Origin of the sequence: Bacillus sp. R86525 (genome assembly GCF_042466195.1) — a bacterium.
In the GTDB taxonomy this organism is placed as follows: Bacteria; Bacillota; Bacilli; order Bacillales; family Bacillaceae_G; genus Bacillus_A; species Bacillus_A nitratireducens.
Map to the genome: position 1 here is coordinate 4,780,016 of NZ_JAXHPX010000007.1, position 57,671 is coordinate 4,837,686.

Here is a 57,671-nt window from a genome sequence, read left to right on the forward strand (position 1 = left end):
CGATGATATCAGGAGAAGCCAGTGGATTTCGAACGAGCCCTTGTAAAATACACCCCGCTACAGCAAGTGCGATTCCTACAAGGATGGCAATTAAAATACGCGGCATACGAAATTTATTTACAACCATATTTGACATCGCATCGCCATTGCCCGTAATCGCTTGCCATACATCATAAGGAGCAATTTTCATATCTCCCATACCTGCACTCGCAAAGAATAATCCTATTAAAACAACTAGTAAACTAAACAAGACTAGAACAGCTCGTTTATACATTAAAAACGAGAGCCCACCTTTTCCTATACGAAACGGAATATACTTCTTCATTTGCTAAGCCCTCTCTTACGTGCAATATAAATAAAGAATGGGGCCCCGATAAATGCTGTCATAACCCCTACTGGTACTTCTTGCGGCATAATGACATATCTAGCTGCTATATCAGCTAAGAGTAATAGTATTGCACCTAACAAGCCGCTATACGGTACTCTCCACCTGTGATCTACTCCAACAAGGAATCTGGCAAAATACGGAGTAACAATACCAATAAATCCAATTGGACCAGCGACCGCAACTGAACCACCAGACAACAGTACAATAATGAGTAGTACGAATGATTTCATTAAAATTGTTCGTTGTCCAAGCCCTTTCGCGACGTCTTCCCCCATCATTAATGTATTTACTTTCCCTGCCATCATAAGAGATGCAATCCAGCCTATTAATAAATATGGGAATACAGATTGTAAAATTTCTAACTTTCTTCCTTGCACAGATCCGGCAAGCCAAAATAATACCTCTTCAAGCGCTTTTTCATTTAACACAAGTAATCCTTGTGTTAATGATGAAAATAACGCACTAATTGCGACCCCTGCTAACGTTAACTTAAGTGGCGTTGTCCCTTCTTTTCCTAAAGAACTAGAAGCAAATACAAGTACAGCAGCAATCGCTGCCCCTAAAAAGGCAATCCACGTGAAAGCTGATAATGATGTTACGGAAAAAATAACAATTGCTACAACTATGAAAAACGCAGCGCCTGAATTTAATCCAATAAAATCTGGAGAAGCAAGTGGGTTCTTCGTTAAAGTTTGCATAAGACAACCTGCGATGGCTAAACTAGCACCAACACTAGCTGCAATTAATGCCCTTGGTAGACGCACATTTTGAATAATAATATGTTCATTGGAACCATTAAAATGAAAAAAAGCATCTACCGCTAATTTCCAGCTCGTATTTGTATATCCGAAAATAATACTTCCCCAAATACAAATAACGACTGCAATGATTCCAACAAATAATCCAATCCATTTTGCTTGATTTGTTTTTAATAACATGCAGCGTTTCCCCTTCAATGTATAATGATACGTTGTAAGTGTATTTCAACTTAATTCTCATTGTCAATGAAAATGAGAATTATTTTCATTGACAAATGGACCATTAAGTATTACTATCATGCTTGCTATTGAAAAAACTTCTCAGTATGTAGGGGGTACATAATGAAATTTATGCGAAAGAAATCGTTTACAGCATTTGTATTTTTACTAGCCTTTTCATTACTTTTAAGTGCTTGTGGAAAATCAAATACTAAAGAGGAAACAAAAGAAGATACAAAAAAAGAAATGATTACGGTTGAACATGCAATGGGTAAAACAGAAGTTCCTGCTAATCCAAAACGTGTAGTTATTTTAACAAATGAAGGAACTGAAGCTTTACTTGAGTTAGGGGTAAAACCAGTTGGTGCTGTAAAGTCTTGGACTGGTGATCCGTGGTATCCACATATTAAAGACAAAATGAAAGATGTAAAAGTTGTTGGTGATGAAGGACAAGTTAACGTTGAAACAATCGCTTCTTTAAAACCAGACTTAATTATCGGTAACAAAATGCGTCACGAAAAAGTGTATGAGCAACTAAAAGCAATCGCACCTACTGTTTTCTCAGAAACATTACGCGGTGAATGGAAAGATAACTTCAAATTTTATGCGAAAGCATTAAATAAAGAAAAAGAAGGTCAAAAGGTTTTAGCTGATTACGAATCACGTATGAAAGATTTAAAAGGCAAACTCGGCGATACAGTAAATCAAGAAATTTCTATGGTACGCTTTATGCCTGGTGATGTTCGTATTTATCATGGTGATACATTCTCTGGTGTTATTTTAAAAGAACTTGGATTTAAACGTCCTGGTGATCAAAACAAAGATGATTTTGCAGAGCGTAACGTATCTAAAGAGCGTATTTCTGCAATGGATGGTGACGTATTATTCTACTTCACATTCGATAAAGGAAATGAGAAAAAAGGTTCTGAATTAGAAAAAGAGTATATCAATGATCCTCTATTTAAAAATTTAAATGCAGTAAAAAATGGTAAAGCATACAAAGTTGATGACGTTATTTGGAATACAGCAGGCGGTGTAATGGCTGCTAACCTACTACTAGACGATATCGAAAAACGCTTTGTTAAATAATATTTCCCTAACCAGCTCCCTTTCTATGGAGCTGGTTATTTTTCAATTCACTTAAATGTCACATTATTTCATTTTGTATTTTTATTCCCAATATGTTATATTATAAAAGTAAATAAAATATATTTTCTCTATATCAGAATAAATATTTTAATCTAAATTTTCTGATTAATCACTATTTTATTTTCTTTTAGAATTCAATTATTACATTTGAAAACGCTTTTCATCTCGTTTTCAGGGCAAAATAGAGTAACGGTTGAAGAAAAATAGAACTTTTTTAGAAATTCTCTTTCTATTTCCATATAATTCTATTGACTTCTAAATATTTTGTGAATTAAAATAATTACATAAATATCCGTTATACAGGATTAGGGGGAAACAAACATGGATGCAGCTTTAAAATTAGACAAAGCTGGAGAGCAACAATCACCAAAAAAACATCCACCAGGATTATATTTGTTGTTCTTTACAGAGGCATGGGAAAGATTTAGTTATTACGGAATGCGTGGCTTATTAGTTCTTTATTTAACAACGAGCTTAGTAAGTGGCGGTTTAGGATTTGATAAAGCAGTTGCTGTACAAATTTACGGTATTTTCACAATGTTAGTATATTTCACACCGATTATCGGTGGTTGGTTAACTGACCATTTCATTACGAAACGACATGCCATTACCATCGGCGGTATCATTATGGCGATTGGTAACTTTGTACTATTTTCAATGAACACGAAAACTGGACTATTTTTAGGATTAGGATTATTAGTTATCGGTAACGGGTTCTTCAAACCAAATATCTCGACTTTACTAGGTCAATTATATAGCGACAACGATTCCCGTCGTGATAGTGCCTTCACTATCTTCTACATGGGAATTAACTTAGGAGCTCTTATCGCTCCATTCATTTGCGGTTACTTCACAGATTATAGATACGGTTTCTTAACAGCTTGTATCGGTATGATTATTGGACAGATTGCCTTTAATTTCTTAGCACCTCGTTACTTAGGGTCTATCGGAACAACTGTTGTCGGTAAAAAGTCTAAAGAAAAAAATGCAAAAGCAATTGAGAAAAAACCTTTAACAACACAAGAGAAAAAACGTACTACTGCAATTTTAATTTTAACTTGTTTCGTTGTATTCTTCTGGGCAGGATTTGAACAAGCTGGTAGTTCTTTAACACTTTACACAGATAAGTTCGTGGATCGTACAATTGGTGGATTTACAATTCCAACACCTTGGTTCCAATCTGTAAACCCACTATTCATTATCTTACTAGCATTACCTGTTTCTGCATTATGGATTAAACTTTCAAAAACGAAAAATGGTGATTTGAAAATCCCAACAAAAATGGCATTGGGTATGATTTTACTAGGGATTGGATATTTAGTTCTAACTTTAGCTGTATTAAAAACTGGTAGCGATGAAGGTAACATTACAATGAAAGCAAACTTACTATTCATTGTATTCACTTACATGTTCCATACAATCGGTGAATTATTCTTATCACCAATCGGATTATCTATGGTAAGTGCAATCGCTCCTGTTAAATTAGCATCATTATTAATGGGTGTATGGTTAGCTGGTACTGGCTTCGCAAACTTATTAGCAGGACAATTAGCTGCTTTCACTCAATCTTTAGGATATTTAGAAGTATTCGCAAGCATCGGTGTTATCGTAATCGTGCTAGGATTAGTACTTCTTATGTTCTCTAAGAAAATTGCACATATGATGGAATAATAAATAAAAAGACGCTTCTAACATTTAGAAGCGTCTTTTCTATTACTTCTCCTCTAAAGCCGTCACATCCACGTGAACGCTTTCTCCAGGATTAGATACATCATATACTTGAGCAACTCCACTTTGCTCATCACAGCTCTCAATCCATACTGGTACGCCTTCATATGTAACGTCAATTCTACTTGAAGAAGATAAGATTTGTTTCACACGTGTCACATCCATACTACTATCCCTCCTTTTGCTTACTACACTCCTTTCTATCTTTTCATATCCCTTCAGAATATATTCCATCAATTTAGCACTTCAACCGATAGTTTGTTTCTTGCTCACGCGCTAATATATACGCTCTCAAATCTTCCTATTATTAGATCCTTTCCAAATAAAAAAAGACGTATATTTCATACGTCTTTTTCCATAATATTCAAAAATTAAGAAAATAATGTTTTTACTACTTCACTTACTTTATCGTTATGAATTTGATAGTACACTTCTAACCCGCGTCTCTCAAAGCGTACTACTTTATTTTGCTTTAATTTCGTTAAATGCTGTGAAACAGTTGATTGTGGTATTTCTAATACCTCTTGTAATTGTGTTACATTACATGTTCCACGCTGCATTAGTTCCATTACTAAACGTAGACGAAGTGGATGAGCTAATGCTCTTAACATCTGTACGTCTTCTTCTGAAATACGACAGTCAAATTGATTTTGGTTCATAAAGTTCCCCTCATTTTCGTTTTTTATTTTCTTTATTATTTATTTATATATCTGTTCTTATATTTCCTGTTACGACATAACTTTATCAACCTATAATGCTGAAAAATTTTTCCTCCTTTTATCAGCACACAGTTCAGGAAAAAATCCCTCCTGATTCTGAATATTATACTATACGATACAACGAAAAAGCAAAATAAAGGGCTAGCGATACTTTGCTTACAAACGTTGTTTTATCAGGCTTTTTGTTATATTTTCACCTTACTGAAATGTACAGTAATGATATTGTAAAATACCGTCCATAATTGATAACCTATCGTAAAGTAATTTGACCATATTTAACCAATTTGTTACGATGAAAAAGGAAATTTAAGTAAGGAGGAGGATGTAGTATTAAAAAATGGTTTATTATTGTGTTACTTAGCATTGCGGTTGGCTGGACTATTATCAATCACTTCTTATTAGACAAAAAAGAAGATATAGCTTCAAAATCAAACATCCCCATTGGAACTGAAGTTGGCAATGTTGCCCTCGATTTCCTTCTGGAAACAACCACTGGTCAAGAAGTTCGTCTTACAGACTATAAAGGAAAAAAAGTAATATTGAATTTTTGGGCAAGCTGGTGTGGTCCATGCAAAATAGAAATGCCTGATATGGAAAAGTTTTATCACGATACTAAAGATATGGGGATTGAAATTGTTGCTGTAAATGCGACAGCTACTGAAAAAGACCCGAACAATGTAAAACAATTTCTTGAAGAAAACAAATATACCTTCCCCGTCCTATTAGATCAGAAAGGACAGGCAAGTGCCACATATCAAATTATCAGTATTCCAACATCTTTTGTCATCGATTCAAACGGTGTCATTCAATATAAGCATGTAGGACCAATGACATATGAAAAAATGAAAGAATATATAAATAATTTATAAAAGCGTATTCAAATCAATTTGATTACGCTTTTTGTCTACTTTATGAACAAAATGTTACTTTTAATACTATTATGGAATAATTATACTTTTTCACGTTGACAATAGTGTTGAAGGAGAATATACTAAGCATGTAAGTTGATTGTGAATAGTTTCACAAACAATGTGAATTTCTTCACATAAAATAGATAGGAGTTGTCATTATTATGAGTACTTGGACACAAATTTATGACCCATTAAACAACATTTGGTTATCTGCACTAATCGCAGCACTCCCAATTTTTTGCTTCATTATTTGTTTAGTGGGATTCAAAATGAAAGGTTACATGGCTGGGCTTTACAGTGTGATTGTTGCTATTATCCTTGCAATATTTGTTTATAAAATGCCTGCAACTGCAGCAGTAGCATCTGCCGGATTCGGTGTTTTATCTGGATTTTATCCAATTTGTACTATCGTTATCGCAGCTATCTTCCTTTACAAATTAACTGTTAAAACAGAACAATTCAATGTCATTCGTGATAGCATTTCAAGTATTACAAATGATCAGCGTTTACAAGTATTATTAATCGCTTATTCTTTCGGTGCTTTCTTAGAAGGCGCAGCTGGTTTCGGTGTTCCAGTTGCTATTACAGCTGCATTACTTGTAGGTATGGGCTTTAATCCATTAAAAGCAGCAGGTATTTGCTTAGTAGCTAACATCGCTGGTGGTGCTATGGGTGCTATGGGTATTCCAGTTACAGTACCTGCACAATTAACTGGGCTAGATGCATTAACTGTCGGTCGTCAAGCTGTTTACATTTTGCCATTCATTAGCATTGTTTTACCGTTCTTACTTGTTTCAATGGTCGATGGAATTAAAGGAATTAAAGAAACTTGGCAAGGTATTCTTGTAAGTGGTGTTTCTTTCGCAATTACTCAGTTCCTTGTGACTTACTTCTTAGGCGCTGAACTTACTAATATTTTCGCAGCAGTCGTAAGTATGGTCGCTCTTGCATTATTCTTACGTGTTTGGCAACCAAAATCTTCTGCTAAAGAAGAAAAACAAGAAGAAAAAGAATCTCATACATTCAATCAAATTTTATATGCTTGGTCTCCATTCGTATTCTTGACTGCATTTGTAACAATCTTTAATTTAAAACCAATTAAAGCTTTATTTGCTCCGGATGGTCCATTGGCAAACTTAGTATTTAACATTCAATTCCCTGGTCTTCATAATGCGGTTATGAAAACTGCACCAATTACAAAGGCTGATACACCTTTCGCAGCGATTTTCAAACTAGATGTATTCTCTTCTACAACTACTGCGATTGTATTAGCAATTATCGTTTCACTTATCGTCTACCGTGTAAACGGCAAAATGATTAAAGAATTAATGATCGAAACAATAAAAGAACTAAAAGTTCCAGTATATACAATTTGTAGCGTTATCGCTTTAGCTTACGTAGAGAACTACTCTGGTATGTCATCTACACTTGGACTTGCATTCTCTTCTACAGGAAATGCATTCCCAGTTCTTTCTCCAATTTTAGGATGGATTGGCGTATTCATTACAGGTTCAGTCGTATCAAGTGGCTCATTATTCGCACCACTTCAAGCAGTAACTGCCGATCAGTTAAACATCGTTCCATCTACTCTCGTTTCATTAAACGTAGTTGGTGGTACAATCGCAAAAATGGTTTCACCACAATCTATAGCAGTTGCTTGTGCAGCAGTTGGACTAGTTGGTAAAGAATCTGCTCTATTTAAAATAGTGATGAAATATAGTTTAATCTTCTTAGCTATTATTAGCTTACTTCAACTTAACTCGGTATTTAATATCTTCTAAAAAAGCACCGATCCAAATGGATCGGTGCTTTTTTTATTACATTTTTTTATTCTTTAATAAAGAAGCTCCAGCAATTTCAGGGTGAGTCATTTCGAATGGATCTAAAATAATATCCAATTCCTCTTCTGTCAATACACCATGCTCTAAACATAGCTCCCTAACAGATTTCCCTGTTTCAATCGCTTCGCGTGCAATGCGAGATGCTGCTTCATAACCAATATGAGGGTTCACCGCTGTAATAATTCCAACACTTTTCTCAACATATTGCTTCAGCAATTCTTCATTTGCTGTAATTCCTTTAATACAGTATTCACGGAATACACGGAATCCGTTATTCATAATACTGATAGATTGAATTAAATTAAATACAAGTACAGGCTCCATTACGTTTAACTCTAATTGCCCTGCTTCTGATGCTAAGCAAATTGTATGATCATTACCAATTACTTGGAAAGCAACTTGGTTAATTACTTCTGCCATAACTGGATTTACTTTACCTGGCATAATGGATGAACCTGGTTGACGTGCAGGCAATTGAATTTCAGCTAATCCGACACGTGGACCAGATGCCATAATACGAAGGTCATTTGCAATTTTAGACATATTCATCATACATACTTTTAATGCTGCAGATACTTCTGTGTATGCATCTGTATTTTGCGTTGCATCAACTAAATGCTCTGCGCCGACAAGTGGGAATCCGCTAAATGTTCGTAAATGTTTTACCACTTGTTCAATGTACGTAGGATTTGCATTTAATCCCGTACCAACAGCTGTCGCCCCCATATTTACTTCATATAAATGTTGACGAGACTGTTTAATTCTTTTTATATCACGCTCTAGCACACGGCTATACGCTTCAAATTCTTGTCCAAGTCGAATTGGCACCGCATCTTGTAAATGTGTGCGTCCCATTTTAATAACATGATCGAACTCTTTTGCCTTTGTACGGAAAGCAGAATGAAGTTCTTCCATTGTAATAAGAAGCTCTTCTAACATCATCAGAGTAGCAATATGAATTCCCGTTGGAAACGCATCATTTGTTGATTGAGCCATGTTCACATGAGTGTTTGGACTAATTTTCGCATACTCACCTTTTTCGTATCCCATACGTTCTAGTGCTCTATTAGCAATTACTTCATTAGTATTCATATTAATTGAAGTCCCTGCTCCGCCCTGAATTGGGTCTACGATAAATTGATCATGGAACTTTCCATCCATAATCTCTTGTGCAGCTTCTACAATTTCTTGTCCGATATCTTTAGCCAAGTAACCTGTATCTATATTCGCAAGCGCTGCCGCTTTTTTTACAATTGCCATTGCCGTAATGAGTGACGGATGAATGCGATATCCTGTAATCGGAAAGTTTTCTACGGCACGTAATGTTTGTACACCATAATAAGCTACGCTCGGTACTTCCTTTTCACCTAAAAAATCTTTTTCTATACGTATATCCTTCGTTGCTATCATTTTTCATCACCTATACTTTTCATTCTAAATCCTTATCCAAAGAATCCGCCCTATAAAATACGAGTATCATTAAAAAGAATTCTTCAGTATCCACCTTCACTATAAAGCACCGCTTTTGAAAGCGCAAACATTTATTTTTCTATATATCCTTTTTATTAAAGTTTATATAATAGAAAATCCATTCATTCTTCTACTGCCTTTATTTCAACTCGCTTAATTTGATGCATATCCTTTTCAAGAACTTTAAAAGAAAAGCCGTGTTTCTCAATAATGTCCCCCTCAGCAACGATTTGCTTTTGTACCATAAACCACCCACCAATTGTATCAACATCATCAGCGACCAAATGTATGCCAAATAAATCATTTACTTCGCTAATAAGCACTTTCCCCTCTACAATTTTACACACTTCACTTATATGCTCTATTGGTGGATGTTCATCTTCATCGTATTCATCTCGGATTTCTCCAACAATTTCTTCTAAAATATCTTCTAATGTAACGATCCCTGCTGTGCCACCATATTCATCATATAATACAGCTAATGGGATGCGCTTTCTTTGCATTTGCAATAGTAAATCATGGATTGGGATATTTTCTAACACTTCAATAACTGGACGTGTATATGGTGTAATCGAACACTCTTCATCTCGATTACCATCCATATAACGAATAAATAAGTCCTTTACATTAACCATCCCAATAATTTCATCTTTATCTTCACCAAATACTGGATATCTCGTATATTTTTCTTGTGCAATTACTTTAATATGTGTCTCAAACGGCTCATCTTCATATAAACCAACAACTTCAGTACGAGGTACCATGATTTCCTTTGCTACCCTATTATCAAATTCAAAGATGTTATTTACATATTTAAATTCAGCTTGATTAATCTCGCCACTCTCATAACTCTCAGACAAGATTAATCTTAGTTCCTCCTCAGAATGCGCAACTTCATGTTCAGAAGCGGGATGTAAGCCAAATAAGCCTGTCACAAATCGTGCAGAGCCATTTAAAGCCCAAATAAATGGATACATAACTCGGTAAAAATAAATAATGGGCTTTGATAATAATAAGCTAACTTGCTCTGCTTTTTGGATTGCAAAAGTCTTTGGAGCGAGTTCACCAATTACAACATGTAAAAACGTAATAACTGCAAATGCAATAATAAATGAAACTGTACTTGCAATTGCAGGAGATAAATCTAATTTTAAAAACAGTGGTTCGAGTAAATGTTTAATCGTCGGTTCTCCTAACCACCCGAGCCCTAAAGCAGTAATCGTAATTCCTAACTGACATGCCGATAAATACTCATCTAAATTTGAAGTTACCTTTTTAGCTGCCAATGCACCGCGCCTTTTTTCACTAACGAGTTGATCGATACGACTGCTACGCACCTTTATAATTGCAAACTCTACAGCTACAAAAAAACCTGTCAGCGCAATCAGAACAGCTACCATCAATAATTTTAAAATATCCACATATGTCCTTTAGCTTTTCTTAGCTAAAGTTACACCTCCTTTAAAAAAGAAGTTTCACTTTAGTTTCTTCATTTACTTGAAAGCAACCCTACATAAAATTCACCAATTTTCAGTCCTCATACAATTCTAATGGCAAACCATCAGGATCTTGAAAAAAGACGAATTTTTTTCCCGTTATCTCGTCAATACGTATCGATTCCGTCTCAACATCACATCGGTTTAAATGTTTAACAGCTTCCTCTATATCAGTAATGGCAAAAGCTAAATGTCTAAGTCCAGCAGCCTCTGGAAAGCTTGCGCGGTCAGGGGGATTTGGAAATGAAAATAATTCAATTTGATACTCTTCTCCTACACATAAATCTAACTTATAAGAATTTCGTTCCTTTCTGTATACTTCATTCATCACTTTGAAACCTAATATTCGTGTGTAAAAATCCTTTGACACTTCATAATTTGAACAAATAATTGCAACGTGATGTACTCTACATATATTCATGATTCCTCTATTCCTCTCTTTACTAAACATGCATATTCTCCTTTTAAATGAAAAACATATATAGCAGAATATCTCTTTTAGGGGGCTTATTATGAAATTTATCACTTTTTTCGTTGGACTTATCGTTGTTTTTTTCCTTGCCTACATTGCTAGCAACAATAAAAAACATATTAAATTCAAACCAATTTTTATCATGCTTATTATACAGTTAATTTTAACTTATTTATTATTAAATACAGAAATTGGCCTCATACTTATTACGATAATTTCCAATCTGTTTACGAGGCTACTTGAGTATGCTGCCAGTGGAATAAACTTTGTATTTGGGGGTCTTGCAAATGAAGGAGAAATGCCATTTTTCCTTAACGTATTATTACCGATTGTTTTCATTTCAGTCTTAATTGGTATATTACAACATTTCAAAATACTACCATTCTTTGTTCGTTGGATTGGTTTTTTTCTTAGTAAAATAAACGGTCTTGGTAAATTAGAATCTTACAACGCCATTGCTTCCGCTATTGTCGGCCAATCAGAAGTTTTTATTACGGTAAAAAAACAATTAGCCCAAATTCCAAAACATCGACTATATACACTTTGCGCCTCTGCTATGTCAACAGTATCTATGTCCATTGTCGGTGCCTATATGACAATGATCGAACCAAAATATGTAGTAACCGCACTCGTTCTCAATTTATTTAGCGGTTTTATTATCGTACTCATTATTAACCCTTACGACGTTAACGATGATGAAGACATTTTGGAAATCAAAGGGGAAAAACAAAGTTTCTTTGAAATGCTTGGAGAATACATTCTTGATGGTTTTCGCGTAGCAATTGTCGTCGGTGCTATGCTCATTGGATTCGTCGCATTAATTAGTTGTATTAATGACCTATTCCTCATTATATTTGGAGTTACTTTCCAGCAAATAATAGGCTATGTATTCGCCCCTATTGCATTTCTTATCGGCGTACCAAGTTCTGAAATTGTCACAGCTGGTAGCATTATGGCAACGAAGCTTGTAACAAATGAATTTGTAGCAATGATGGATCTTAGTAAAATTTCCAGCACTCTCTCTATCCGTACAGTTGGTATTATTTCTGTCTTCCTCGTTTCTTTTGCTAACTTTTCTTCCATTGGAATTATTTCCGGTGCGGTAAAAGGGTTAAACGAAGAGCAAGGAAATGTCGTTGCCCGCTTCGGCCTAAAATTACTATACGGAGCTACTCTCGTTAGCATTTTATCCGCGATTATTGTAAGTATTATGCTTTAATTAGGTAAAATTTTATCATTTTCTTATCCCTGTCTTTTGTATACAATAACGAATAGGTGTCTTATAAATAATCAAGACATCTATTTTTTATACATGTACAATCGCTTTTATTTAGCGTAAAATATTTTTTATGTGTTTTAATACACCTAGATGTATACACTTTGATTGTTTTAAAGGAGAAAAAATGATGAAATCCGACATTAACAAAGAAACTCGAGCCAAAAAAGGACGTTCAAAGAAAAAGCGCCTACTTTGGTTCATTCTTATTCCCTTACTTATTGTAGCAATGGGAGCAGGAGGTTACTCCTTCCATATATACAGTAAAGCAAAATCCGTCTTAAGCAACGCCTATTCTGAACTCGGCCGAGGAGATAAATCCAGCAAACGTGAAAAAGCCGTTAAACCTATGACTGACAATATTTCTGTCCTTATTATGGGCGTTGATGAAAGTGATATTAGGGACAAGGATTATGGAAAAGCGACTCGTACGGATGCGTTATTACTTGCAACAATTAATAAAAACGATAAATCCGTTAAACTTGTCAGCATTCCACGTGATTCACGCGTCTACATTAAATCACGTGATAAATACGATAAAATTACACATGCGCACGTATTCGGTGGTGTAGACAGCACGATTGATACAGTAGAGACCTTTTTAGACGTTCCAGTTGACTACTATGTAAAATTCAACTTTAAATCCTTTATCAAAATCGTTGATTCCCTTGGTGGTATTACTGTTGATGTTCCGGTTGAGTTTACAGAACAAAATAGTAAAGACGAAGCAAATGCAATTCATCTAGAAAAAGGACGTCAACATTTAAATGGAGAAGAAGCACTTGCACTAGCTAGAACTCGTCATATTGATAGTGATTATATGCGTGGTCAACGACAACAACTTGTTTTAGAGGCTATTGCTGAAAAAGCACTATCTCTCAATTCCATTAATAAAATCGGAGGCCTATTAGATGCTGTCGATAAAGATTTAAAAACAAATTTAACTTTTGATGATATGATGGCTATTGCAAAAAGTTCAATGGATTCAAATTTAAAAATGGATAAATTGCAAGTAGAAGGTACTGATAAATATATAGGTGGTATTTATTATTACGTTCCAAACGAAAAAAGTGTTAATGATATATCGACAACACTTCAAGAACATCTCGGTGTTACGAATAAAAATGAGCATAAAAAATTATAATAAAAAGGCTGCTAGATTTTTCTAAGCAGCCTTTTTATTATAATTTTCAACATATTTCTCGTACATATTGTGACAAAAAGAGACAATTATTACAGCAGTGTAACATTTTTTATAAAAACATTACACACATAGTGAAAATGATAGTATACTAGTACGTACATAATGTTATTTTCATCATTTTTATACAAAAAATGTCATACATATATTTATACAAATTTTTCTGGGGGGAAATAAATGAAGCTACGCAAAATACTGATCGGTTCCGCTATCGCTGGTGGCATATTACTTTGTGTTGGTGGTGTTGGTGGATATCAATATGTATCCAAATTAAATAATCAACTAAATACAACTGCATTACCAAACACTACATTTGAAGGCATTTCTCTTGAGGGAAAAAATAAAGCAGATATTCAAGCCATTGTTAATCAAAAGGTGAATGAATTAAATCAAAAGTCTCTTAACTACATATTCCAAAATGAAAAACAAAATTATACGTGGAAAGATTTAGGAGCAGATTATAAAGAGAAGGATATTGTCGACAATATCTTCAAAGAACAAGAAGGGAACGTAATGAATCGTTACAACATGCGTAAGCAAGCTGAAAACGGTGAATTAAAACGTGACTATAAATTAACACCACAATTAAATACAACAACTTATGAAACCTTTATAAAGGATAAATATAATGAAACATTAAAAAAACCTGTCAACGCCGAATTAAGTGTTGAAGGTTCTACAGTAAATATTAGCCAAAGTCAAAATGGGGAAAAAATTGATAAAGGAAAATTAACCGATTTAACAAGCGCAGCTATTACTGCTGGTACATCAGATGTTGCATTACCAGTTACACTAATAAAACCTGAACGTTCTACAGAAGATATACAAAAAATGGGGATTAAAGAAGTAATTGCTGAATACTCTACTCCAATGGCTGGCCGTAATGGAAATCAGTCTTATAACGTAAATAAATCAGCTAACACTTTAAGTGGAGTTATAGTAGCACCTGATGAAACGTTTAGTTTTAACGGCCGTGTCGGCGTAACTGATGCTGCACATGGTTATAAATCCGCAGCAGTATATTCACAAGGTAAAGTTATACAAAGTGCAGGCGGCGGCGTTTGCCAAGTCAGTAGTACTTTATATAGCGCAGCTTTAAGGGCAGATTTAGGAATTGTTTCTCGAAGTAATCATTCTATGCCCGTAAATTATTTACCACTTGGGCAAGATGCAGCAGTGGCAGATTATGGTCCGGATTTAAAATTTAAAAACAATACAGGTAATCATATTTATATTCAAGCATTTTCAAATGGAGGTAGTATTACTACACGCATTTTCGGTACAAATACTGGTAAAAATGTTGAAGTTTCTTCTCAAGTAATTAGTAGGACTGATGATAAAATAACAGCGGTTACGTATAAAAAAGTAACACAAAACGGTGAAGTACTATCAAATGGACAAATTTCAAAAAGCGTATATAAAAGTGCACCAAAACAATGAAATAATATCAAACGGACAAATTTCAAAAAGCATAAAGAAAAAGGCGTGATCTACTCACGCCTTTTTCTTTTGCAGTAATAGTAAAAAAGTTTCAAGATGATCTTTCGTTTCTTCTAAAGACCACATACGATTTCCTTGCTTCGCAGCTAACATGCAGCCTGCTTCCCACGTATCTTTTCTCTGCATATCCAATAACTCATCTCGTAATTTCGAAACAGTCTCTTCTTCCTCTTGCTCTAGAAACTCTTCCATCACACTTACTATTTCATCCTCATGGATGCTTAACGTACAGTATGATTTGAGAAAGTATTGTAATGTTGTATACATATTTACTCCCCCTTCTTATTTGTCAGATGGATAAGAAGTAATAATCTTATACCCTAATTCTCCTGACTTATCTCTCGCTAAAACAGTAACAGTCTTTACTAGTTTGTCTTTTACATTCATATTTTTCTTTATTACCGTTTTTCCGACTGGGAATGAATGAGTTGTATTCAATACAAGGCGAGCCTCTTTAGAGTTTTTTAACCAATCTTGAATTTCTTTATCATGTTGCTTCAAGCTATCTTTTACAGCTTTCGTCGCTGTTTCCTTATCATAGTATGTACTTGCCGCTGATACTTTATCTGTCTTCAAACGATTCTTCAAATCCTCTTCTGATTTGCCTACATGCCGTTCAATCGTATGACCATTTTTAGGCGGCCCTTCCATTTCATCTAAAATATTATCACTAATTTTTTCTACTGACGTACCTTGATTCCCTGTTTGTTTCTCAGTTTTTTGTTCTTTTCCTGCACATCCACTTAAGATCAGCATTAATGCCAGTAAACTACTGAAGAAAAGACTACTTATTCGTTTCATCATATCACCTCTTCCATGATTATTATCGTAACTCCACTAAAAGTCAATTTCACAAAGAAAAAACACATACATTTTTTAAATCCTTCAGCTATTTTGTTATATTTACCACTCTATTTTCATCAAACCACTATTTTTCAACCACTTTAAAATATACCCCTATGATTTTCTAATTATTTCCCGGATTAAAACACCATTCGAAACACTACATAAACCCTTTTGTTAATAGTATTTATGTAGTGTTTTTCAACAATTTTAAATATACCCCTTACTTTATATACCCAATACCCATATAAGGTATATAAAAGTCGTTTTATCAACACTTTTCTACATTATGTAAATTCCCCCTTGCCTATACAATCGAAATATGTTGTAATGCAAAAAAAGATAAAGGATTTTATAATATGGCAGAAACAATTCAAAACGTCTTAACAGACTATTATTCAATCGCAATTCCACTTAGTATCTTAATCAATATCATCATTAGTCTTTTAGGTTTTATACCTAGTATCTTTTTGACCGCCATTAATATTCAGCTATTTGGTGTAACAGATGGTACAATCATTTCGATCGCAGGTGAGGTATTAGGGGCTATTATCTCGTTTTATATTTATCGTATGGGCCTTCAAAAGTTCACTCACGGTAAAGTAAATAAGTATCCAAAGGTAGAGCGTCTTCTTTATGTAAAAGGTAGAGAGGCCTTTCTACTCGTTCTATCGTTTCGATTGATACCTTTCATCCCATCTAGTATCGTGACTTTATTTGCAGCTCTAGGGAAAATGTCATTACTCTCCTTCAGTATTGCCAGTACAATAGGTAAAATACCGGCCTTATTGATTGAAGTATATTCGGCATATCAGGTTATGAACGGAACAAATGAGGCGAAGTGGATTGTAACAATCGCAGGGTGTGTTGGATTGTTTTATTTGTGGAAAAAATGGAGAAAAAAATAAAGAAGGAGCCTATGCTCCTTCTTTATTTTTGAAGTATTTTATTAATACTACTCTCTTAAACTCTTAGTTTACACCAACAGCACTAAATGATTGTTTAACTGCTGTTACTTCCGCAGAGCTAGCACCATATAAATCAGCTGCAGCTTGTACTGCACCAGCACGAGCTTGACTAAATGTAGTAGATTGCGTGAAATACTGTGTATTTGCACGGTAATAAATTGCACCTAGCTTATCTTTACCGATACCAGTTACAGTTACACCAGAATGCGTACCGCCATTCGCTAATAAATAAGCTTGTTTGTTAATAATACCACTGTTCGTGTGAACCCCACCGTTATCACTTGAACCAGTATAACGCTTAGAATAATGGTCTGGATCACCATATTTCGTTGGATCACTCATAGAACGCAGTGCATCTCCTGCTTTACCAGGCGTGTAAATATCTTCACCAATCTCCCAATCCGGGTTACGGTTATCATAGAATTCTACTAACGTACCAAAGATATCAGAAATTGCTTCATTTAATGCTCCTGATTCATTTTGATAAATTAAATTCGAGCTATTTTCCGTAACTGCATGCGTTAATTCGTGACCAATTACGTCAATACCACCAGATAATGAAGTGAATGTTACACCATCACCATCTCCGTATACCATTTGTGAACCGTTCCAGAATGCATTATTATACTTACTTCCGTAATGAACAGTTGATTTTAATGGTGCTCCTGCATCATTAATAGAATTTCGGTTAAATGTATCTTTATAGTAATCATATGTTTTACCTGCATAGTAATGAGCATCTACTGCCGCTGCATCATACGCTGCATTGAAAACATTATCTGCATCTGCCCATAATGTTCCTGGTAATGTTGAACGGTTTTTCGCATCATATGTGAAAATCGTTGCTCCGCGCGTATTATCTTGTAAATAGTAAGATGATCCAGATAATGTTGTATTAAGCGACTTCGTATCTCCTAATACACCTTTACCAGTCCCTACTTTATTCGTTCCTGTTACAGGCTTTATAACCGCTTTCGCATCCTGTTTAGGAGCATCTTGTTTAACTGGAGACTTATCATCATTTGTTACATGATCAATTGTATTAAACTTATTTAATACTTTACCGCTTTCCGCCTCAATGAAATAGTAGTAATTTCCTGGGCTTGGATCTAAAAAGTTTAAATTCACAACGTATGCATATGTCGTTTCTTCACCGTTTTGATATACATATAAGTCCGCTTTTGGTTCTACCTCATATTTAGGTGTTACTCCTAAATCTTGTTGCGCGATTTCAATTGCTTTTGCGCCTTCAATCTTATTTTTATTTTTCAACTTTTCCTTCTTGTCTAAATCAGGCGCAACTGTTCCAGACAATACCTTTAAAGAACCATCTTTACTTACGTGAGCTACTTGAGTAGATCCCCATACAGGTACTCCCTCGTAAACTTGTTGCATACGTACTACTGTTGAATCAGTTACAGCGTCTTTTTTCACTTGTTTCACTTTGAAAGAATCTTGCGCACTCTTTTCCCCTAACTTATAATCACCTTTTGCCGCGTTTAAGTAATCAAACACAACAGATTCCGCTTTCTTACCAGTCGCTCCAGTAAGATCACCAGAAATAAACTCAGGTGACTGTACCGTCTCATTGTACTTCTTAGTAGAGAGCACATTTTTAGAATCCGCAAACGCAGAGCCTGTCCCTCCGAACGTAGTAACTGCCATTCCTGCCGCTAACACTAACGCTAAACTCTTCTTTTTCATCTAACATTCCCCCTAATAAAAAATTTTTGAAAAAGAGTAGTTTCATATTATCATTATGTTTCCACTATTAATATACTAAAAATTCAATTAATTTCTTTCTCAAGTGTTGTAGAATTTTGAGGAGCAAATATTGAAAAAAAAACCCTTTCCGTTGGGAAAGGGTTTTTTTTTATAAATTAATTTGTTCAACTGTTTTAGCTTCTTGCCCTAGAGTATCCGGCTTCCAAGCATACTGAATATCCAATACTACAGCTGCAATTGCCATAACCACAAATGTTCCTGCAATTAACTTTTTCATACTATCCCTCCTCTTTATTCTTCTAATAAAGTAATCGCTAATTTATAATAGCGATTACTTTCTTTAAAATCTGAGCATTCTTCTAGGTACTCAGCTAGTTCTAAGTATACTTTCTTTAAATCTTTTATATTTTCCTCTGTTTTAAAGAAAGGAACTACTTCTGTTTCTAGAAATTTTTTATAGAGGTCTCTTTCTTCAAAATATTTATATCTTAAATTTAACAGTAAATATAACATCCCTTTGTATCTATCATCTTTCCTTGCAGCAAGGATACCTTTTTCAATCCATTCAGCCGCTTCCTCAAGTTCTCCCAATTGAATACACTGTAATGAGAGCTCATACATGGCATCAATATAATTCATATCCTCTTCTTTTTTATATTTTAAGCATTCTATATAATACTCTTTCGCCTTGGCATAATTTTTTTGTCGGTAGTACAGATAACCAATATTATTTAAAGCAATAGAAAGAATATTATCTTTATCAGCAAAAGAAGTTGCTTCTCTTATGATATGATTATAGATTTCCATAGCTTCATTATATTGTTTTTTTCTAGTATAACTAAACGCAATTAAAAACTTACAATTAATTATATTTCTAAATTTATATTCACTTTTAAAACCTTCTAATGCCACATTAGCAAAATATAATGTCATATGGTCTATTTCCATCTGACTATATGTCAGTGCTAAATTATAATATATTCCTGTTTCATAATATCCTAGCTCTTTCGCCATCGATTCCGTCTTTAACAGATATTCTAACGCCTGCGTATATTTGTACTGCACAGAATATAATAATGCCTTATTATACGTATATAACATCTTCTGAAAAGGCGAGTATTTCTTATACACTTTCTTCAATCCGTCCAATTCTTCTTCAACAGCAGAGAGATCCCGCTTCATCATTAAATAACGTGTATACAGCAGTTTATAATAATTTATAATTTCAAAATCCAAAACATGCTTCATTTCACCTTGCAACTCTTCGTATATGCGTTCTACTTGTTGCTTGTCCAAATGAACTAATGCATTCAGCCATTCATCCAGCTTCACCTTCACATCTTCTTCTACATCTCTCAAATCCGTCACAGCAATTTCTAGTCTTGTGCAGAGCAATTGTAGAATCTCTTCTGATGCTTCGATCTTTCCATTTTCGATCTTACTTAAGTATGAGACAGAACAAATGCCCTGACATAATTCTTCTTGTGTCATTTTTTGCTGTAGCCGTTTATAAAAAACTTGCTTGCCTATTTTTTCTAATGTTTGTTGCATTGTCCTCCTCCATTCTCATTACCCCCATTACTCTAATAATACATAAAATTTAGAGAAATATAAATTGATAAATATAAATTTTCTAAAAAATATGCATTATTTCATTTTTTTCTCTCTTGACTTCAATCCCTATTTCTTCTTTGCTACGCAAGGGGAAAAATTGGTATACTATAACCAAATTACGGAGGTGTTTTCGCAATGAATCATTATAAAGACGATAGTTACGCCTTACATACAGATTTATATCAAATCAACATGGCTTATACATATTGGAAAGATGGTATTCATAATCGCCGTTCTGTTTTTGATTTATACTTTCGAAAGCTTCCATTCGAAAACGGCTATGCTGTTTTTGCTGGTCTTGAGAAAATTGTAGAGTACATAGAAAATTTCAGTTTTACCGAAAGTGACATCGCTTATTTAGCAGAGCTGCAATTTGAAGAAGACTTCCTTCATTATTTACAAAACATGAAATTTACCGGAACGATTCGTAGTATGCAAGAAGGTGAAGTTGTTTTTAATAATGAGCCTTTATTACGGGTTGATGCACCACTAGGTGAGGCACAAATAATTGAAACCGCCCTCTTAAATATTGTAAATTACCAAACATTAATTGCTACAAAAGCTGCACGTATGAAGCACGCTGCAAATAATGATGAGCTTTTAGAGTTCGGTACAAGACGCGCTCATGAGTTTGATGCCGCCCTCTGGGGAACACGAGCTGCCTTTATTGGTGGTTTTTCATCTACAAGTAACGTTCGCGCAGGGAAACGCTTTGGCATCCCTGTAGCTGGCACACATGCCCATTCTTTCGTTCAAGCATATCGCGATGAATATGTTGCATTTAAAAAATATGCTGAAACACATAAAAAATGTGTATTTCTTGTCGATACATACGACACATTAAAATCTGGTGTTCCAAATGCGATTCGTGTTGCAAAAGAGTTCGGGGATCGTATCGATTTTTATGGCATTCGCCTTGATAGTGGTGATATGGCATATTTATCAAAGGAGGCCAGAAAACAACTTGATGCAGCTGGATTTACAAACACAAAAATTATTGCTTCTAGCGATTTAGATGAATATACGATTATGCACTTGAAATCTCAAGGGGCAAAAATTGATGTATGGGGTGTTGGTACAAAGCTGATTACATCCTTTGAGCAGCCAGCATTAGGGGCTGTTTATAAACTAGTCGCTATTGAAGATACTGACGGAAAATTAAATGATACGATTAAGATTTCATCTAATCCTGAAAAAATTACAACCCCAGGACTTAAACGAATTTATCGTATTATCAACCGTGTTAACGATCATGCAGAGGGCGATTATATTGCTTTAGAGTCAGAAGAACCTGGAAAAGAAGAGCGTTTAAAAATGTTTCATCCAGTTCATACCTATATAAGTAAATTCGTAACAAACTTTGAAGCACGCGAACTACATCAAGATATTTTCATTAACGGTAAAAGAGCGTATGAATTACCTAATATGTTAGATATTCAAAAGTATAATGAACGCAGCCTCTCACTATTTTGGGAAGAGTATATGCGAACTTTAAACCCTGAAGAGTACCCTGTCGATTTAAGCCAAGAATGTTGGGATCATAAAATGAATTATATTCAAACTGTTCGAGAAAAGGTTGCGAAAAATATAAAAAAATAAACAGAGAGGTTTCTCCTTCTCTGTTTTTTCAATGTTGTACGTATATGAGTTGAAAACATATTAACATAATGATAAAAATAAGCGGGGGCGTAATTACGCGCCCCCGCTTATTTTTACAAATCTTTCACTCTCAGTACACGCATTGCATTTAAAACTGCAAGTAGCGTAACACCAACATCTGAGAAGACCGCTTCCCACATTGTTGCAATACCAAAGGCACCAAGTAATAAAACTAGCCCTTTTACACCTAATGCAAATATAATATTTTGCCATACAATACTACGTGTACGTTTTGCAATTTTTACAGCTGTCGCGATTTTTGAAGGTTCATCAGTCATAATGACGATGTCAGCAGCTTCAATTGCTGCATCTGATCCTAAACCACCCATCGCAATACCAACGTCCGCTCTTGCTAATACTGGTGTATCGTTAATACCATCACCGACAAAAGCAATCTTTTCTTTACCGTGTTTTGCTGCATCAACTTTTTCGATTTCTTCTACTTTTTGGTGTGGTAATAATTCGGCATGCACTTCATCTAAACCTAATTCTTTACCAACAGCTTCACCAACTGATTTTGCATCACCAGTTAGCATGACTGTCTTCTTAATACCTAGTGCTTTTAACTTTTGAATTGCTTGTTTTGAATCCTCTTTTACCTCATCAGAGATAACAATATAACCTGCATATTTACCATCTACAGCAACATGAACTAGTGTACCTACTGTATTTGGTTGCTTAAATGTAATGTTTTCTTTTCTCATTAATTTAGCATTACCTGCGAAAATTTCTTTTCCTTGTACCTTTACAACCGTACCATGACCTGATATTTCACTATAGTCTTCAATACTATTTTCATCGATTGATTTTCCATATGCATTTCGAATAGATTGTGCAATCGGATGATTTGAATATACTTCTGCAAATGCTGCATATTCTAATAGCTCTTCAGCTGTAGTACCTTCACTAGGCTCCATCTTCGTAACTTTAAAGACACCTTTTGTTAATGTTCCTGTTTTATCAAAAACGATATATTTCACATCATTCAATGCTTCTAAATAGTTACTTCCTTTTACTAAAATACCACTTTTAGATGCCCCACCAATACCTCCAAAGAACCCAAGAGGAATCGATACAACGAGTGCACATGGACAAGAGATTACTAAGAACACTAAAGCTCTATAAATCCAATCGGAGAATGTTGCACCCTCTAAAATAAGTGGTGGAATAAATGCCATAATCGCCGCTGTAATAACTACGACTGGAGTATAATAACGCGCAAACTTCGTAATAAAGTTTTCTGTTGGCGCTTTTTTACTACTTGCATTTTGTACTAAATCTAAGATTTTTGATACAGTAGATTCACCAAATTCTTTTGTAACTTCAATTGTTAATACACCATTTTGGTTTACAAAACCACTTAATACGTCATTACCAACTTCTACTTCACGCGGTACAGATTCACCTGTTAACGCTGAAGTATCCATCATTGATGTTCCCTCAACTACTTTCCCGTCTAACGGTACTTTTTCACCTGGTTTCACGATAATATACTCACCAATTTGCACATCTTCTGGTGATACTTGTTTCGTTTCATTTCCAACTTTCACATTCGCATAATCAGGACGAATGTCCATTAATGAAGTAATTGATTTTCGAGAGCGATTTACAGCAATACTTTGGAACAGTTCTCCTACTTGATAGAATAACATTACTGCAACTGCTTCTGGATATTGTTGAATCGCGAAAGCTCCTAAAGTTGCAATTGCCATTAAAAAGTTTTCATCGAATACTTGGCCGCGAGTTATGTTTCTTACCGCTCTCCAAACGATATCTCCACCTATTAATAAATAAGCAAGAACGAATAATGGAATTGTTATCATTTGCGGTAATCCAGCTAATGCAGCAATTCCTGTCAAAATTCCGCCGACTACTAATCTTCCTATCATTTTTTTCACATTTCCATCACCATGATCATGGCCGTGGTCGTGTCCTTTTTCCTCTTCACGAACAACTTTTACATCTGGCTCTAACTTTTGAACGACATTTTTTATATCCTGCACAGTCGATTCAAGTTCTCTTTTATTCGCAACTTCTACTCTTAATTTCTTTGATACGAAATCAACAGTCGCTTCTGAAACTGTTGGCATTTCCTTTACCTTATTTTCAATCTTCATTGCACAGTTCGCACAGTCTAGACCTTCTAATATAAATACTTCTTTCGCCACTTTTGTTTTTTTCTCTTCTTGCACCTTAATATGCGGCTCTAATTTTGTAACGAGCTGCTTCGCTTCCGTAACAACTTGATTTTCTTTATTTTGTGGTGTTTCTAAAAGCATCGTCTTAGTTGCAAAGTTTACAGAACAAGACGTTACTCCCTCTATATTCCCAACACCCTTTTCAATTTTCATTGCACAATTCGCACAATCTAAGCCTTCTAGCATAAGTTTCTTTTTCACTAATGCCTCTGCCATCGTTCTCCCTCCTCGCGTTTTTATTCTTCCTCGTTTACGTGTTCAAACGCTTGCTCGAAGATATGAATTACGTGTTGATCAGCTAAGGAATAATAAACTACTTTTCCTTCTTTACGGTTTTTTACAAGCTTCGCTTGCTTTAATACACGAAGCTGATGTGAGATTGAAGATTGCGTCATCCCTAATAAATAAGCTAAATCACAAACACACATTTCAGCTTCAAATAATGCATGTAATATTCTTGTACGTGTACGGTCACCTAATACTTTAAATAATTCTGCTACTTTACTTAAACTTTCATCAGTCGGAATTGTTTGTTTTACTTGATCCACGATTTCCTCGTGAATTATCGTTTGAGAACATGCTTCCTGTTGCGTTTCTACTTTATTTTCAGCCATCACAGCTCACCTCTTTATTTGAACATATGAACAACTATTCATATGTTTTATACCTTTATTATATGAGCGTCTATTCATATGTGTCAATGAATTCTCATACATTTTTTAAAACATTTCGTTCACATTTCAAAATAAACATATAAATATTCTCCGCATCTATCATGCTCTTCATACAAAAGGGATGCACGAAAACTATCGTGCATCCCTTCTTATTTATTAACTTTTACTGCATCCACAATTAACGAAGCAAATCCTAATTTACCATCTTGATTTCTATGATCAAAACGTTTCGATCGATAAATAAATCCACCGTTCTCTTCCCAATCACTATAATGAAACTGGCCATTCTCATCACAGTATTCTAAAAGCTTTACTTGAAAACCAGCTGCTTCAAACATAGATATAATCGTTTTGTAGTTATGTACAATTTTATGGCTTGCAGCTGGATGATCTAACGGGCCAGGTCCTCCCACTTGCACACCACACTGATACTCTTCATTTGGGAAAAATGCATCCGGCACTGCACAGCGAATATATCCACTATCTTCTAAAAATTCATAACAAACTTTGGCTGCTTCAATACCTTCCTCATATGATAAATGTTCCCATACATGTTCTGCTAAAATGATTGATAACGAATTTGGATTAAACTTTTCAAGCCACATTTCTCTTCTTAATAAATTTAATTCCTCTTCATTTGTATGTAACCAACCTGGGTTATTATTATATCCCTCTGCTCCAACGACAACTTTCGTCTTCACCGTTCCACCCCTTCCTATATTCCGACATAAAAATTCGACAACATAACATCGTTCTCCTTTATCTTTCCAAAAGAGAAAAGCCTTGCGCGTTCCCTAGACGCACAAGGCTTACTATCTTATATCCCTTTTAATTAGCTTTTAATTAGCTTTTTCTAAACTATCCTGCGAACTTCCATCTTCTTTTAAATGACTATGTTTTTTCGAATATACAAAGTATACAACTACTCCAATTGCTAACCAAACACCGAAGTATATCCATGTTTTTAACGGTAAATTTAACATTAAGAATAGACAGCATGCAACTGAAATAATCGGTAAGATTGGTACAAGTGGTACCATAAATCCACGTTGTAATTTCGGATGCGTTTTACGAAGAATGATAACAGTTACACCAACCATGGCGAATGTTAATAACGCTCCAATATTCGCTAAATTCGACAATTCTTTTAAATCGATAAATCCAGCAATTAAAGCACTACCAATTCCTGTTAACCAAACTGAAAATGTTGGCGCTTCAGTCTTCTTGTTAATTTTCGCAAAAGATTTTGGCAATAAACCGTCACGGCTCATTGCGAAGAATACACGTGTTGTCGCATAAATGTAAGCGAAAATTACAGCCATAATACCGATTACAGCTCCAATAGCGATTACACCAGCTACTTTATCTTGTCCTACAACTTCTAACACATATGCCATAGCTTCAGGTACATCTAATTCCTTATAAGAAACCATACCTGTCATAACAAGACAAACTACAACATAAATGATTGTACAAATAACTAACGAAGCAATAATACCAATCGGTAGATCACGTTGTGGATTTTTTACTTCTTCAGCAGAAGTTGCTAATGCATCAAATCCTAAGAAAGCAAAGAATACTGCTGCTCCTCCGGCGAAGACTCCACTTATGCCGTACGGTGCAAATGGTATCCAGTTTTCTGGTTTCACGTAGAATACACCAACTGCAATGAATAAAACAACAATACCAATTTTAATTAATACCATTATGTTATTCACGCGCTTACTTTCTTTTGTACCTCGTGATAATAACCAAGTTATCACCAACGTAACGATAATTGCGGGTAAGTTTACCATACCACCTTGCGATGGAATCGTTAACAACGCTTTAGGAATTTCAAGTCCCAATCCGCTCATTAAATTATTGAAATAACCTGTCCATCCGCCAGCTACTGCGGCAGTTGTTACGACATATACGGATAACAATGTCCATCCCATTAAATGGGCAACAAACTCACCAATTGTTGCATATGAATATGTGTATACACTACCTGAAACTGGAAGTGTAGATGCAACCTCTGCATAACATAAAGCTGCAAATCCACAAACAATTGCTGCAATCATGAATGAAAAAATAACTGCTGGACCAGCATCTCTTGCTGCTACTAATCCCGTTAATACTAGAACTCCTGTACCAATTATCGCACCAATCCCTAGCATTGTTAGGTCAAATGCCCCTAGCGTTTTCGTCAAAGTTTTACTTTTACTTTCCCCTAACAATTGCGTAACGGATTTCTTTTTAAATAGGTTGGCCACGATGAATGCCCCCTTTTACCAAGAAGAGCTAAGAGGTATTATCTCTTAGCTCTTATCATGTTGTTTTATATATTGTTCGATTTTTTTTGTATAATGCTTCTATTAGCAAGATACTTTTTCTGCTTCTAATAATTCTTTAGCACCTTTGTACTCTACACCGTGAGCTTCTGCAACTGCTTCGAATGTTACATAGCCTTCTAATGTATTAATACCTTTTAATAATGCAGTGTTGCCTAGGCAAGCTTCTTTGTAGCCTTTGTTAGCAATTTGTACTGCATATGGTACTGTTACGTTTGTTAATGCAAGAGTTGATGTACGTGGAACCGCACCTGGCATGTTTGCAACTGCATAGTGAACAACGCCGTGTTTTTCATAAGTTGGGTTATCATGAGTTGTAATGCGGTCAGTTGTTTCGAAAATACCACCTTGGTCAATCGCGATATCTACAACAACAGAACCTGGTTCCATTGATTGAATCATTTCTTCTGTTACAAGTTTTGGCGCTTTTGCACCTGGGATTAATACTGCACCGATTACAAGATCCGATTCTTTTACAGCTTCTGCAATATTGTAAGGATTAGACATTAAAGTTTTTACTTGGTTTCCGAAAATGTCATCTAATTGACGAAGACGTTCTGCACTTAAGTCGATGATTGTTACATCCGCACCTAGTCCAACTGCAATTTTAGCAGCATTTGTACCAGCTTGTCCACCACCGATAATTGTTACTTTACCACGTTTAACTCCTGGAACACCTGCAAGTAAGATACCTTTACCGCCTTTGTTTTTCTCAAGGAATTGCGCACCGATTTGTGCAGCCATACGACCAGCTACTTCACTCATAGGTGCAAGTAATGGTAATGAACGGTTTTCTAATTGTACTGTTTCATATGCGATAGCAACAACTTTCTTCTCGATTAACGCTTTTGTTAATTCTGGTTCTGGAGCTAAGTGTAAGTATGTGAATAAGATTAAACCTTCGCTGAAGTGTTTGTATTCGCTTTCAACTGGTTCCTTAACTTTCATAACCATTTCCATGTTCCAAGCTTCTTCAGCTGTATCAACAATTTTTGCTCCCGCTTCAACATACTGAGCATCTGTGAAACCTGATCCTAAACCTGCACCCTTTTGAATGAATACTTCGTGATTGTTACGAATTAAATGTACAACACCTGCTGGTGTCATTGCCACACGGTTTTCGTTGTTTTTAATTTCTGCTGGTACCCCAATACGCATAATGAAATGCCCCCTTATAATTAACAGAAAAAAGGAATTCTTTTTTCTTTTTGTAATAATTAATAACTTATGTCCTTATTCTAGCATAACTTAAAAATTATGAAAACGCTAACATACCATTTTTTAAAAGTTTATATATTTAGAATAGTGTAAATATACGAAACATTGATTCTATTGGGTTGTTCGTGCCATCGCATTATCTATCACTCTATTTACATTATATCCATTCAAAACGCATAGTAATTATTTATTATTTGACAATAATGTAACAATGCAAAAAACTAAGTAGTTACGTATACATATACACTTATTACTTTGTACAATACTTTAGAAATATATTCTTTTCATAAAAAAAACAGCTACTAGCATTTAGCCAGCAGCTGGATAGATCATAAATAACTTTGAAAATAGATCTTCTGTCGTCTCACCAATTTTATCAAACATATCACTTTCACGATCTTCTTGCTCTTTTAACATCTTAATTGTTTCACGTGCATCTTCAGGATAATCGGTAATGATACCATCTACGTTTAACTTATAATATCCCTTTAAACTTTCCATATCATTTACCGTCCATACGTAAATTGGCTTGTTTAACTTCCTTGCTTCTTTTACTAATTTCTTATTTAACATGTATTCTTCTGCTACATAAAAATCAGCCTTCACATTCTTTAAGTTAGCTCTACTCGCATACAGTATATATCCTACTTTTATATTTGGATTTGCACGTTTAAACTCTTTAATAAGCGGATAGTGTAACGTTTGAATGACACATTGCTTCTCAAATTCATTATCTTTAATCGCTTTTAATACTTTGTTTACGAAATCTTTTTCGCCACCATGAAGCTTCACTTCAATATTAAGTTTGATTTTTCCTTTTGCCAGCTTAATGATCTCATCAAGTGTACTTATTTGTCCTGAAAAACCATCTTGACTAAGGGTAAGCTGTCTTAACTCCTCCATCGTTAAATCTGACACATGAACATTAGCATTAGCAAGACGTTTTAGCTTCAAATCATGTATAACTGCTAGTTCACCGTCTTTTGTTTGCAGTACATCAATTTCAGCGTAGTCTGCTTTGGCATCAATAGCCCCCTGCACAGCTTCTTTCGTATTCTCTACACCTTTTGAAATATAACCACGATGAGCCATAATAATTGGTTCTTTATATGAATTTGAAATAAACGTTACAATGAAGGCAACGACCATTCCGGCAGTAATAATTCCTACAATATATACACCAATAAATTTCCAACGATGTTTTTGGAAGAAACATTTATCTGCTTTTGTTTTCGAATAATCTAATCCCTCTTCTAATAAAACATCTTCAACCGGAACCTTTTGTAAATACAATCGTGTTATTGCCATAATATAAAATGGCGTCACGATAAAACTAAATAAATACAATGTACTCGTTAAAAATACAGACATCGTTGATTCCGCTAATAATGCAAATGTTCCCTGTGGATTTGTAAATTCATACATGCCCCATAGACACAATAAATACATTCCAAAAAATACACCGTACACAATCCCTATTGAAATAAAAAATCCTACTAAAAAGAATAGTACTTTAAAAAAACTTTCTTTTACTAACGTTGCACTTTTACGTGCTGCTGTGCGAAACGACTTTTGCTCTAAAACAACAATAGGTAGAACAAAAATCCAGCGAAGGTTCAAATACGCAACTACAGCAAAGAACGTGTAATAACCAACTTGTCCCATCGTTGTCTTAAACAGTTCTCCTGTAATAAAGTTAGGAATTTGAATTTGCGGAATTAATGCCGTTTCATATCCAATATTTAAAAGAGGTAACAATACGACAGCATACAACACAAATCCTGGTAAGCAATATGTAAAAAGAGAAGGTAAATACGTTACTGTTTTATACAAAATCGGACGTAATCTTACCTTTTGTCTTTTATGAGCGAAATACGAAATAATAATAAGCACTGCAAATTCCGTAAAAATAAGAAACAATGCTAGTATCGATAAAATTACAATCGCCAAAATCCCATATGGTGTTTTCAAAAACGCTACTAATTCATCATTTGTCGCATTTGCATAACCACCAAAGTACAATAACTTATTGAAAATAATACCTAAGAGGGGGATAAATACGATTGCAGCTAACAACTTATAGGCGAGCTGAAATGTTAGCACATTCCAAAAAGCAAATTGTACAGTTTGAAAGGAATGTCTCATTACTCCTGGTATAGATAGTCTTTTACGATGTTGCATATATTCCTCCACATTCTAAAACTATATTTGAGATGGATTCCACATTTCCAATTTCAATCCATCTTTTTAATAATAATAATATATTCCGCTTAACATGAACACTCTTATACATATAATGAAAAAAGTGATGGGATTAGCCATCACTTTTTTCACTCGCCCTATTTTTTCTCTAGTCCTTGTCCAAATGCTTTTAAGAAACTAAAACCAAATGTTATCGCCCTGTTGATATCTGGATCTTTTAATACCTTAAAGAAATCCATCACTTTTGTTTTCTTTCCGTTTTTCAGCTCATCCGTTGCAAATTGTAATCCAGTGACTAAACTAGATGTTATTTGTTTCGTTATTTCTGGGTCAACTGAGGATAACGCTTCCCCCGCCCCCATCATATTGTTAAGTGCATTTTTGACTGGTTCACGATTTAATTGCTCCACAGCGATTTTCGAAACATCTTCCTTCGCAGCAAGTAAACTAATCGCTGCATCTAAAATCCCAGCTTTTTGCAACTGTCCTAATAGCTGCATCGTCTCTTCTACTGCTTCTCTATTTTCAGCTAGCTCATTTAACAGTTCATCTGTTACTTGCTGTTTCTTTTCTTCTTCTGCCACAACCTTCTTTTTAATTAAAGTAATCTCTTTTGCCATGATCTCCGCCCCCTAATTCTGGTCCACAAGTGATACGTATTGTTTTCTTTGCCACTTTTGCTCGATTTCAACACCATTTTGCGGATGACGTTTTTTATCTCTCGGGTTTGAAGATGGTAACGGACGATTTCCTTTTTCACGTAATACGCGCAGTTTCACCATTGTTTGTTTATAAGCTGGTGTACACGTATAAATGTCTGTCGCTGTTCCTGTTAAAATATTAATTGCCTCTTCATTTACTGTCGCATGCATCGGCAAATATAACTCATTTCCAGTTACACGATCTGTAACAAGCGCTTGTACTTTGATTTTCCCAAATGGTGATGCTAATTCTACAAGACCACCATCTTTCACATTACGTTCTTTAGCAAGTTCAGGTGAAATTTCAACAAATACTTCAGACACTTTAGATAAAATGCCAGCTGACTTATTCGTCATATTTCCTTCATGGAAATGCTCTAGCATACGGCCATTATTTAATAGTAAATCATACTCATCTGGTGCTACTACTGGTGGTACCCATTCATCTAACGATAAACGAGCTAGCTTATCCGGGAAGTTAAATCCATCTACATATAATAATGGTGTATCGCTGCCATCATGGCTACCCCAGCATAAACTATTCCAGCCTTCTAAACGGTCATACGTTGCTTGTGAGTATAACGGAGCAAGCGATGCAATTTCATCCATAATTTCACTTGGACTTCCATAATTCCAGTCTCCGCCCAGTGCACGAGCTACTTTTTGTAAAATCCACCAATCTGGCTTAGAATCACCAAGTGGCTTCAACACTTCATACAATCTTTGAATACGACGTTCTGTATTTGTAAATGTTCCTTCTTTTTCTAAGCTTGGTGCTGCCGGTAAAATAACATCGGCAAAACGAGCTGTTTTCGATAAAAACATATCTTGAACAACGAGGAAGTCTAAATTCGCTAAAATATGTTGTACATGGTTGGCATTTGAATCTACTAAAGCCATTTCTTCTCCCATAACATACATGCCACGCAGTTTTCCTTCTTCCGCTGCTAGTAACATTGCGATATTATTTAGTCCCGGTTCTTTCGGAATGGTAGTACCGTATGCTTTTTCAAATTTCGCACGATGCACATCATCTGAAACTGCTTGATAACCTGGAAGCCAGTTCGGTAATGTTGCCATATCACAAGCACCTTGTACGTTATTATGTCCGCGTAATGGATACGCACCTGCACCAGGACGACGATAGTTACCCGTAACAAGCAGTAAATTTGAAATTGCAGCTGACGTTGTACTTCCTCCTGTATTTTGCGTTACACCCATTCCCCAAAGTACACAAGTACCATCTGCTTCATATACCATACGAGCCATCTCTTTAAGATTATCTTTAGAAATCCCTGTAATTTTCTCAGTATAATCAAGCGTATACTTTTCTAGCATTTTGCTATATTCATCAAAATTCTTTACATTTTCAGCTATGAACTTTTTATCATGCCAATCTTGATCAATAATATATTTCGTAATACCAGCAAGCCATACATAATCCGTTCCTTGACTCGGGTGAACAAATATATCAGCACGCTCTGCCATTTCATGTTTACGAAGGTCTGCTACAATCAATTTTTGCTCGTGTAATTTATGAGCACGCTTTACTCTAGTTGCAAGTACAGGATGACCTTCTGTTGGATTTGCACCAACAATAATAACAAGACCTGCTTCAGCAATATCTTTCACTGTTCCAGCATCCCCACCCATACCGACAGTTTTAAATAAACCGTCTGTCGCTGGAGATTGGCAATAACGCGAACAGTTATCTACGTTATTCGTTCCATATATTTGACGGGCTAGTTTTTGCATAAGGTAGTTTTCTTCATTTGTTACTTTAGAAGAAGAAATAAAACCAAATGCATCGCTACCGTATTCTGACTTAATATGTTGAATATTAGATGCAACAACTTCAAGAGCCTCTTCCCATGAAGCCTCAACAAACATATCCCCTTGGCGAATTAACGGTTTTGTAATACGCTCTTCACTGTTTACAAAATCCCAACCAAATTTACCTTTTACACATGTAGAGATACCATTAACCGGTGCATCTGAAACAGGTTGTACTTTTAAAATTTGACGATCTTTCGTCCATACTTCAAATGAACAACCTACACCACAAAATGTACAAACTGTTTTTGTTTTATTAACTTTCGTCTTACGCATCGCAGCCTCTACTTCTGAAACCGCTAAAATACTGCTATATCCAGGTTCTACATCTTTTACAAAATCAATCATTGGATCTAACACATCTGGTTTTAATCCTGTCATAAATCCTGCTTCACCCAGCATTGTTTTTTCCATTAATGCATTACACGGACATACTGTTACACATTGCCCACAACTCACACAAGATGAGTCATTTATACTTACACCATTGTCCCAAATAACACGTGGACGGTCTAAACTCCAATCGATTGATAACGTTTCATTCACTTGTAAATTTTGGCATACTTCTACACACTGCCCACAAGCAATGCATTGATTTGGATCGTATCGATAGAATGGATGCGATGTATCCACTTCGCATGCACTTACTTTCGGTTCATACGGATATTTCTGTTCTTCAATCTCCATCATATGTACTGTATTATGGACTTTACAGTTACCATTATTGTTATCACATACTGTACAATACAATAAATGATTCTCTAATATTCGATCCATTGCTTCAGTCTGCGCCTCTTTAGCACGCTGCGATTGTCTTTCAATATGCATACCACTCTCTAGCTTAGTTGAACAAGCACGCATTAACTTCCCATCTACTTCTACAATACATGTATCACAGGTTTGAATAGGATCTACCTCTGGTACATGACAAATTTGAGGATGTTCTAAATTACTTTCATTAAATAATTGGAGTATCGTCTTTTCACCTGATGCAAAAAGTTCTTTACCATCAACGGTTACACGGACTGTCTGTTCTGTCATAGTTTCCCCTCTCCTTACAACTCACTGTACAATACGATTATGAATCCGTTTTCAAAAACGTATTTCTGTACATATTTTTGAAACGCTCTGCCCGAATACTTTTCTTATGAAGTCGATTCTAGATGTTATAAGGTATAACTACGAAAGCTTGAAAATATCACTATTCTACAGTTCTATTATATCGTACATATACAATAATAACCAAAATAATCTGTGATTTCCTTGCTAATAGATGTTTTTATTTCCCCATTGTTTTATGATAAATATGGGAGAGAAATACATATAAAAGGGGAATTTAATATGGGGCCTACGCAAGAGACTTATACAATTGTACGCTATCAATCTGGTACATTTTCAAAACAACTGGATGAGATTGTTACAGAATCTCCTATTACTATTAAATTAAACGGTGAGGAATATGTAACAGTTGTATGCACACCAAATTACATTGAAGATATGGTAATTGGTTTTTTAATTTCTGAGGGGATTATTTCTTCCTATAAAGATGTTGAAGAACTATGGGTGCAAAAAGATAACGGAATTGTACATGTAACATCATCAAAAGTAAATCCGCTCTATCAAACTTTATATAATAAGCGATACATCACTTCTTGCTGCGGAAAAGGTAGACAAGGTTTTATTTTCGTTAACGATGCAGCAAAAGCAAAAAATTTACATGATATACACGTGAAAGTTACTCCTGAAGAATGTTTTTACTTAATGAATACTTTACAACAATCTTCAACTACATTTCGCCAAACAGGTGGTGTGCACAACACCGCGTTATGCGATCGAAAAAATATTCTCATATCAAGAATGGATATCGGAAGACATAATGCACTAGATAAAATATACGGTCATTGTTTACGGAACAATATATCTGTTCAAGGGAAAATCATCGCGTTTAGCGGACGAATCTCATCTGAAATTTTGTTAAAGGTTTCAAAAATCGGTTGCGAAATCGTCCTATCTAAATCAGCTCCAACTAAGCTAGCATTGCAACTCGCTCACGATTTAGGCATTACCGTAGTAGGATTCATTCGAAATGAATCTTGCAATATTTATACACATCCAGAACGAATCGATGGTTATCAATCGAATAACTAAAAAATACCTTCTCAATTGAGGAGGTATTTTAGTTATAAAAATGTAATATATATAACACTTGAATAGTTAATAAAGTTAATATATAATTTCATTACATAATTAAAACAAAACATTGTAGCATAATCTTTTCATTCTTTTACAAATTAAGAAAGAATAGTCACAGAATACATTTAACTAAACTTAATCTTACAAAGTTAATGAATTAAATTTGAATCAATCTAGGAGGTTACAACTATGGAAATTCGCTTATTAACAACAGAGGACGCAGAAATTTATTTGAAAGTTTGTATGGAAGGTTTAACGAAAAACCCTGAGGCTTTTAGCTCTTCTTATGAAGATGTTCTTAAACATGAAAACCCTGTCGCTGCCATGGCAAAGCGATTAAGCAATCCGGATAAGTATACTCTAGGTGTCTTCAAAGATAATGATTTAGTTGGCATTGCTACTTTAGAAACAAAGCCATTTATTAAGCAAGAACATAAGGCAAAAATCGGCTCCGTTTTTGTTTCTCCAAAAGCGCGTGGCCTCGGTGCAGGACGGGCTTTAATTAAAGCAATTATTGAAAATGCCGATAAATTACATGTAGAACAGCTCATGCTCGATGTTGTTGCTGATAACACTGCTGCAAAAAAATTATATGAGTCCCTCGGCTTCCAAACTTACGGCGTGCAAGAACGGTCCTTAAAACATAATGGCCAATATTGGGACGAAGAGCATATGGTTTTATTCTTAAATAATTAACATTTTAATATAATTTTCCAAAAGCATCTTCTTATTAATTAAGATGCTTTTTTTTCATTACAACAATGTAATCTTCATGTCACCTTTATCGATCGTTCCAATCCTTTCCATTCGTTATACTAAAAATATAAAGTGAAGCTTTAATCGGTGGAGAGATCCATCCCCCACTGAATTTTGAGATGGGAGTCTTACTGCCCGCAAATAGCGGGATAAAGTGAAACTTTACTCAGCGAGAAGTATCCATTTCCCGCTGATTATTACATGAACGTATAGCATGCAATTGATATGTAGAGGAGAATGTGACATGAAACAAAATAAACGAGCTATCTTTTTAATATGTGCTACAGCAATTGTAACTTCTGGATTAGCAATTTTACCTTGGTTTATTATATAGAATACATAAAAAAAAGCTTATTGCTTCTTAAGAGGCAATAAGCTTTTTTTCTATTATAAAATCCCGAAAAATTTATTTACACAACTTATCATAATAAGCATAGATACCGCAACGCACATTACAACCGCATTACGATCGTGCTTTTCTTTTTGTAAATGCTCTACTTCTTTATTCATGTGTACAATCCCCTTTTAAAAAAAGTGTGAGATAGGAAATTTTTCTTATCCGATGCGAGGTGAATACGAAAACCCTCTCTATCTCACATACACAATAGAATGGAATTGTCATTTTATAAATAAAATGACATGACGTTATGTCGCAACATAGGGTATTTGTGTCGCTACGTTTTCTATTATAAAAAATAGTTGTGCAAAACTAGTGCATTTTTTATGTCAATTGCCCTGATTGAAAAAATCAGCCATCCATTTAATCACATAAAAAGAGTTTTTTATTATTTTCATGTAAACTATACAAGTAGAATGAATAGTTTGGGGTGCACAAGATTATGATGAAAATTTTATTAGTAGACGATGAAGAACGTATGTTACGATTATTAGATCTGTTCTTAAGCCCTCGCGGCTATTTTTGTATGAAAGCTACTTCTGGCCTTGAAGCGCTAGAATTAATCGAACAGAAGAACTTCGATATTATTTTATTAGATGTTATGATGCCGAATATGGATGGGTGGGATACTTGCTATCAAATCCGTCAAATTTCCAACGTTCCAATTATTATGCTAACAGCTCGCAACCAAAACTACGATATGGTCAAAGGCCTAACAATGGGAGCAGATGACTATATTACAAAACCATTCGATGAACATGTATTAGTCGCGCGAATCGAGGCTATATTACGCCGCACAAAGAAAGATGGCTTTGTTAGCTTCAATGGTATTGAGTGGGATAAAACGAAACATACTGTTACAGTTTATAATGAAAAAATCTCACTAACTCCTATTGAGTTTTCGTTGCTCGGACTATTTTTACAAAATACAAACCGTGCTTACAGCCGAGACGATTTAATCGAGAAGATTTGGGGCTATCAAACAGACATCGAATACAGAACTATCGATTCACATATTCGTAATATACGGGATAAGTTACGCAAAAAAGGATTTCCAGTTGAAGATTACTTAGAAACTGTCTATAAAGTCGGATATAAATGGAAAAATGAATAATTACTTCGGTCAGTGGGGATGTATAAAACCCCACTGATTAAAGCTTCACTTTATATGAAATAAGGTATGGTGAGAAAATGAGCAAACTTTCCCTTAAAGTTGGGACATACTTTTTAATATTAGCTTTATGTATTGAGACAATCGCTTTCGTATCTTTTTATAAAAGTCTTTCAAAAATGCGGGTTGAAGAGGAAACCGTTGCTCTATTAGAGAAAGGCAATCGGTATCGTGATAAAATTGTAAACCGTGCAAAGTGGAATGAACATTCTAAACAAAATCCAGACACCGAACGTCCTAAACGCCCTTGGTATCCAGAGTTCACTATCGAGCATGCAGCTGAAGAATTAATTGGATCAGAATTAATTGCTAATACCGATATCACTATCATTATAACTGACAATAACGGCAAAATCATTTCCACCTCAGAACCCGTAACGAAAGAAATGCAAAAACAACTTACTTGTAAAGCGGAAAGCATTCCTAAAAGCGGGTTGATTGTAGAAAAAAACTGGAAAAAATCGAAATTCATCTCCACAGTAAGCCCACTTGAAATAAATGGATTTCAAGGTAACTTACATATGTTATTAAAAACATCCTTCTTAGAAAATATGCTACTTAAACTCATGGATCAATTCATTATCGTGAGTATTCTAACACTTATTTTAACTACTATTTCTGTCTTTGTTTTTTCTCGTGTTATTACAGAACCGCTTATAAAAATGAAGCGGGCGGCAGAAAAAATGTCAAAATTAAATAAGCCGATTCAATTAGGAATTAAACGAAATGATGAACTTGGAAGCTTAGCAAAAACGATTGAAGATTTATCTAGTGAACTTACGTATATGAAAAAAGAACGAAACGAATTTCTCGCTAGTGTAGCGCATGAATTACTAACTCCATTAACCTATATGAAAGGTTATGCAAAAGTAGCAAAAAGAGATTCTCTAACGAAAGAAGAACGCGAAGAATACTTACAAATCATTGAAGACGAAACGGATAGTGTAACCGATCTCGTACAAGATTTATTTATACTTGTACAATTAGAGCAACATCAATTCGTTATTAAAAAACAAAAAATACTCCTGGGGTCATTTTTAGAACGAATGGTTGAAAAAACAAAAACAACATTAACAAACAAACAAATAGAAATTCATGTATACTGTAAAAATGATTTAGAAGTTTGTGTAGATGAAAGGCGTATGGAACAAGTGATGTTAAATTTATTACACAACGCTTATCAACATTCGCCAGAAAACACTTCTATCACAATACGTGTACTAACCAGTGTGAATACTTTTACAATAAAAGTACAAGATGAAGGTGAAGGTATTCCAAAAGAAGATATCCCACACATTTTCGATCGTTTTTACCGTGTCGATAAATCTAGAACAAGGGCTACAGGCGGAAAAGGTATTGGACTAGCTGTTGCAAAGGAAATTGTAGAACTTCATAATGGTTCTATCGAAGTTAAAAGCGAATTAGAAGTCGGAACAGAATTTATAATTGAATTACCATTTGAATAATATATGCGGGAAATCACCAGTAGTAGTCAGCACTACTGGTGCTATTTTATTTATAAAACCAGCTCATGTAAGCTAAGCTTTTGAAATTATTTTTATTTCAATATAAAATATAGGTACAACTGTCAAAGATTTGGAGGGTGATATAATTGGATATCCATGTATTAACAAAAGACGAAGCAGAAATTTACTTAGAACTTCGAGTAGAAGGATTAAAGCAAAACCCGGAAGCTTTCAGCTCTTCTTATGAAGATATTATTAATAAAGAGTGTGCTATTGAATATAAAGCCCAAAAATTAGCACAAGATGAGAACTATACACTAGGTGCATTTAAAGATGGAGAATTAATCGGAGTTGCAACACTGGAAACGAAACCATATGTAAAACAAGAACATAAAGCGAAAATTGGTTCAGTATACGTGTCTCCAAAAGCACGCGGACTTGGAGCAGGAAAAGCACTTATTAAGGAATGTCTTGAACTTGCTAACTCTCTAGAAGTAGAGCAAGTTATGCTCGATGTTGTTGTTGGCAACGATGGTGCAAAAAAACTTTATGAGTCATTAGGATTTAAAACATTTGGTGTGCAGGAACGTTCATTAAAATATAACGGACAATATTGGGATGAAGAGCATATGGTTCTTTTCCTAGATGAAGAAAAATAATAAAAAACATCCTCCATTTATGAGGATGTTTTTTTACTTCCTTGTAAACCATGCTGTATATAATAATTGAATAGCCTCTTCAATTTCTTCCTCTAATAAAGTCGCAAATCCAAGCAATACTGTATTTTCAGGAGAAGTCCCTTCCTTATAATACATCGAAACAGGATATACTTTAATACTCCTTTCAGCTGCCGCTTCCACTAACTCTTTCTCTTCCATCCCATTATGCACTTTTAATAAAATATGTAGGCCAGAGTCCTCTCCTATTACTTCAACTCCATTAGAAAAATATTTTTCTATTACCGAAACAAGACGGTCCCTCTTCTTTCGGTACACAACACGCATTTTATGAATATGCTTTTCCCAATGCCCATCATTTAAAAATTTCTTAATGATCTCTTGATCCATTCTTGAAACGCTTTGTGTATAAAATAAATATTGCTCCTGGTACTGCTTAATGAGCGGTTTTGGCAACACCATATAACTCATTCGTAATGATGGCAATAGCGCTTTAGACAGCGTCCCCATATAAATTACTTTCCCATCTCTATCTAACCCTTGCAGCGCTGGAATCGGCTTTCCTGAATATCGGAATTCACTATCATAATCATCTTCAATAATATATCTTCCTTCTTCTTTTTTCGCCCATTGTAAAAGCTGCATTCTTCTCGTAATTGGCATAATCATCCCGCAAGGAAACTGATGCGAAGGTGTAACAAATACAACATTTGCATGGCTATCAGTTAACTGTGACATACAAATTCCATCTCCATCTAAAGATAACATTTGGGCATTTTGTTCCCCTTGCTCAAAAACAACCATTTTCCGATGGTACCCAGGATTCTCAACTGCATAACGACTTCCCTTTAACAGCTGAAATAACATTTTTACTAATATTTGTGTACCCGCTCCTATTACAATTTGACTAGCTACGCATCGTACACCTCTAGATTCATACAAATAGCTCGCGATTGCTTCTCGTAAACTTACCTCCCCTTGCGGATGCCCAATAAAAAGTAAATCTTTATTTTCAAATTGCCATACCTCGTTCGTAATTTTTCGATATACATGAAACGGAAAAGTATTAGTATCCACACCCGTTTGAGTGAAATCAAATTTATACTTCTTATCTTGAAAAGGCGCTTCTCCTATTACCTCTTCGCTACCTTCCGCATGAATCATTTGCTCGATTTCACATGCAAAATACCCTTTTCTAGAAATCGACTCAATATATCCTTCCGCAAGAAGTTGCTCATAAGCAGCTTCAACTGTATTTTTACTCACTTGTAAATATGTTGCTAGCTTCCTCTTAGCCGGTAATTTCGTAAAAGCCGGAATCGTTCCATCTTTAATCTCTTTTTTTATATACTCATACAATTGTACATACAATGCCGTCTTACTATTTGCATTCAAATTAGGCGTTAATTCTAACACAATAACTGGCCCCTCTCAAAAACACATAACTGATACTTTTTACAGTACCAGAAGTTCTATATAATTCCTTTTATCATGTAACGCATTAATAATCAAATACTAGAGAGGAGATGCATGATAATGAACAATGGTAGACGCATTGGACTTATGATGATTATTACAGGAGCCACATTATGGGGATTATCTGGACCGATGATTCAATGGCTATTTCAACATACTAACGTATCATCACTTGATTTTTTAACAATTCGCTTGTTGCTTGCAGGAATATTTATTTTGTCTTTCTTACTAATAAAGAAACAAAACATATTTCAAATTTGGAAACACCCTAGACATTCTATACAACTTATAATTTTCTCTATTCTTGGCATGCTTGGTGCGCAGTACGCTTTTATCGAAACAGTTCATATTAGTAACGCTGTCACAGCAACACTATTTCAATTTCTAGGTCCTGTTCTTATTACAATTTACATGGCGCTTGAGCAAAAAAAATTCCCTGCTTCTATGCAAATAATCGCAATTATTACTGCTCTAACAGGGACATACTTTATTATTACAAACGGTTCAATTGAAAATATTGTTTTATCTAAAGCAGCTATTACCTTTGGCCTATTAACAGCGATTGGTTTTGCGTTTTATACCCTTCATCCGGCTTCTCTTATTAAAGACTGTGGAACAACTGTAGTAATTGGCTGGGGGATGTTAATTGGAGGGATTGCACTGCTTATTTGTAATCGTTCTTTTGGATGGAATCAGATTTCGCAAACTTTCACACTTCAAACTTTTTCTATGCTTATCCTTATCATTATAAGCGGCACTCTTTCTTTCCTTCTTTATATCGGTAGTCTTAAATATTTAGCAGCAACAGAAACAAGTATTTTATCTAGCATTGAACCACTTGTAGCTGCCATCGTTTCAATCGCTTGGCTTAATGAATCTTTTGGAGCATATCAATTATTAGGCGGAGTATGTATCGTTCTTTCTGTTATTTTCTTAACAATGCCTCAAAAAAAGAGAGAACCAACCTTTTCAACTGAGCAAATATAATGTCAAAAGAGGTCGTACAAAACTTACGACCTCTTTTTATGATTTAAAGGAATTGTCCCGCCTGCTAGCAAATACAATTACACTAACAATAAAAATTAGGAGTGTGGCAACATGAAAAAAATCGGAACTATGCTACTTTTCTCCTTCCTCATTACTGGCTGCGCACAAGTGCAACCAGATTCAAATGTACCTAAAAAAGAAGTACTAGAAACGTCATCCTCTCAAATTAACGCACCTTCCTTTTTTCATCTTAGTGTTTTAAAAGATGTAAATTGGGAAGAAGCACCTTCCTTTACAGAGGGGAAGATGCCCTTAAAAGGCATTGAAGGAAAAATTGCAATGGCTGATAGCTCTATTATCGCAAATGAACAAAATGAAATAATGTGGTTCTTCCTAGATCCTGAAATGCCAACTGGAAAACTATCTATTATCGCGTTAAAACAAGGAACTACAACTCCAACACCAATACTCTTTCAAAAAGAAACTTCCAAACAAACTTGGACTACTTCAAATACAGTCGATACAACCATAAAGGAACTCCCTCTCGTAATGTCACTACCTTCCTCTGGATTATGGGTATTAAATATATATGTGAATGAAAAATATTATGATCAGTTTGTAATCAACGCCGAATAAAGTGACAAAACTGAAACACTTCCTTACAACAATGTAATTTCTACGTCACGTACTTCGATAGTTGGATTATCTCTCTTCTCTTATACTTAAAGTAAGAAATGAAGCGAGGAGAGATGAGAGATGAAAAAAATGATAGAAGTGATCGTAGCAGTAACTGAGGTTTTAGTAAATGGTAAACAAGTTGCAATGGAATTAAATAAATAATGAAAGGGGCTTGAATAAATTTACACTTCTTCATTGTTTTGATTTCTTATCTCAAAAAAGCAGTGCCTTTTTAAGGCGCTGCTTTTTACTATTTATAACTTGGCATTTTCGTAATTTGCGCCACTCCTGAATCAATGGCTGCTTTTGCCACTGCTTCTGCAACACTTGGAACAACTCTTTTATCTAATGGATTTGGAATTACATAATTCGCATTACGTTCTTCGTCCGTAATTATGTTAGCGATCCCATATGCTGCCGCTAATTTCATCTCTTCTGTAATATCAGTCGCACGAACATCTAACGCACCACGGAATATTCCAGGGAAAGCCAATACATTATTTACTTGATTCGAATAATCAGAACGTCCAGTTCCTACTACAGCTGCCCCAGCTACTAATGCGTCCTCTGGGAATATTTCTGGGATTGGATTCGCCATTGCAAACACAATTTGTTTCTCGTTCATCGTCTGTATAAGTTCTTTCGTTAATACGTTTGGAGCAGATACACCGATGAAAATATCAGCTTGATGAATCGCCTCCTTTAATGTTCCACGTACATATTCTCGATTTGTCTTCTTTGAAACTTCGATTTGCGCTTCGTTCATCCATGTTTCACCTTCACAAACAATACCTTCTAAACTAACTAACGTAATGTGCTTTGCACCAGCTTTTAATAATAATTTTCCAATTGCAATTCCTGCCGAACCCGCACCGTTAATAACAATTTTCACATCGTCCATTTGTTTACTTACAACTTTTAATGCATTAATAACAGCTGCTAAAACAACAATAGCCGTCCCATGCTGATCATCATGAAATACAGGAATATTCGTTTCTTCTTTTAATCGTTTTTCAATTTCAAAACAGCGTGGTGCTGCAATATCCTCTAAATTAATACCTGCAAATGTAGGCTCTAGATTTTTCACAAGGGTAACGATTTCATCCACATCAGTCGTACCTAAACATAGCGGAAAAGCATCTACATTCGCAAACTTCTTAAATAAAATACTTTTCCCTTCCATAACAGGCATAGCCGCTTTCGGTCCAATATTTCCTAAACCAAGTACTGCTGTTCCATCTGAAACAACTGCCACCATGTTCCCTCTTGCTGTATAGTCATACGCTGTTTCTTCATCTGCCGCAATTGCTTTGCAAGACTCAGCTACCCCTGGTGTATAAGTCAGACTTAAATCATCCGCTGAATTCACTTCTACTTTACTTGTAATCTCAATTTTCCCTACTAACTCTTTATGCAATAACAATGATCTTTCATTAATTTGATTTTCTAACATATTTATAATCTCCCCTTAATTTGACAAGCTAGCTATACGAATATAGCTAGCTTGTTTTGATCATGAAAACATTTTCAATAAAATTGTTGCTGTTACGACCACTGCTGCTCCACCTAAACGCGTTGAAATTTGCGCAAACGGCATTAATTCCATACGATTTGAAGCTGATAAAATAGCAACATCTCCAGTTCCACCTAAACCACTATGACATCCAGTTACAATTGCTGATTCAACTGGATACATTTTCATCACTTTACCTATAAGAAAACCTGATGCTACCATTGTAAGAACAACTGATGCGCAAACAACAACATATCCTACAGAAAGAACTGCTGCTACGTCTTTTAACGGAATATATAGCAATCCTAAACCGACCATTAGCGGCCAAGTTAAATTCTTTGAAATAAATTTATATAAATGGAATGCACCTTGCTCCATTTTTGCTGGCATTAATTTAAAGTATTTCACAAGTGCTGCTGAAAAAATCATAATGATTGCTCCTGGAATACCGATAAACTTAGAAGCAAACCCTCCGAAAATAAAGAATGTACATGCAATCAATAACCCAGCTCCCATTAATGAGAAATCAATTGGTTTTTCTGTATTTTGCTCTTTTAATAACTCTGCTTGATTATCTGTTTTTACTAATACACCATTCCCACTAAGCTCAGGTCTCTTCTCACCTAAACGCTTCATATAACCTGCGCTCACAATTGCAAACATATTTCCGATAATAGCTGCTGGAATAAGCTGTGATACAAATGTTGCTGATGATTCATTTAAAATATCACCGTAAGCTAGTGATAACGGTAAAATCCCTTCCCCAATACCACCACTCACAATTGGTACGATGATAAAGAAAAATGTCTGCTTCATTTCAAATCCAAATAGTGAACCCACTAATAAGCCTACTGCGATAGAAGCTAACGTTCCTACTACTAAAGGAATAAACATGCGAACGAAACCTTGTACTAATACTTTACGGTTCATCCCTAAAATACTTCCTACTACTAAACAAGAAATATATAAATATAAAAAGTTCGATTTTTTCATTAACATAGTCGCAGCTTCCATTGAAGCTGGATTCATCCAGTTGAAAAATACAAGTAACGATGGAATAAATAATGAAAGAATTGCTGGACCACCGATGTTTTTTAGAATTGGAATTCTCATCCCAATGTCACCTAAGAAAATCCCCATGATCATAATAACTGCAAATCCACCAATCATATCTGCTGGTAATTTATTATATACAGATGCCCCATAAATAATAGCAGCCAATACTACATATAACGGTAAAGGTATTACACCGATTTTTACATTCATAATTTTAGAAGCAAACGATTCTCTTTGTACCCCATTCTCCTCAGAAAATGATACCGCTTCCATATTCTTTTGAATTCCCATATGGCACCCCCTTGTTTTCTTAATAACAATATTAAAACGCTTTCAATAGTAAAAATAGTTTTTGTAAGTTTTGTAACTACTTTTGTAATTAAAAAAAGTATAAGCGACCTCTAATAAGTCGCTTATACGTAAAAGTCTATTTTATTCCGGTCAATACACCTTAATTTACTCACCGGTCTTCCCACATTTTGATACACCATTTCATTCTCTAATACTCCGATTTCAGTCAAAAACATTACATACTTTCGAATAGAAACTCTCGAAACCCCTACTAATTGCGCCATTTCATCAGTTGTAAATGCTTGTCCATTAAGCGATTCGATTTTCTGCCAAATGAGTTGCAATGTTTGCTTTGTTAATCCTTTCGGAAGCTCTTTATAGTTAAAGGTCTCTCTTTTTTCTTTTTGTAAAATTAACGAATCTAATTCCGATTGACTAATTTTTTGTTGTTCTTTCATGAAAGTAAATTTTTCTCGATACACCGTTAATGCTTCCTTAAAGCGTTCAAATGTAAATGGTTTAATTAGATAGTCTACAACTCCATATTGTAATGCTTTTTTAATACTTCCCATATCATGTACAGCTGAGATCATCATAATATCAATTTCTTTTTCTTGATTTCGAATATACATTAAAAGCTCAAACCCAGTCTCCTCAGGCATAAAAATATCAAGTAATATGAAGTCTACTCGTGACTTCTCTAACACTTCTATCGCTTCTTTAACTGAGTTAACTGCATGGACAAGTTCAAACCCTCCCACTTGCTCTAAGTAATGCGTATTTAACATCGCAACCATCGGATCATCTTCTACAATCAAAACTTTGATCATTTTATCTCTCATCCCCACTTTTAGGTATTTCAATCGTTATTGTCGTTCCCGTTCCTAACACTGAATGGACATAAATTTCTCCATCTATTCGCTGTATGCTTTCCTTTACAAGATGCAAACCATAGCCCCGATTATCACCCTTTGTAGAATAACCTTTTATAAATAATGCATCAGTTTCATCTTCTTTTATGCCATTCCCCGTATCTTGTACTGTAATGACTAATGTATCCCTATATTGTATTCCAACTTCAACCTGCTGCTTCTCACAATTCGTCACTGCCTCTAATGCATTATTAATTAAATTTCCGACAATAGTGATCAGTTCATGAATGATACGTTCATCATATATTTCTGGTAAGTAAGAATCTTCTTTTATAATTAACCTTATATTTTTCTCTCTAGCATAACTAAGTTTACCTAGTAAAAATCCGGCAAATACTGGGCTTTGAATTTTTTTCATAACCCCACCAATTTCATATTGATGCTCTGATACCATACCGCTTACATACTTCTGCAATTCCTCATACTGTTTCATATGTGTAAGCCCTAATACGACATGCATCTTATTCATAAATTCATGAGATTGTGCCCGTAATGCTTCTGCATATAACCTAATACCAGTTAGTTCCTCTGCTAATTTTCTAATCTCTGTTTTATCACGAAATGTTGCAATCGCGCCAACTATTTCTCCTTTTACATATAAAGGAACACGATTTGTGACAATCGTAATTCCATAAATATTTTGTTCTTCGTTTAATTGTACCTCTCCCGTTTGCAACACTTCTTTTATACGCGAATTTGGCATATACAACTCAACATCTTTACCAATAAAATCTTCTTCCAGTCCACTTTTTTTAAATAGCCGTTTCGCTTCATTATTAATTAACGTTACTCTCGCCTCTTTATCTACAGCGATAATACCTTCCTTTACAGATTGCAACATCGTATTTCTTTCCTCAAGAATTTTCGCTATCCTGTGTGGCTCAAGACCGAATAAGCTTTTCTTTATATGCCTAGCTAGCAATATTGCTCCTATAATTCCGACTAGTACTCCAACTCCGACACCAATATAAATAATATGTCTACTTTCCTTAACCCTTTCTTTTACATTATCTGCTGAAATACCGACAGCCACCGCTCCAATTTGTTCGCCTGTTTCAGAAAATATTGGTACAAATACTCGCATTGAAATACCTAAAGTTCCTTCTGCTAGCGATACATGTTCCTTCCCTTTCAATGCAGGTCCTTCATCTCCCCCAATAAAATGATGACCTATTTTTTGAGGATTTGGATGCGATTTTCTTATTCCATCCATATCCATAACTACAATAAATTGAACACCTGTATTTTTTAATATCCTATTTGTATACGTTTGGATTGCTGAAGTATCTGCTTTCCCAATCAAACCATTGATTACAACTGAATCATTCGCCACAATGTGTGCAATTGTTTTCGCTTTCTCTGCTTGGCTTTCCTCCGTTGTCCGTTCTACATTATGACTAATTAATATATCTGTCACAAGTAAAGAAAAAATTACAACTGTACAAACTAACAATGTAATCGTTTTCCATAAATTCCATAGTCTTTTTCTTTTTTTCATCCCGTTAATGACTCCCCTAATTACTGAATAGAAAAATAAGTAAGGTGATATTATTTTCACCTTACTTATTTGCTGTTATTATACTTTAAATTTACTAGTCATTTCTTGTAGTTCTTTTCTTCTTCCATCAAATTAACTTATTTTTCTACAGCCGCTGCACTCTTCGTTATTTCAACAACTTAGAAAACAATACATAATAATAACATGTATTATTTTGCTCAATTATGCATTTTTGCATATTTAGTTATTTTTAAAAAGATTAACTTACAAAATAAGAGAACCCCATATAGAAGTTCTCTTGTTTCATATCACTTTCGCTTCTTAAAAATACCTTTCACAAAACTTTCTTTATGATCCGTGTAATTCTTTATCCCGGCTGAATGCTTCTTAGCATAATCTAATTTTAAATTTATATACTCTCCCTTTGCTTCCTCGTTTGCACTCAAATAATCTCTAAAAAAGATTAAATTATTCCAAATCCCCTTTTCATACTCTACTAAATGAATATAATGTGTACGTTTTTGAAAAGTAGAATCAGTAAACTTTGCAAAGATAATTTCACCAGGTCGTTCCACCTTTAATCGTAAAAAACCTATGGATTTAAAACCATCTATAATAGATTTTCCTACTGCATTTAAATCGTCTACAGCTACTAATATGTCTATAACTGGCTTGGATACCATACCTTCAATAGCTGTACTACCAATGTGTTCTATACGATCCGCTTCTATATGCATATTTTCTTGTATCTCATGTTTCACTTTAGAAAACTCTTTTTCCCACTCATCTGTATAACTCACTAACTTAATTTCGTCACCCGTTATGCCTAAGTCCATACCCCTTTTCCCCCTAATTTATTTTGAGCTTTTCACATAACTAATCGCTTGGCTCCCCATTTGTACCCACGCCTTTTCAAAATCCGCTCTCGACACACTGACATTCGGGCCTTCATTAAGTGGATCTTGAATATAAACAGACTCCTTATCATATCCAACAAGAACAACACAATGTTCATTATAAGTAATAGAAACATCTCCACCATTTGTTTCCCATATAGTGAATTCATCCTCATCTAGCGGTGCATATGTTGCATTCGTAATCATTACTACCGGTTGCCCATTACTTACACTCTTATAAAGTTCTTCAATACTCTTTCCTGTTAAGTCCACAGCTTCATTCGGTAAATATTTTTTCGCTAATTGAAAAAGTGGTCCATGATATACACCATATCCCGATTCAGAAAACGTATAAATGTTCCCCACAAATCCTTCATTCGGATTTCCTCTTACACCATCGTCTAAAAAATCTACCTTTTGGATGTCACTCGCTAATTTCATCTTATCTATAGAAACACCCGCATATTGTAACATCATCGCTAAACTTGTTACTTCGCAGCCTCTATCTAACTCTGGTAATTGCTGAATTAAAGGCACATTTGATAACATGACTTTTTCATCGTTATTACTAAACTCTATTCGTTTTTGACTTTGTACACTTGAAAATAGTAACCCCTTTACTTTCTCCACATACTTTGTAATTCCATTTGTATATGCACCCCATACCCCTATACATAGTAAGGCCATACATATATACCACTTCCATTTTCGTATCACCCTCACGCCCTTTTTAATTCGTTAAATACGAATAAAACGCATCAGCATCTGTTTGAACCATAGGAACAAACTTAAGCTCTTTTCCCTTTTCAGGTTGTTCAAGATTTATCTTCTCCGCCAAATCTTGAATATTCAAATTCGCTCTATCCATACCAAGCTCATCCGCCATTTGTATCACTTTTTGTTCATTGATTTCTCTTAATACTTGATATATATCTTTGCCATATAAATCAATATGATATTTTTTTGCTTCTTCCTGCACTTTTTGTTCGTACACTTCTTGTACTAACTCTTCCATCTCTTTTCCTTGTTGAGCAATACCTAGCTTTTCTGCCTCTTCTCTAACTTTTGTTCCATAGATTTCTTCCTCAATTTCTTCTATTTCTTTTCCTTCAGTTGAAACACCAAGTTTTTCTGCTTCATTATTAATTTTAATCTTATTAATTTGATCAATTAAACTTACAATCGACGTATTCTCTATAGATATTCCTAGTTTTAACGCTTCTTGCCTCACTTTTGTTTCATAAATTTCTTCTGAAAGAATTCCAACATCTTTTCCTTCTACCGAGATACCTAATTTTTCCGCTTCTCTTCCTACTTCCGTTTCATGAATTTCCTTTTCTAACGTAATTTGTTCTTTCCCATCCGTTTCAATGCCTAATTTTTCCGCTTTTTCTTCTGTATGCATTGCATGTATTTTCCCATCGTTTAATTGTTCTTTACTACGTTGCGCGTAATCTGTCTTTCCTTTTGGCGCTCCAGAAGGAGAGGCGCCCCCTAATATACTTAAACTCATTAATCCAATAGCACATACCGTCATCATCTTCTTTTTCAATACTTCTTCCTCCTTCTCACGCTTTCTGTTTCCATCTTTCCCATAATTTTTTTAATACTATACATCAACTTCATCACCGTTAAAAATAACAGTATGATTCATCTAATTCATCCAAAAATATCTACTCCAACATCTCTTTCTATTACAAGTTTCCATGATGTAATACATGATACAAGTTGTTTCTTAACTTTCCCTTAAAAAAAAGACGACCTTGTAAAAACAAGATCGTCTTCTCACTTATATTCTTTGGTTTTTAGGAAAAATCACTTCAAAACAAGTACCGTCTCCCCATTTGCTCTCTACCGATATTTTTCCATAATGCTTTTCTACAATCCAATTAGCGATTGAAAGACCTAACCCCGCTCCTTCTGATGGACTTCTTGCTTTATCTCCTTGATAAAAACGATCAAATAACTTTGGAATATCCACTTCTTTAACTCCTATCCCGTTATCCTTCACTTGTATGCGAATCGAACTACTCGTTTGCATACAAGTAATTTGAATATGTCCACCTTCATTCGTATACTTCATTGCATTATCTAGCAATATGACCATCAATTGATGAATTCTCTCTCTATCGCCAATAAACGATATGTCACGTTCTACTTTTAATACCATCTCTTTTTCTTGATAAGAAGCAATCTCTTTATATGGATCTACTATTTCTTCTAGCAATTGATCCACTTCAAATGTTTTCTTATCCATCTCGATTTGATTAGAATCCGAACGTGCTAACAATAATAAATTGCTAACTAGTTTTGATAGCCGTCTACATTCCTTTGAAATTGTAGAAATATCCATCGCCTTTTCTTCTATCGTTGCAGATGGTGACTGGAATAATACATCTGTTTTTGATTGAATAACCGCAAGTGGTGTTCTTAATTCATGCGATGCATCCGAAACGAACTGCTGCTGCTTCTCCCATGAATTTTGAATAGGTATGAGTGCTCTGCCAGCTAGGAAAAAGCCGATACCTATTGCACAGAGACTTCCTATGCTGCAACCTATAACGAGAATTAAAAATAAAGTATTTATCATTTCTTTTTCGGCTGTTGTATCGCGTACGATTTGCACAATTTGTCCGTCATCCTGAAACGCTAATGTTCTGAAATAATGCCCCTTTACTTCTATATCCTGAAGAACTCCTAATTTCTTTGGCGCAAAAGCTGGAATATTCTCTGTAAAAATAGAGAAAAATCTAGGGTTTTTCTCATCCATTGAGATTGTATTTCCCTTCCAGAACAACTTCATGACTCTTGGATCCCCAATTTGAATATTTTTCATGCCTCCCTTGGGAGGATTCTTAGATTTAACCCCATCTTTATATTCAATTATTTTTTCAAATGATTTATCTACTGCACCATAAATTCGATTATATGTGTATAAATAAATTATACTACCTAATACCCCAATTAATACGATGAAAACTAATGAATTTACTATAGTCAAACGAATGCGTGTTTTTTGAAACATACTTCCCTTTTTCATTGTTCTTTTAATATATATCCAATACCACGAACAGTTTGAATATCTTTTTGATAACCGAATGGTTCTAATTTTTTACGTAAATGATGAACATACACTTCTACTATGGCTACTGTTGTATCCGAATCAAATCCCCAAACACGATCAAAAATTTGTTCACGCATTAAAATCTTACTGCTATTTTGAATGAGATACTCTAAAAGTTCATACTGTTTTAACGTCAGCTTAATTGCTTGTCCATCTACTTGTACATCTTTATCTTTTCCAAACAGTTCAATCCCTTTATAACGAATTGTCTGCTTTGTTGTTAAACTACCACTTCGTCGTAATAAAGCACGAATTCTCGCTTTTAATTCCGGCGCTTGAAATGGCTTAACGAGATAATCATCTCCGCCAAAATCTAAACCTTTTACTCGATCCTCCAAAGAATCTTTTGCTGTTAAAAATAAAACTGGCGTTTCAATCTTCTCATCTCGTATTTTTTGAATAACTTCAAATCCATCCATTTCTGGCATCATGACATCAAGTAGTATTGCATCATATATATTTTGTAATGCCAAAAACAAGCCATCTTCCCCATTCATTGCCGTGTCCACTTCAAATTCATCGCGTAAAATTTGTACGATAGACTCCAATAAAGAAGCATTATCTTCTACTACAAGTAAGCGCATATTCTCACCTTCCACCATATAGTTCAATTCTATTTATAATTACATTTTAACGTTTTTCCCGATATAAAATTTGGAAGATTTATTATAAAAGCTCTCCCTTAAATTTTGCTTAATAAAAAATTGAAAGAAATAAGATTACCCTTATCTCTTTCAATTTTTTACTACATACACCTTTTTACTCGGCAACTCCAAACAATTTAATTGACCACCATACACAGCCCCGCCATCAATTCCTATAATACGATTACTGCCAAAATATACTCCACAATTTTCACTACCATGAAGCGTTTTTGTTTCCGTATGGCCAAATACAACAAGCTTTTCGCCACTATATCCACTATGAAACTCATTACGGATCCACATTAACGTATATGGTTCAGATTCAGAAACTCGTTTCATTGGCTCAACACCAGCATGTACAAAGATATACTCTTCTGTTTCAATGTAATGATCTAATTCTTGAATAAACGTTACATGTTCCTCTAATATATGAGATTGTAAAATCGGTTTTTGGAAGTTTTCCTCATTAACCGCAATGTCTTCTTCTACAAATCCATAGCTATATAACGTTTTATCTCCACCATTCCTTTTTACCCAATGGTTCCATGAACGTTCCTCATCTGTCGTTAATGCCTTAATCATCATATCTTCATGATTTCCCTTTAAAACAAAGGCTCCCTCTTCTTTTAACTCTTTTACCTTTTCAATGACAGCACTTGCATTCGGGCCACGATCTACATAATCCCCCAACAAAATTAGTTGATCCTGTTTTGCATCGTAGTGAGCTTCTTCCAATAATTGTTCGAACTTTTCTATTTCTCCATGAATATCACTAATAACAAGAATTCTTTTCATATTATCCCCTTCTTTCTAAACCATTCTCTTTCTAATTATAATTCAAAACGACAGAAAATTCCGAATCACATTTATTACAAACTAAAACTATTACCCTTACAACAATGTAAGTCTCTTGTCATCCAATTCGATGGTTGCAATTACTGTATTTCCTTATACTAAAAGTAAGAAATGAAACAAAAAACAAGGAGAGATGAGATATGAAAAAAGTGATGGAAGTTGTAGTAGCGGTGGCAGAGGTTTTTGTAAATGGGAAACAGATTGCAATGGAGTTAAACAAATAATGAAAAGGACAAAATTCATTCTAGACCCTTTACTCATATAAAAGAGATAAGACTTCATCATTTCTTTGATCCCTTATCTTCCAATAAAGAAAGCCGCATCCTTTTTCAGGATGCGGCTTTCTCTTATTTTTGACTCGTACGAGCTGAAATACTAATTGCTCTATCTGTTGCTTTTGCAGCTTCATCTAAAGCTTCTTTACTATTCTTACCGTCATACATTGCTTCTAATGCTTTTACAACTGCATCTCTTGATTCTGGGAATACACTAATTAATGCCCCTTGAGTTGCTGGAGATTGCTTCGTCGCTTGCAATTGTTCTACTGTTACTTTTAGCTGTGGATATTTTTCGTATTGATCTTTTACTAACGGCTCATTATATGCATCTGGATTAATTGAGAAATATCCTGTTGCTGTATGCCATTTTGCTTGTACATCTGGCTTCGTTAAATATTTCATAAAGTCCCAAGCACCTTGTTGCGTTTCTTCTGAAACCATATTCGTCATCCATAATGATGCACCGCCAATAACAACGCCATTTTGTTTCGAATCTTCTGGATGCGGAATATACGAAACGCCTACATTAAACTTAGATGCATCAATTAAATCACGAACACCAGCTGAAGAATCTAAATACATAGCAACTTGTCCAGACTGGAACGCGGCACGAATATCATCCCAACTTGCTCCATACTTTCCAAGTGCACCAGCTTTATTTAATTCATCTAACATCCCAAACACTTTTTGACCTTCTTTTCCGTTAAATACTGCTTTCTGTGCAGCATCTTTACGACCATTTTCATTATCTACATATAAAGCCCCTTGTGTCGCTAACAACTCTTCAAAGAACCAACCATAATTCAGCATTGAAAATCCATACTGCTTTACATTTCCGCCTTCTTTAATCGTTAACTTTTTCGCCGCTTCTTTTAACTCAGCATATGTTTGTGGAGCTTTCTCTGGATCTAATCCAGCCTTCGCGAAAGCATCTTTATTATAAATTAATACTGGTGTAGATGAATTAAACGGCATAGAATACATTTTTCCATCAACTGAATAATAGTTCGTAATTGCTTTTTCTAATTTTGATGTATCGTACTTATCTTTTTTAATCCAGCTATCGATAGGCGTAATCTTTTTGCTATCAATCATATACTTCGTTGTAATTTCACTCGATTGAACAAGAGCTGGCGCTTCTTTCGTTGCAGACATCGTTTTAAACTTCGTTAAAGACTCTTCGTATGTTCCTTGGAACTCTGCCTTTATCTCGTATTTATTCTGCGACTTATTATAGTCTGCAACAAGCCCATCTAGTACACCCTGTGTTTTTCCACCCATTGCATGCCAGAAACGAATTACAGTTTTATCACCATTCTTTTCAACTGGAGCTACTTTTGCCTGCGCTTCAGGTTTCCCCTCTGTTTTACTATTTGAACAAGCTGCCCCGGTTAATGCCATTGTGGCTGCCATTAAAAGAGCAGCACTTTTTTTCAATAAACTCATCTCAATCCCACCTTTTCCTATGTATGCTTATTTAATTGCACCTTTTGTTAATCCTTGTTGTAATTGCTTTTGCCCTAAAAATAGTAAAATTAACGTTGGAATGACGATAACCGTAACACCGGCCATTACACTGCCCCAATCAGTTGCAACTTCTTGAGATTGAAGCTGCTTCACACCAATTTGAACCGTTCTTACTTTTTCATCAGTGGTTACTAAGAGCGGCCACAAATACATATTCCACGTTGTTAAAAAGCTATATACTCCAAGCGTAATAAAACTCGTTTTACAATACGGAATTACAACGCTGAATAAAAACCTTACATTTCCAATCCCTTCAATAAAAGCAGCTTCTTTCAGTTCATTTGGAAGTGTCATAAAATGTTGACGTAGTAAGAAAATACCGAAAGCTGTTGCAAAGAATGGCACTGTCATCCCAGCAAAGCTATTGATCCAACCAAAGTTTTGAATCGTTAAAAAGTTCGGTACCATCGTTGCTTCCCACGGAATAAGCATCGTTGAAATAAACAGGAAGAAAATTACGTTTCTCCCTTTAAACTGAAGAAAAACAAAAGCATAAGCTGCTAAACTGGATACGATAAGTTGTCCAATCATAACAATCGTCGATACAATTAAACTGTTGTACAAGTATGTAAAAAGCGGTACTTTTTGAAAGATATTAATAAAATTATCGAAAGTAAATTGGGTCGGAAATAACCTTCTCATTTGAATATCATCTGGTGTCATAAAGCTTATTAAAAACGCATAGAGTACAGGAAAAAACACCATTACTGCACTAATAATGAGCAGCATGTATAATAGGAAATTTTGTTTCCACTGTTTAACGATCATTTATAATGCACCTTTCTCTCAGCAAACTTGAATTGAATCAATGTAGCAATAAAAATGAAAACGAATAATACCATCGCTTGTGCACTTGCTGTTCCAAATTGATGATTCACAAATGCTTCTTTATAAATCGAGTACACAATTAAATTCGTTGCATCATTTGGTCCACCGTGCGTTAAAATATCAATTTGTCCAAAGCTTTGGAACGCACTAATTAACGTTACTGTCACGATAAAAAATAAAGTTGGTGATAGCATCGGTAATGTAACGCGGCGAAGCTTATACAAATAACTGGCACCATCTATAGATGCACTCTCATATAAAGACGTATCAATATTTTGTAAACCACCTAATATAACTAAAAATGCAAATCCTGTATTCACCCAAACCGTTGTAACCGATACAGAAAACAGTGCCCATTCTGGACTCGTTAACCATGCGATTGCGGGAAGATTCATAGAGGCTAATATATTATTAAATAACCCTACACTTGGATGAAATAAAAATAGCCAAATCACTGCACTAGCAGCTACTGATATTCCCATAGTTGAAGAAAAGAGAACTCGGAACAATCCAATACCTCTTACTTTTTCATTTGCAAGTAACGCAAGAAATAAGGCGAATACAATGCTAGTAGGCACTGTATATAAAACAAATAATAAAGTTGACTTTATACTTTTGTAGAAAGCAGGATCCGAAAATAAATATTGATAATTTTCTAAGCCAACGAAAAGATTAGCTTCTCCGTGTATATCTGTTAAATAAAAGCTATAGTAGATTGTCCTAAACAATGGATAGAAAAGAAAAATTGAAAACAGCAAAATAGATGGTGCCAAAAACAATAATCCTATTCTTAGATCTTTCGTTCTGCTCCATAAATCCTTCTTTTTTGACACTTTTGTTTGAACTGGTAACTTACTTACTTCAATCATTATTTCGCCACCACTTTCAACTCTTCTTCAGCTACCACTTTTAATCGTTCATTCGTCTTTTGGTGAAAGAAGCATAACTTTTCTTGCGAGAATAATAATTTTACTTTGTCACCTTTGTTCAGAAGTAACTGCCCGATAACTTTCGCACTCCAAGTTGTTCCATTTAACGCAAAGTTTAATATAGATTCATTCCCTAATACTTCTACAGATTGCAGCGTAACTTCTTGTCCTTCCTCAGACAATGCAATATGCTCAGGACGCATGCCTATTCGAATTGTTCCTTCTGGTAATTGCTTTAACTGCCCAATAGATAATGGAATTTGCAATTGCCCTATATGTAATACGCCTTTTTCTTTATCCACTTTTCCATCATTTATATTCATAGAAGGAGAACCTATAAAACTCGCAACAAATTCGTTTGCTGGTTCGTTGTATATATCAAGAGGTGTTCCAACTTGTTGTA

The 57,671-nt window shown here is 34.9% G+C and carries 52 protein-coding genes (2 of these 52 running past the window's edge); 16 read left to right on the forward strand and 36 right to left on the reverse strand.

Features of this window, described 5'->3' with window-relative positions; translation table 11 throughout:
- Both SJY24_RS27330 and SJY24_RS27335 read right to left on the reverse strand, forming a co-directional pair.
- Window positions 1-325, reverse strand: partial view of a FecCD family ABC transporter permease gene (locus tag SJY24_RS27330; RefSeq protein WP_377866884.1) — the beginning only. The gene continues 734 nt to the left of window position 1, outside the view; 325 of the gene's 1,059 nt are visible here — the first part of the coding sequence; the start codon lies at window positions 323-325; the stop codon falls past the left edge of the window.
- The gene (locus tag SJY24_RS27335) at window positions 322-1,326 is read right to left on the reverse strand and encodes a FecCD family ABC transporter permease (RefSeq protein ID WP_377866885.1); all 1,005 of its coding nucleotides are present in this window, start codon (window positions 1,324-1,326) and stop codon (window positions 322-324) included. The genes SJY24_RS27330 and SJY24_RS27335 overlap by 4 nt, the downstream gene beginning before the upstream one ends.
- Before the next feature lie 162 nt (window positions 1,327-1,488).
- Here SJY24_RS27335 and SJY24_RS27340 point away from each other — a divergent pair, with 162 nt between their 5' ends.
- Both SJY24_RS27340 and SJY24_RS27345 read left to right on the forward strand, forming a co-directional pair.
- Window positions 1,489-2,454, forward strand: a complete 966-nt coding sequence (locus SJY24_RS27340; protein WP_377866886.1) for an ABC transporter substrate-binding protein — start codon at window positions 1,489-1,491, stop codon at window positions 2,452-2,454.
- Between the two features lie 381 nt (window positions 2,455-2,835).
- The gene (locus SJY24_RS27345; RefSeq protein WP_377866887.1) at window positions 2,836-4,185 is read left to right on the forward strand and encodes a peptide MFS transporter; all 1,350 of its coding nucleotides are present in this window, start codon (window positions 2,836-2,838) and stop codon (window positions 4,183-4,185) included.
- A 42-nt stretch (window positions 4,186-4,227) separates the two neighbouring features.
- On the opposite strand, the gene SJY24_RS27350 is transcribed toward SJY24_RS27345, so the two are convergent.
- Both SJY24_RS27350 and SJY24_RS27355 read right to left on the reverse strand, forming a co-directional pair.
- Entirely contained in the window at window positions 4,228-4,407 is a 180-nt protein-coding gene (locus SJY24_RS27350; RefSeq protein WP_377866888.1) for an acid-soluble spore protein H, read from the reverse strand.
- A gap of 206 nt (window positions 4,408-4,613) precedes the next feature.
- Window positions 4,614-4,901, reverse strand: a complete 288-nt coding sequence (locus SJY24_RS27355; protein ID WP_001075217.1) for an ArsR/SmtB family transcription factor — start codon at window positions 4,899-4,901, stop codon at window positions 4,614-4,616.
- A gap of 539 nt (window positions 4,902-5,440) precedes the next feature.
- Here SJY24_RS27355 and SJY24_RS27360 point away from each other — a divergent pair.
- Window positions 5,441-5,830 (forward strand): TlpA disulfide reductase family protein, encoded by a 390-nt coding sequence (locus SJY24_RS27360; RefSeq protein WP_229193662.1) that lies wholly within the window; start codon window positions 5,441-5,443, stop codon window positions 5,828-5,830.
- A 203-nt stretch (window positions 5,831-6,033) separates the two neighbouring features.
- Entirely contained in the window at window positions 6,034-7,653 is a 1,620-nt protein-coding gene (locus SJY24_RS27365) for a lactate permease LctP family transporter (protein WP_000109128.1), read from the forward strand.
- A gap of 36 nt (window positions 7,654-7,689) precedes the next feature.
- On the opposite strand, the gene aspA is transcribed toward SJY24_RS27365, so the two are convergent.
- From aspA to gloA2, 3 genes are all read right to left on the reverse strand, one after another.
- A complete protein-coding gene (aspA, locus tag SJY24_RS27370; protein ID WP_377866889.1) occupies window positions 7,690-9,123 on the reverse strand; it encodes an aspartate ammonia-lyase in 1,434 nt (477 codons plus the stop codon).
- A 182-nt stretch (window positions 9,124-9,305) separates the two neighbouring features.
- On the reverse strand, window positions 9,306-10,604 hold the full coding sequence (locus SJY24_RS27375) for a hemolysin family protein (RefSeq protein ID WP_098501727.1): 1,299 nt from the start codon (window positions 10,602-10,604) through the stop codon (window positions 9,306-9,308).
- Between the two features lie 109 nt (window positions 10,605-10,713).
- Window positions 10,714-11,100, reverse strand: a complete 387-nt coding sequence (gloA2, locus tag SJY24_RS27380; protein WP_377867316.1) for an SMU1112c/YaeR family gloxylase I-like metalloprotein — start codon at window positions 11,098-11,100, stop codon at window positions 10,714-10,716.
- Window positions 11,101-11,191: 91 nt separating this feature from the next.
- Here gloA2 and SJY24_RS27385 point away from each other — a divergent pair, with 91 nt between their 5' ends.
- From SJY24_RS27385 to SJY24_RS27395, 3 genes are all read left to right on the forward strand, one after another.
- Window positions 11,192-12,370 (forward strand): NupC/NupG family nucleoside CNT transporter, encoded by a 1,179-nt coding sequence (locus SJY24_RS27385; RefSeq protein ID WP_377866890.1) that lies wholly within the window; start codon window positions 11,192-11,194, stop codon window positions 12,368-12,370.
- Window positions 12,371-12,554: 184 nt separating this feature from the next.
- Window positions 12,555-13,571 carry an LCP family glycopolymer transferase gene (locus SJY24_RS27390; protein WP_377866891.1) on the forward strand — a complete coding sequence of 339 codons (1,017 nt, stop codon included), beginning with the start codon at window positions 12,555-12,557 and terminating at the stop codon, window positions 13,569-13,571.
- A gap of 234 nt (window positions 13,572-13,805) precedes the next feature.
- The gene (locus tag SJY24_RS27395; protein ID WP_377866892.1) at window positions 13,806-15,068 is read left to right on the forward strand and encodes a VanW family protein; all 1,263 of its coding nucleotides are present in this window, start codon (window positions 13,806-13,808) and stop codon (window positions 15,066-15,068) included.
- Window positions 15,069-15,122: 54 nt separating this feature from the next.
- Here SJY24_RS27395 and SJY24_RS27400 read toward each other — a convergent pair whose 3' ends face one another.
- Window positions 15,123-15,395, reverse strand: coding sequence for a hypothetical protein (locus SJY24_RS27400; protein ID WP_377866893.1), 273 nt, complete (start codon window positions 15,393-15,395; stop codon window positions 15,123-15,125).
- Window positions 15,396-15,410: 15 nt separating this feature from the next.
- Window positions 15,411-15,929 carry an RNase A-like domain-containing lipoprotein gene (locus SJY24_RS27405; RefSeq protein ID WP_377866894.1) on the reverse strand — a complete coding sequence of 173 codons (519 nt, stop codon included), beginning with the start codon at window positions 15,927-15,929 and terminating at the stop codon, window positions 15,411-15,413.
- 401 nt (window positions 15,930-16,330) lie between these two features.
- On the opposite strand from SJY24_RS27405, the gene SJY24_RS27410 reads away from it, so the two are divergent.
- Complete coding sequence (locus SJY24_RS27410) at window positions 16,331-16,879, forward strand: TVP38/TMEM64 family protein (RefSeq protein WP_377866895.1); 549 nt, start codon at window positions 16,331-16,333, stop codon at window positions 16,877-16,879.
- Window positions 16,880-16,942: 63 nt separating this feature from the next.
- Here SJY24_RS27410 and SJY24_RS27415 read toward each other — a convergent pair whose 3' ends face one another.
- From SJY24_RS27415 to SJY24_RS27425, 3 genes are all read right to left on the reverse strand, one after another.
- The gene (locus SJY24_RS27415) at window positions 16,943-18,643 is read right to left on the reverse strand and encodes a M4 family metallopeptidase (RefSeq protein WP_377866896.1); all 1,701 of its coding nucleotides are present in this window, start codon (window positions 18,641-18,643) and stop codon (window positions 16,943-16,945) included.
- Between the two features lie 169 nt (window positions 18,644-18,812).
- Window positions 18,813-18,941 (reverse strand): NprX family peptide pheromone, encoded by a 129-nt coding sequence (locus SJY24_RS27420; protein ID WP_000733136.1) that lies wholly within the window; start codon window positions 18,939-18,941, stop codon window positions 18,813-18,815.
- 14 nt (window positions 18,942-18,955) lie between these two features.
- Window positions 18,956-20,215 carry a tetratricopeptide repeat protein gene (locus SJY24_RS27425; RefSeq protein WP_377866897.1) on the reverse strand — a complete coding sequence of 420 codons (1,260 nt, stop codon included), beginning with the start codon at window positions 20,213-20,215 and terminating at the stop codon, window positions 18,956-18,958.
- A gap of 198 nt (window positions 20,216-20,413) precedes the next feature.
- Between SJY24_RS27425 and SJY24_RS27430 the strand changes: the two genes are divergently transcribed.
- Window positions 20,414-21,877 (forward strand): nicotinate phosphoribosyltransferase, encoded by a 1,464-nt coding sequence (locus SJY24_RS27430; protein ID WP_377866898.1) that lies wholly within the window; start codon window positions 20,414-20,416, stop codon window positions 21,875-21,877.
- Between the two features lie 113 nt (window positions 21,878-21,990).
- On the opposite strand, the gene SJY24_RS27435 is transcribed toward SJY24_RS27430, so the two are convergent.
- From SJY24_RS27435 to fdhF, 8 genes are all read right to left on the reverse strand, one after another.
- The gene (locus SJY24_RS27435) at window positions 21,991-24,351 is read right to left on the reverse strand and encodes a heavy metal translocating P-type ATPase (RefSeq protein ID WP_377866899.1); all 2,361 of its coding nucleotides are present in this window, start codon (window positions 24,349-24,351) and stop codon (window positions 21,991-21,993) included.
- Window positions 24,352-24,371: 20 nt separating this feature from the next.
- Entirely contained in the window at window positions 24,372-24,749 is a 378-nt protein-coding gene (locus SJY24_RS27440; RefSeq protein ID WP_000829683.1) for an ArsR/SmtB family transcription factor, read from the reverse strand.
- 209 nt (window positions 24,750-24,958) lie between these two features.
- The gene (locus SJY24_RS27445) at window positions 24,959-25,510 is read right to left on the reverse strand and encodes a class I SAM-dependent methyltransferase (protein WP_377866900.1); all 552 of its coding nucleotides are present in this window, start codon (window positions 25,508-25,510) and stop codon (window positions 24,959-24,961) included.
- 138 nt (window positions 25,511-25,648) lie between these two features.
- Window positions 25,649-27,064, reverse strand: a complete 1,416-nt coding sequence (locus tag SJY24_RS27450) for an amino acid permease (RefSeq protein WP_377866901.1) — start codon at window positions 27,062-27,064, stop codon at window positions 25,649-25,651.
- A 102-nt stretch (window positions 27,065-27,166) separates the two neighbouring features.
- Window positions 27,167-28,300 (reverse strand): alanine dehydrogenase, encoded by a 1,134-nt coding sequence (gene ald / locus SJY24_RS27455; protein ID WP_377866902.1) that lies wholly within the window; start codon window positions 28,298-28,300, stop codon window positions 27,167-27,169.
- Between the two features lie 369 nt (window positions 28,301-28,669).
- The gene (locus tag SJY24_RS27460) at window positions 28,670-30,541 is read right to left on the reverse strand and encodes a glycerophosphoryl diester phosphodiesterase membrane domain-containing protein (protein ID WP_377866903.1); all 1,872 of its coding nucleotides are present in this window, start codon (window positions 30,539-30,541) and stop codon (window positions 28,670-28,672) included.
- Between the two features lie 158 nt (window positions 30,542-30,699).
- Window positions 30,700-31,182: a helical membrane plugin domain-containing protein gene (locus SJY24_RS27465; protein WP_377866904.1), complete on the reverse strand. Its 483-nt coding sequence runs from the start codon at window positions 31,180-31,182 to the stop codon at window positions 30,700-30,702.
- Window positions 31,183-31,194: 12 nt separating this feature from the next.
- Window positions 31,195-34,137 (reverse strand): formate dehydrogenase subunit alpha, encoded by a 2,943-nt coding sequence (gene fdhF, locus SJY24_RS27470; RefSeq protein WP_377866905.1) that lies wholly within the window; start codon window positions 34,135-34,137, stop codon window positions 31,195-31,197.
- A 300-nt stretch (window positions 34,138-34,437) separates the two neighbouring features.
- On the opposite strand from fdhF, the gene fdhD reads away from it, so the two are divergent.
- Window positions 34,438-35,244 carry a formate dehydrogenase accessory sulfurtransferase FdhD gene (gene fdhD / locus SJY24_RS27475; RefSeq protein WP_377866906.1) on the forward strand — a complete coding sequence of 269 codons (807 nt, stop codon included), beginning with the start codon at window positions 34,438-34,440 and terminating at the stop codon, window positions 35,242-35,244.
- A 234-nt stretch (window positions 35,245-35,478) separates the two neighbouring features.
- Window positions 35,479-35,985, forward strand: coding sequence for a GNAT family N-acetyltransferase (locus tag SJY24_RS27480; RefSeq protein WP_000405886.1), 507 nt, complete (start codon window positions 35,479-35,481; stop codon window positions 35,983-35,985).
- A gap of 447 nt (window positions 35,986-36,432) precedes the next feature.
- On the opposite strand, the gene SJY24_RS27485 is transcribed toward SJY24_RS27480, so the two are convergent.
- On the reverse strand, window positions 36,433-36,555 hold the full coding sequence (locus tag SJY24_RS27485; RefSeq protein ID WP_377866907.1) for a hypothetical protein: 123 nt from the start codon (window positions 36,553-36,555) through the stop codon (window positions 36,433-36,435).
- A 329-nt stretch (window positions 36,556-36,884) separates the two neighbouring features.
- Here SJY24_RS27485 and SJY24_RS27490 point away from each other — a divergent pair, with 329 nt between their 5' ends.
- From SJY24_RS27490 to SJY24_RS27500, 3 genes are all read left to right on the forward strand, one after another.
- Window positions 36,885-37,556, forward strand: coding sequence for a response regulator transcription factor (locus SJY24_RS27490; RefSeq protein WP_377866908.1), 672 nt, complete (start codon window positions 36,885-36,887; stop codon window positions 37,554-37,556).
- Between the two features lie 77 nt (window positions 37,557-37,633).
- A complete protein-coding gene (locus tag SJY24_RS27495) occupies window positions 37,634-39,079 on the forward strand; it encodes a sensor histidine kinase (protein ID WP_377866909.1) in 1,446 nt (481 codons plus the stop codon).
- Window positions 39,080-39,225: 146 nt separating this feature from the next.
- Window positions 39,226-39,738, forward strand: a complete 513-nt coding sequence (locus SJY24_RS27500) for a GNAT family N-acetyltransferase (protein WP_377866910.1) — start codon at window positions 39,226-39,228, stop codon at window positions 39,736-39,738.
- 33 nt (window positions 39,739-39,771) lie between these two features.
- On the opposite strand, the gene pdxR is transcribed toward SJY24_RS27500, so the two are convergent.
- Window positions 39,772-41,172 (reverse strand): MocR-like pyridoxine biosynthesis transcription factor PdxR, encoded by a 1,401-nt coding sequence (gene pdxR / locus SJY24_RS27505; protein ID WP_377866911.1) that lies wholly within the window; start codon window positions 41,170-41,172, stop codon window positions 39,772-39,774.
- Between the two features lie 120 nt (window positions 41,173-41,292).
- On the opposite strand from pdxR, the gene SJY24_RS27510 reads away from it, so the two are divergent.
- Together SJY24_RS27510 and SJY24_RS27515 are read left to right on the forward strand one after the other, a co-directional pair.
- Complete coding sequence (locus SJY24_RS27510) at window positions 41,293-42,219, forward strand: DMT family transporter (protein WP_377866912.1); 927 nt, start codon at window positions 41,293-41,295, stop codon at window positions 42,217-42,219.
- Window positions 42,220-42,330: 111 nt separating this feature from the next.
- Window positions 42,331-42,855 carry a DUF4871 domain-containing protein gene (locus tag SJY24_RS27515; RefSeq protein WP_098767388.1) on the forward strand — a complete coding sequence of 175 codons (525 nt, stop codon included), beginning with the start codon at window positions 42,331-42,333 and terminating at the stop codon, window positions 42,853-42,855.
- Between the two features lie 292 nt (window positions 42,856-43,147).
- On the opposite strand, the gene SJY24_RS27520 is transcribed toward SJY24_RS27515, so the two are convergent.
- The 14 genes from SJY24_RS27520 to SJY24_RS27585 all read right to left on the reverse strand — a co-directional run.
- Entirely contained in the window at window positions 43,148-44,350 is a 1,203-nt protein-coding gene (locus SJY24_RS27520) for an NAD(P)-dependent malic enzyme (RefSeq protein WP_377866913.1), read from the reverse strand.
- A gap of 60 nt (window positions 44,351-44,410) precedes the next feature.
- A complete protein-coding gene (locus tag SJY24_RS27525; protein ID WP_377866914.1) occupies window positions 44,411-45,757 on the reverse strand; it encodes a 2-hydroxycarboxylate transporter family protein in 1,347 nt (448 codons plus the stop codon).
- Window positions 45,758-45,879: 122 nt separating this feature from the next.
- Window positions 45,880-46,587, reverse strand: coding sequence for a response regulator (locus SJY24_RS27530; protein ID WP_377866915.1), 708 nt, complete (start codon window positions 46,585-46,587; stop codon window positions 45,880-45,882).
- 1 nt (window position 46,588) lies between these two features.
- Complete coding sequence (locus tag SJY24_RS27535) at window positions 46,589-48,187, reverse strand: sensor histidine kinase (RefSeq protein ID WP_377866916.1); 1,599 nt, start codon at window positions 48,185-48,187, stop codon at window positions 46,589-46,591.
- Window positions 48,188-48,495: 308 nt separating this feature from the next.
- Window positions 48,496-49,023, reverse strand: a complete 528-nt coding sequence (locus tag SJY24_RS27540; RefSeq protein WP_377866917.1) for a GrpB family protein — start codon at window positions 49,021-49,023, stop codon at window positions 48,496-48,498.
- Window positions 49,024-49,041: 18 nt separating this feature from the next.
- On the reverse strand, window positions 49,042-49,770 hold the full coding sequence (locus SJY24_RS27545) for a C39 family peptidase (protein ID WP_377866918.1): 729 nt from the start codon (window positions 49,768-49,770) through the stop codon (window positions 49,042-49,044).
- A gap of 43 nt (window positions 49,771-49,813) precedes the next feature.
- Window positions 49,814-50,635: a transporter gene (locus SJY24_RS27550; RefSeq protein ID WP_377866919.1), complete on the reverse strand. Its 822-nt coding sequence runs from the start codon at window positions 50,633-50,635 to the stop codon at window positions 49,814-49,816.
- A 237-nt stretch (window positions 50,636-50,872) separates the two neighbouring features.
- Window positions 50,873-52,108, reverse strand: coding sequence for a sensor histidine kinase (locus tag SJY24_RS27555; protein WP_377866920.1), 1,236 nt, complete (start codon window positions 52,106-52,108; stop codon window positions 50,873-50,875).
- An 11-nt stretch (window positions 52,109-52,119) separates the two neighbouring features.
- Complete coding sequence (locus SJY24_RS27560) at window positions 52,120-52,791, reverse strand: response regulator transcription factor (RefSeq protein WP_377866921.1); 672 nt, start codon at window positions 52,789-52,791, stop codon at window positions 52,120-52,122.
- A gap of 150 nt (window positions 52,792-52,941) precedes the next feature.
- Window positions 52,942-53,646 carry a metallophosphoesterase family protein gene (locus SJY24_RS27565; RefSeq protein ID WP_377866922.1) on the reverse strand — a complete coding sequence of 235 codons (705 nt, stop codon included), beginning with the start codon at window positions 53,644-53,646 and terminating at the stop codon, window positions 52,942-52,944.
- A 407-nt stretch (window positions 53,647-54,053) separates the two neighbouring features.
- Window positions 54,054-55,430 carry an ABC transporter substrate-binding protein gene (locus tag SJY24_RS27570; protein WP_377866923.1) on the reverse strand — a complete coding sequence of 459 codons (1,377 nt, stop codon included), beginning with the start codon at window positions 55,428-55,430 and terminating at the stop codon, window positions 54,054-54,056.
- 27 nt (window positions 55,431-55,457) lie between these two features.
- The gene (locus SJY24_RS27575; protein ID WP_377866925.1) at window positions 55,458-56,279 is read right to left on the reverse strand and encodes a carbohydrate ABC transporter permease; all 822 of its coding nucleotides are present in this window, start codon (window positions 56,277-56,279) and stop codon (window positions 55,458-55,460) included.
- Window positions 56,276-57,208 carry a carbohydrate ABC transporter permease gene (locus SJY24_RS27580; protein ID WP_377866926.1) on the reverse strand — a complete coding sequence of 311 codons (933 nt, stop codon included), beginning with the start codon at window positions 57,206-57,208 and terminating at the stop codon, window positions 56,276-56,278. Before SJY24_RS27580 ends, SJY24_RS27575 begins: the two co-directional genes overlap by 4 nt.
- Window positions 57,208-57,671 carry the final stretch of an ABC transporter ATP-binding protein gene (locus tag SJY24_RS27585; protein WP_377866928.1) on the reverse strand. Its footprint extends 634 nt past the window's final position, so 464 of the gene's 1,098 nt are visible here — the last part of the coding sequence; the start codon falls outside the window, past its right edge; its stop codon occupies window positions 57,208-57,210. Before SJY24_RS27585 ends, SJY24_RS27580 begins: the two co-directional genes overlap by 1 nt.

Bases quoted from the DNA above. Each gene is read 5' to 3' on its own strand.
- SJY24_RS27520 (WP_377866913.1), bottom strand. From the start codon at position 44,350: ATGTTAGAAAATCAAATTAATGAAAGATCATTGTTATTGCATAAAGAG.
- SJY24_RS27430 (WP_377866898.1), top strand. From the start codon at position 20,414: ATGAATCATTATAAAGACGATAGTTACGCCTTACATACAGATTTATAT.
- SJY24_RS27440 (WP_000829683.1), bottom strand. From the start codon at position 24,749: ATGGCTGAAAATAAAGTAGAAACGCAACAGGAAGCATGTTCTCAAACG.
- SJY24_RS27355 (WP_001075217.1), bottom strand. From the start codon at position 4,901: ATGAACCAAAATCAATTTGACTGTCGTATTTCAGAAGAAGACGTACAG.
- SJY24_RS27525 (WP_377866914.1), bottom strand. From the start codon at position 45,757: ATGGGAATTCAAAAGAATATGGAAGCGGTATCATTTTCTGAGGAGAAT.
- SJY24_RS27350 (WP_377866888.1), bottom strand. From the start codon at position 4,407: ATGGATGTGACACGTGTGAAACAAATCTTATCTTCTTCAAGTAGAATT.
- SJY24_RS27565 (WP_377866922.1), bottom strand. From the start codon at position 53,646: ATGAAAAGAATTCTTGTTATTAGTGATATTCATGGAGAAATAGAAAAG.
- SJY24_RS27410 (WP_377866895.1), top strand. From the start codon at position 16,331: ATGGCAGAAACAATTCAAAACGTCTTAACAGACTATTATTCAATCGCA.
- fdhF (WP_377866905.1), bottom strand. From the start codon at position 34,137: ATGACAGAACAGACAGTCCGTGTAACCGTTGATGGTAAAGAACTTTTT.
- SJY24_RS27340 (WP_377866886.1), top strand. From the start codon at position 1,489: ATGAAATTTATGCGAAAGAAATCGTTTACAGCATTTGTATTTTTACTA.
- SJY24_RS27535 (WP_377866916.1), bottom strand. From the start codon at position 48,187: ATGAAAAAAAGAAAAAGACTATGGAATTTATGGAAAACGATTACATTG.
- SJY24_RS27530 (WP_377866915.1), bottom strand. From the start codon at position 46,587: ATGATCAAAGTTTTGATTGTAGAAGATGATCCGATGGTTGCGATGTTA.
- SJY24_RS27540 (WP_377866917.1), bottom strand. From the start codon at position 49,023: ATGGACTTAGGCATAACGGGTGACGAAATTAAGTTAGTGAGTTATACA.
- ald (WP_377866902.1), bottom strand. From the start codon at position 28,300: ATGCGTATTGGGGTACCAGCAGAAATTAAAAACAACGAAAACCGTGTG.
- SJY24_RS27415 (WP_377866896.1), bottom strand. From the start codon at position 18,643: ATGAAAAAGAAGAGTTTAGCGTTAGTGTTAGCGGCAGGAATGGCAGTT.
- SJY24_RS27400 (WP_377866893.1), bottom strand. From the start codon at position 15,395: ATGTATACAACATTACAATACTTTCTCAAATCATACTGTACGTTAAGC.
- SJY24_RS27515 (WP_098767388.1), top strand. From the start codon at position 42,331: ATGAAAAAAATCGGAACTATGCTACTTTTCTCCTTCCTCATTACTGGC.
- SJY24_RS27510 (WP_377866912.1), top strand. From the start codon at position 41,293: ATGAACAATGGTAGACGCATTGGACTTATGATGATTATTACAGGAGCC.
- fdhD (WP_377866906.1), top strand. From the start codon at position 34,438: ATGGGGCCTACGCAAGAGACTTATACAATTGTACGCTATCAATCTGGT.
- SJY24_RS27365 (WP_000109128.1), top strand. From the start codon at position 6,034: ATGAGTACTTGGACACAAATTTATGACCCATTAAACAACATTTGGTTA.
- aspA (WP_377866889.1), bottom strand. From the start codon at position 9,123: ATGATAGCAACGAAGGATATACGTATAGAAAAAGATTTTTTAGGTGAA.
- SJY24_RS27485 (WP_377866907.1), bottom strand. From the start codon at position 36,555: ATGAATAAAGAAGTAGAGCATTTACAAAAAGAAAAGCACGATCGTAAT.
- SJY24_RS27460 (WP_377866903.1), bottom strand. From the start codon at position 30,541: ATGCAACATCGTAAAAGACTATCTATACCAGGAGTAATGAGACATTCC.
- SJY24_RS27405 (WP_377866894.1), bottom strand. From the start codon at position 15,929: ATGAAACGAATAAGTAGTCTTTTCTTCAGTAGTTTACTGGCATTAATG.
- gloA2 (WP_377867316.1), bottom strand. From the start codon at position 11,100: ATGAATATATGTAGAGTACATCACGTTGCAATTATTTGTTCAAATTAT.
- SJY24_RS27495 (WP_377866909.1), top strand. From the start codon at position 37,634: ATGAGCAAACTTTCCCTTAAAGTTGGGACATACTTTTTAATATTAGCT.
- SJY24_RS27395 (WP_377866892.1), top strand. From the start codon at position 13,806: ATGAAGCTACGCAAAATACTGATCGGTTCCGCTATCGCTGGTGGCATA.
- SJY24_RS27385 (WP_377866890.1), top strand. From the start codon at position 11,192: ATGAAATTTATCACTTTTTTCGTTGGACTTATCGTTGTTTTTTTCCTT.
- SJY24_RS27490 (WP_377866908.1), top strand. From the start codon at position 36,885: ATGATGAAAATTTTATTAGTAGACGATGAAGAACGTATGTTACGATTA.
- SJY24_RS27345 (WP_377866887.1), top strand. From the start codon at position 2,836: ATGGATGCAGCTTTAAAATTAGACAAAGCTGGAGAGCAACAATCACCA.
- SJY24_RS27425 (WP_377866897.1), bottom strand. From the start codon at position 20,215: ATGCAACAAACATTAGAAAAAATAGGCAAGCAAGTTTTTTATAAACGG.
- SJY24_RS27555 (WP_377866920.1), bottom strand. From the start codon at position 52,108: ATGTTTCAAAAAACACGCATTCGTTTGACTATAGTAAATTCATTAGTT.
- SJY24_RS27480 (WP_000405886.1), top strand. From the start codon at position 35,479: ATGGAAATTCGCTTATTAACAACAGAGGACGCAGAAATTTATTTGAAA.
- SJY24_RS27435 (WP_377866899.1), bottom strand. From the start codon at position 24,351: ATGGCAGAGGCATTAGTGAAAAAGAAACTTATGCTAGAAGGCTTAGAT.
- SJY24_RS27575 (WP_377866925.1), bottom strand. From the start codon at position 56,279: ATGATCGTTAAACAGTGGAAACAAAATTTCCTATTATACATGCTGCTC.
- SJY24_RS27335 (WP_377866885.1), bottom strand. From the start codon at position 1,326: ATGTTATTAAAAACAAATCAAGCAAAATGGATTGGATTATTTGTTGGA.
- SJY24_RS27420 (WP_000733136.1), bottom strand. From the start codon at position 18,941: ATGAAAAAGTTAATTGCAGGAACATTTGTGGTTATGGCAATTGCAGCT.
- SJY24_RS27465 (WP_377866904.1), bottom strand. From the start codon at position 31,182: ATGGCAAAAGAGATTACTTTAATTAAAAAGAAGGTTGTGGCAGAAGAA.
- SJY24_RS27580 (WP_377866926.1), bottom strand. From the start codon at position 57,208: ATGATTGAAGTAAGTAAGTTACCAGTTCAAACAAAAGTGTCAAAAAAG.
- SJY24_RS27560 (WP_377866921.1), bottom strand. From the start codon at position 52,791: ATGCGCTTACTTGTAGTAGAAGATAATGCTTCTTTATTGGAGTCTATC.
- SJY24_RS27570 (WP_377866923.1), bottom strand. From the start codon at position 55,430: ATGAGTTTATTGAAAAAAAGTGCTGCTCTTTTAATGGCAGCCACAATG.
- SJY24_RS27545 (WP_377866918.1), bottom strand. From the start codon at position 49,770: ATGGCCTTACTATGTATAGGGGTATGGGGTGCATATACAAATGGAATT.
- SJY24_RS27390 (WP_377866891.1), top strand. From the start codon at position 12,555: ATGATGAAATCCGACATTAACAAAGAAACTCGAGCCAAAAAAGGACGT.